The sequence below is a fragment of the Providencia sp. PROV141 genome (assembly GCF_028481645.1).
GTDB lineage: Bacteria > Pseudomonadota > Gammaproteobacteria > Enterobacterales > Enterobacteriaceae > Providencia > Providencia rettgeri.
Genome location: NZ_JAMPPR010000036.1, coordinates 1 through 57,671 on the forward strand (window position 1 = coordinate 1; position 57,671 = coordinate 57,671).

53 protein-coding genes, 1 tRNA gene and 1 pseudogene are annotated in these 57,671 nt (G+C 40.1%); 31 read left to right on the forward strand and 24 right to left on the reverse strand.

Annotation, left to right across the window (positions count from 1 at the left end; translation table 11 throughout):
- Positions 1–553: 553 nt before the first annotated feature.
- Complete coding sequence (locus PSF09_RS19475) at positions 554–1,111, reverse strand: tyrosine-type DNA invertase (protein ID WP_210836456.1); 558 nt, start codon at positions 1,109–1,111, stop codon at positions 554–556.
- A gap of 339 nt (positions 1,112–1,450) precedes the next feature.
- On the opposite strand from PSF09_RS19475, the gene PSF09_RS19480 reads away from it, so the two are divergent.
- A complete protein-coding gene (locus PSF09_RS19480; protein ID WP_272666523.1) occupies positions 1,451–1,813 on the forward strand; it encodes a YibL family ribosome-associated protein in 363 nt (120 codons plus the stop codon).
- Between the two features lie 397 nt (positions 1,814–2,210).
- Here the strand turns inward: PSF09_RS19480 and PSF09_RS19485 are convergent, their stop codons facing one another.
- The 7 genes and pseudogenes from PSF09_RS19485 to PSF09_RS19510 all read right to left on the reverse strand — a co-directional run bounded on the left by PSF09_RS19485 (position 2,211) and on the right by PSF09_RS19510 (position 6,975).
- A complete protein-coding gene (locus PSF09_RS19485) occupies positions 2,211–2,684 on the reverse strand; it encodes a hypothetical protein (RefSeq protein WP_272666522.1) in 474 nt (157 codons plus the stop codon).
- A 52-nt stretch (positions 2,685–2,736) separates the two neighbouring features.
- Positions 2,737–3,780 carry a virulence RhuM family protein gene (locus PSF09_RS19490; RefSeq protein WP_272666521.1) on the reverse strand — a complete coding sequence of 348 codons (1,044 nt, stop codon included), beginning with the start codon at positions 3,778–3,780 and terminating at the stop codon, positions 2,737–2,739.
- A 138-nt stretch (positions 3,781–3,918) separates the two neighbouring features.
- A pseudogene (locus tag PSF09_RS20465) lies at positions 3,919–4,087 on the reverse strand (DUF932 domain-containing protein); the annotation flags it as partial.
- A 279-nt stretch (positions 4,088–4,366) separates the two neighbouring features.
- Positions 4,367–4,924, reverse strand: coding sequence for a hypothetical protein (locus PSF09_RS19495; protein WP_262417009.1), 558 nt, complete (start codon positions 4,922–4,924; stop codon positions 4,367–4,369).
- Between the two features lie 174 nt (positions 4,925–5,098).
- The gene (locus PSF09_RS19500; protein ID WP_272684369.1) at positions 5,099–6,190 is read right to left on the reverse strand and encodes a nucleotidyl transferase AbiEii/AbiGii toxin family protein; all 1,092 of its coding nucleotides are present in this window, start codon (positions 6,188–6,190) and stop codon (positions 5,099–5,101) included.
- A complete protein-coding gene (locus PSF09_RS19505) occupies positions 6,159–6,578 on the reverse strand; it encodes a DUF6088 family protein (protein ID WP_166266154.1) in 420 nt (139 codons plus the stop codon). Before PSF09_RS19505 ends, PSF09_RS19500 begins: the two co-directional genes overlap by 32 nt.
- Positions 6,579–6,783: 205 nt before the next feature.
- Positions 6,784–6,975 (reverse strand): hypothetical protein, encoded by a 192-nt coding sequence (locus PSF09_RS19510; protein WP_222960151.1) that lies wholly within the window; start codon positions 6,973–6,975, stop codon positions 6,784–6,786.
- A gap of 520 nt (positions 6,976–7,495) precedes the next feature.
- Here PSF09_RS19510 and PSF09_RS19515 point away from each other — a divergent pair.
- Genes PSF09_RS19515 through PSF09_RS19525 form a run of 3 tightly spaced genes read left to right on the forward strand, consistent with a single transcriptional unit; the run spans position 7,496 to position 9,764 of the window.
- Entirely contained in the window at positions 7,496–8,410 is a 915-nt protein-coding gene (locus PSF09_RS19515) for an MvdC/MvdD family ATP grasp protein (RefSeq protein WP_272684370.1), read from the forward strand.
- Entirely contained in the window at positions 8,403–9,224 is an 822-nt protein-coding gene (locus PSF09_RS19520) for a hypothetical protein (protein ID WP_272684371.1), read from the forward strand. Before PSF09_RS19515 ends, PSF09_RS19520 begins: the two co-directional genes overlap by 8 nt.
- 18 nt (positions 9,225–9,242) lie before the next feature.
- On the forward strand, positions 9,243–9,764 hold the full coding sequence (locus PSF09_RS19525; RefSeq protein ID WP_272684372.1) for a hypothetical protein: 522 nt from the start codon (positions 9,243–9,245) through the stop codon (positions 9,762–9,764).
- 332 nt (positions 9,765–10,096) lie between these two features.
- On the opposite strand, the gene PSF09_RS19530 is transcribed toward PSF09_RS19525, so the two are convergent.
- Positions 10,097–12,379 (reverse strand): primase-like DNA-binding domain-containing protein, encoded by a 2,283-nt coding sequence (locus PSF09_RS19530; protein WP_272684373.1) that lies wholly within the window; start codon positions 12,377–12,379, stop codon positions 10,097–10,099.
- A gap of 256 nt (positions 12,380–12,635) precedes the next feature.
- Here PSF09_RS19530 and PSF09_RS19535 point away from each other — a divergent pair, with 256 nt between their 5' ends.
- Together PSF09_RS19535 and PSF09_RS19540 are read left to right on the forward strand one after the other, a co-directional pair.
- Positions 12,636–12,959 carry a type II toxin-antitoxin system RelE/ParE family toxin gene (locus tag PSF09_RS19535; RefSeq protein WP_272684374.1) on the forward strand — a complete coding sequence of 108 codons (324 nt, stop codon included), beginning with the start codon at positions 12,636–12,638 and terminating at the stop codon, positions 12,957–12,959.
- Entirely contained in the window at positions 12,952–13,080 is a 129-nt protein-coding gene (locus tag PSF09_RS19540) for a hypothetical protein (protein WP_272684375.1), read from the forward strand. The genes PSF09_RS19535 and PSF09_RS19540 overlap by 8 nt, the downstream gene beginning before the upstream one ends.
- 25 nt (positions 13,081–13,105) lie before the next feature.
- Here the strand turns inward: PSF09_RS19540 and PSF09_RS19545 are convergent, their stop codons facing one another.
- The 3 genes from PSF09_RS19545 to PSF09_RS19555 all read right to left on the reverse strand — a co-directional run bounded on the left by PSF09_RS19545 (position 13,106) and on the right by PSF09_RS19555 (position 14,832).
- Complete coding sequence (locus tag PSF09_RS19545; protein WP_272684376.1) at positions 13,106–13,306, reverse strand: helix-turn-helix transcriptional regulator; 201 nt, start codon at positions 13,304–13,306, stop codon at positions 13,106–13,108.
- A 52-nt stretch (positions 13,307–13,358) separates the two neighbouring features.
- Positions 13,359–14,573, reverse strand: a complete 1,215-nt coding sequence (locus PSF09_RS19550) for a tyrosine-type recombinase/integrase (RefSeq protein ID WP_272684377.1) — start codon at positions 14,571–14,573, stop codon at positions 13,359–13,361.
- Positions 14,574–14,737: 164 nt separating this feature from the next.
- Positions 14,738–14,832, reverse strand: a tRNA-Sec gene (locus PSF09_RS19555).
- Positions 14,833–15,141: 309 nt separating this feature from the next.
- On the opposite strand from PSF09_RS19555, the gene prlC reads away from it, so the two are divergent.
- Together prlC and rsmJ are read left to right on the forward strand one after the other, a co-directional pair.
- Positions 15,142–17,184, forward strand: coding sequence for an oligopeptidase A (gene prlC, locus PSF09_RS19560; protein ID WP_272666520.1), 2,043 nt, complete (start codon positions 15,142–15,144; stop codon positions 17,182–17,184).
- Complete coding sequence (rsmJ, locus tag PSF09_RS19565) at positions 17,177–17,947, forward strand: 16S rRNA (guanine(1516)-N(2))-methyltransferase RsmJ (RefSeq protein WP_210836449.1); 771 nt, start codon at positions 17,177–17,179, stop codon at positions 17,945–17,947. Before prlC ends, rsmJ begins: the two co-directional genes overlap by 8 nt.
- A gap of 83 nt (positions 17,948–18,030) precedes the next feature.
- On the opposite strand, the gene gdhA is transcribed toward rsmJ, so the two are convergent.
- Together gdhA and uspA are read right to left on the reverse strand one after the other, a co-directional pair.
- Entirely contained in the window at positions 18,031–19,365 is a 1,335-nt protein-coding gene (gene gdhA / locus PSF09_RS19570; RefSeq protein ID WP_004263145.1) for an NADP-specific glutamate dehydrogenase, read from the reverse strand.
- A 266-nt stretch (positions 19,366–19,631) separates the two neighbouring features.
- Positions 19,632–20,066 (reverse strand): universal stress protein UspA, encoded by a 435-nt coding sequence (uspA, locus tag PSF09_RS19575; protein ID WP_004263149.1) that lies wholly within the window; start codon positions 20,064–20,066, stop codon positions 19,632–19,634.
- A gap of 451 nt (positions 20,067–20,517) precedes the next feature.
- Between uspA and uspB the strand changes: the two genes are divergently transcribed.
- Positions 20,518–20,853 (forward strand): universal stress protein UspB, encoded by a 336-nt coding sequence (gene uspB / locus PSF09_RS19580; RefSeq protein WP_004906561.1) that lies wholly within the window; start codon positions 20,518–20,520, stop codon positions 20,851–20,853.
- 131 nt (positions 20,854–20,984) lie between these two features.
- On the opposite strand, the gene pitA is transcribed toward uspB, so the two are convergent.
- Positions 20,985–22,475 carry an inorganic phosphate transporter PitA gene (gene pitA, locus PSF09_RS19585; protein ID WP_004906562.1) on the reverse strand — a complete coding sequence of 497 codons (1,491 nt, stop codon included), beginning with the start codon at positions 22,473–22,475 and terminating at the stop codon, positions 20,985–20,987.
- A 375-nt stretch (positions 22,476–22,850) separates the two neighbouring features.
- Between pitA and PSF09_RS19590 the strand changes: the two genes are divergently transcribed.
- Together PSF09_RS19590 and PSF09_RS19595 are read left to right on the forward strand one after the other, a co-directional pair.
- On the forward strand, positions 22,851–24,053 hold the full coding sequence (locus tag PSF09_RS19590; RefSeq protein ID WP_272666519.1) for an NAD(P)/FAD-dependent oxidoreductase: 1,203 nt from the start codon (positions 22,851–22,853) through the stop codon (positions 24,051–24,053).
- Positions 24,054–24,549: 496 nt separating this feature from the next.
- Entirely contained in the window at positions 24,550–25,248 is a 699-nt protein-coding gene (locus tag PSF09_RS19595) for a pirin family protein (protein ID WP_272666518.1), read from the forward strand.
- Between the two features lie 66 nt (positions 25,249–25,314).
- Here the strand turns inward: PSF09_RS19595 and pckA are convergent, their stop codons facing one another.
- The 4 genes from pckA to PSF09_RS19615 form a co-directional block, all read right to left on the reverse strand.
- Positions 25,315–26,934, reverse strand: a complete 1,620-nt coding sequence (pckA, locus tag PSF09_RS19600; RefSeq protein WP_272684378.1) for a phosphoenolpyruvate carboxykinase (ATP) — start codon at positions 26,932–26,934, stop codon at positions 25,315–25,317.
- Between the two features lie 203 nt (positions 26,935–27,137).
- Entirely contained in the window at positions 27,138–28,010 is an 873-nt protein-coding gene (hslO, locus tag PSF09_RS19605; RefSeq protein ID WP_004263166.1) for an Hsp33 family molecular chaperone HslO, read from the reverse strand.
- Between the two features lie 39 nt (positions 28,011–28,049).
- The gene (gene hslR / locus PSF09_RS19610) at positions 28,050–28,460 is read right to left on the reverse strand and encodes a ribosome-associated heat shock protein Hsp15 (protein ID WP_272666516.1); all 411 of its coding nucleotides are present in this window, start codon (positions 28,458–28,460) and stop codon (positions 28,050–28,052) included.
- Between the two features lie 64 nt (positions 28,461–28,524).
- Positions 28,525–30,618, reverse strand: a complete 2,094-nt coding sequence (locus PSF09_RS19615) for an IgaA/UmoB family intracellular growth attenuator (protein ID WP_272666515.1) — start codon at positions 30,616–30,618, stop codon at positions 28,525–28,527.
- A 326-nt stretch (positions 30,619–30,944) separates the two neighbouring features.
- Between PSF09_RS19615 and nudE the strand changes: the two genes are divergently transcribed.
- Positions 30,945–31,496 carry an ADP compounds hydrolase NudE gene (nudE, locus tag PSF09_RS19620; protein WP_210836441.1) on the forward strand — a complete coding sequence of 184 codons (552 nt, stop codon included), beginning with the start codon at positions 30,945–30,947 and terminating at the stop codon, positions 31,494–31,496.
- A gap of 156 nt (positions 31,497–31,652) precedes the next feature.
- On the opposite strand, the gene mrcA is transcribed toward nudE, so the two are convergent.
- Positions 31,653–34,169, reverse strand: coding sequence for a peptidoglycan glycosyltransferase/peptidoglycan DD-transpeptidase MrcA (gene mrcA, locus PSF09_RS19625; RefSeq protein ID WP_272666514.1), 2,517 nt, complete (start codon positions 34,167–34,169; stop codon positions 31,653–31,655).
- A 116-nt stretch (positions 34,170–34,285) separates the two neighbouring features.
- Between mrcA and PSF09_RS19630 the strand changes: the two genes are divergently transcribed.
- The 13 genes from PSF09_RS19630 (at position 34,286) to PSF09_RS19690 (ending at position 45,108) form a co-directional block, all read left to right on the forward strand.
- Positions 34,286–35,125, forward strand: a complete 840-nt coding sequence (locus PSF09_RS19630) for a pilus assembly protein PilM (RefSeq protein ID WP_272666513.1) — start codon at positions 34,286–34,288, stop codon at positions 35,123–35,125.
- Positions 35,126–35,128: 3 nt separating this feature from the next.
- The gene (locus tag PSF09_RS19635; RefSeq protein WP_210836438.1) at positions 35,129–35,674 is read left to right on the forward strand and encodes a PilN domain-containing protein; all 546 of its coding nucleotides are present in this window, start codon (positions 35,129–35,131) and stop codon (positions 35,672–35,674) included.
- Complete coding sequence (locus tag PSF09_RS19640; protein WP_272666512.1) at positions 35,667–36,215, forward strand: hypothetical protein; 549 nt, start codon at positions 35,667–35,669, stop codon at positions 36,213–36,215. The genes PSF09_RS19635 and PSF09_RS19640 overlap by 8 nt, the downstream gene beginning before the upstream one ends.
- Positions 36,208–37,272, forward strand: a complete 1,065-nt coding sequence (locus PSF09_RS19645) for a transporter (RefSeq protein ID WP_210836435.1) — start codon at positions 36,208–36,210, stop codon at positions 37,270–37,272. Before PSF09_RS19640 ends, PSF09_RS19645 begins: the two co-directional genes overlap by 8 nt.
- Before the next feature lie 507 nt (positions 37,273–37,779).
- A complete protein-coding gene (aroK, locus tag PSF09_RS19650) occupies positions 37,780–38,301 on the forward strand; it encodes a shikimate kinase AroK (RefSeq protein WP_004906592.1) in 522 nt (173 codons plus the stop codon).
- Between the two features lie 45 nt (positions 38,302–38,346).
- Positions 38,347–39,435: a 3-dehydroquinate synthase gene (gene aroB / locus PSF09_RS19655; RefSeq protein WP_272684379.1), complete on the forward strand. Its 1,089-nt coding sequence runs from the start codon at positions 38,347–38,349 to the stop codon at positions 39,433–39,435.
- Between the two features lie 263 nt (positions 39,436–39,698).
- A complete protein-coding gene (locus tag PSF09_RS19660; protein WP_272666510.1) occupies positions 39,699–40,610 on the forward strand; it encodes an SPOR domain-containing protein in 912 nt (303 codons plus the stop codon).
- Between the two features lie 82 nt (positions 40,611–40,692).
- Positions 40,693–41,595: an adenine-specific DNA-methyltransferase gene (dam, locus tag PSF09_RS19665; protein ID WP_210836432.1), complete on the forward strand. Its 903-nt coding sequence runs from the start codon at positions 40,693–40,695 to the stop codon at positions 41,593–41,595.
- A gap of 15 nt (positions 41,596–41,610) precedes the next feature.
- Positions 41,611–42,285: a ribulose-phosphate 3-epimerase gene (rpe, locus tag PSF09_RS19670; protein ID WP_004263207.1), complete on the forward strand. Its 675-nt coding sequence runs from the start codon at positions 41,611–41,613 to the stop codon at positions 42,283–42,285.
- On the forward strand, positions 42,282–42,974 hold the full coding sequence (locus PSF09_RS19675; protein ID WP_272684380.1) for a phosphoglycolate phosphatase: 693 nt from the start codon (positions 42,282–42,284) through the stop codon (positions 42,972–42,974). The genes rpe and PSF09_RS19675 overlap by 4 nt, the downstream gene beginning before the upstream one ends.
- A 16-nt stretch (positions 42,975–42,990) precedes the next feature.
- Positions 42,991–44,034, forward strand: a complete 1,044-nt coding sequence (gene trpS / locus PSF09_RS19680; RefSeq protein WP_272666509.1) for a tryptophan--tRNA ligase — start codon at positions 42,991–42,993, stop codon at positions 44,032–44,034.
- 182 nt (positions 44,035–44,216) lie between these two features.
- Complete coding sequence (locus PSF09_RS19685; RefSeq protein ID WP_272666508.1) at positions 44,217–44,510, forward strand: hypothetical protein; 294 nt, start codon at positions 44,217–44,219, stop codon at positions 44,508–44,510.
- Positions 44,511–44,550: 40 nt separating this feature from the next.
- Positions 44,551–45,108 (forward strand): class I SAM-dependent methyltransferase, encoded by a 558-nt coding sequence (locus tag PSF09_RS19690; RefSeq protein WP_210836430.1) that lies wholly within the window; start codon positions 44,551–44,553, stop codon positions 45,106–45,108.
- A 146-nt stretch (positions 45,109–45,254) separates the two neighbouring features.
- Here the strand turns inward: PSF09_RS19690 and PSF09_RS19695 are convergent, their stop codons facing one another.
- The gene (locus PSF09_RS19695) at positions 45,255–45,932 is read right to left on the reverse strand and encodes a hydrolase (RefSeq protein ID WP_102140131.1); all 678 of its coding nucleotides are present in this window, start codon (positions 45,930–45,932) and stop codon (positions 45,255–45,257) included.
- A 266-nt stretch (positions 45,933–46,198) separates the two neighbouring features.
- On the opposite strand from PSF09_RS19695, the gene PSF09_RS19700 reads away from it, so the two are divergent.
- The gene (locus tag PSF09_RS19700) at positions 46,199–47,074 is read left to right on the forward strand and encodes a pirin family protein (RefSeq protein WP_272666506.1); all 876 of its coding nucleotides are present in this window, start codon (positions 46,199–46,201) and stop codon (positions 47,072–47,074) included.
- Between the two features lie 44 nt (positions 47,075–47,118).
- On the opposite strand, the gene PSF09_RS19705 is transcribed toward PSF09_RS19700, so the two are convergent.
- Complete coding sequence (locus PSF09_RS19705) at positions 47,119–48,024, reverse strand: LysR substrate-binding domain-containing protein (protein ID WP_272684381.1); 906 nt, start codon at positions 48,022–48,024, stop codon at positions 47,119–47,121.
- A gap of 186 nt (positions 48,025–48,210) precedes the next feature.
- Between PSF09_RS19705 and PSF09_RS19710 the strand changes: the two genes are divergently transcribed.
- Positions 48,211–49,896, forward strand: a complete 1,686-nt coding sequence (locus PSF09_RS19710) for an ABC transporter ATP-binding protein (protein WP_272684382.1) — start codon at positions 48,211–48,213, stop codon at positions 49,894–49,896.
- On the forward strand, positions 49,889–51,523 hold the full coding sequence (locus PSF09_RS19715; protein ID WP_272684383.1) for an ATP-binding cassette domain-containing protein: 1,635 nt from the start codon (positions 49,889–49,891) through the stop codon (positions 51,521–51,523). The genes PSF09_RS19710 and PSF09_RS19715 overlap by 8 nt, the downstream gene beginning before the upstream one ends.
- A gap of 91 nt (positions 51,524–51,614) precedes the next feature.
- Here the strand turns inward: PSF09_RS19715 and yiiM are convergent, their stop codons facing one another.
- Entirely contained in the window at positions 51,615–52,292 is a 678-nt protein-coding gene (yiiM, locus tag PSF09_RS19720) for a 6-hydroxyaminopurine reductase (protein WP_272666503.1), read from the reverse strand.
- A gap of 138 nt (positions 52,293–52,430) precedes the next feature.
- A complete protein-coding gene (gene sodA, locus PSF09_RS19725; RefSeq protein WP_004906628.1) occupies positions 52,431–53,057 on the reverse strand; it encodes a superoxide dismutase [Mn] in 627 nt (208 codons plus the stop codon).
- A 417-nt stretch (positions 53,058–53,474) separates the two neighbouring features.
- Between sodA and acs the strand changes: the two genes are divergently transcribed.
- The 3 genes from acs to actP all read left to right on the forward strand — a co-directional run bounded on the left by acs (position 53,475) and on the right by actP (position 57,583).
- The gene (gene acs, locus PSF09_RS19730; RefSeq protein WP_210836417.1) at positions 53,475–55,430 is read left to right on the forward strand and encodes an acetate--CoA ligase; all 1,956 of its coding nucleotides are present in this window, start codon (positions 53,475–53,477) and stop codon (positions 55,428–55,430) included.
- Positions 55,431–55,625: 195 nt separating this feature from the next.
- Entirely contained in the window at positions 55,626–55,937 is a 312-nt protein-coding gene (locus tag PSF09_RS19735) for a DUF485 domain-containing protein (protein WP_004906633.1), read from the forward strand.
- Positions 55,934–57,583, forward strand: coding sequence for a cation/acetate symporter ActP (gene actP / locus PSF09_RS19740; RefSeq protein WP_272666502.1), 1,650 nt, complete (start codon positions 55,934–55,936; stop codon positions 57,581–57,583). Before PSF09_RS19735 ends, actP begins: the two co-directional genes overlap by 4 nt.
- The last annotated feature ends 88 nt before the right edge of the window (positions 57,584–57,671 follow it).

Consider the following 57,671-nt stretch of genomic DNA (forward strand, 5'->3'; position numbering starts at 1 on the left):
TTATGTTGCATTACAGATTGATTTTTATAGACATTTTATTTAACCAATTGATTATCATTGATAATTGATTAATTTTTTTGTTATATATTATATTTCTGTATTTTAAAGCATCAATTAAAGGTTTTTAACTCACAAAAACCAAAAATATGAATTTATCATCTAAATGATTTCACTTACATCGTGTCATTTCACAGAGTGGCTTTACTTAGCAATCAAAAATGGACTATTATTGTGAAAAAAATGATTAAAATATGATAACAATTAGTTAACCACGAAAGTGGTTTACTGACACTCTTAATTGGAGTAATTAAATCATGATAATTCAAAAAAAATGAATAAATAAAATTATTAACTAATTTTATTTTTAAAGGCTGGAAAATAAATTAGTTGAGTATGTTGTTTGTGGCTTTAAAAATAATTATTGCCCTTAATATGCATAAGAATACCTCAGTTTTATCAAATCAATTGCCTAAATAACTGAGGTATTCTTGGTGTTTAGTTCATATTATTATGTTTAGTGCTAGCCTTATGTTGATACAAGTCATTAAATTGCTTATTGATTCAACCAAATACCACTAAACCTTTTTTCATTACTCGCAGTATAAATTACAGTATGGGCGATATTTCGATGCCCTAAATAGTCTTGGATTAATCGTGTATCCCGACCTAAATCAGCTAATGCATAGCCGCATGCATGCCTTAGCATATGAGGATGAAGCTTTACAGGAAGCCCAGCTATTTTTCCATACTGCTCAAATAAACGATAAATTTGATAACGAGAAATTTGGCTTCCCTTTTGTGAAATAAATAGACAATCTGATCCCGCTGTTTTCCAAGAATCTCTTTCAACTAGCCATTTTTCAATCGCATTAAACTCTTCGGGAATTATAGGCTGTACGGTAGACAGCCCTCCTTTTAGTCTCCTAATAAATATCACTTTCTGCACTAAATCAATATCAGCCATTGTGATATGAGTGAGCTCACTAACTCTTAACCCATGCAAAAAGCTCATTAATAACAAGCAATAATCGCGATTAGGATAGCGACCTTGCTTTGTAGCATCCAATAAAGAATTCACCTCTGTACGTGTAATAAATTTACGTTTAGTCATTATGATCTCATCTATACCTCGTTATATTTTGCTATATACCAACGATAAATTAACTAAAAATAATAATTTTTCAGAAAATTAAATATAATATGTCAGAAATGTCAGTGATGATACCGAAATGCAAGCACTTAATCATAATATCACTAAGGCATAAAAGAACAGAATTGTGAGTGGTTGAGTGATAAGTTGATTTATAAGGTAATTATGTTGTTTTCATTGCATGAATGATGAGCGATAAAGGCGTCCTCACATGGGGTGTCAGTCTATATCCCTTTTCACCCTCTAATACGAAATAGTGTATACTTGCCGACAAGAAATTTATTCACGGTTAATTAAATAATGAAAGAAATTGAAAAAACACAAATTAAGCTTCTTAGCGACCGCTTAGACCTTATTCGTCACCAGATGGCAAGTATGCAACTGACGAGCGATGCAGAAAAATACGCAGAACTCGAAAAAGAAAAAGTGACGTTGGAAACTGAAATTACTCGCCTGAAAGCGGTGCGTAACATAAAGCTCAGCAAAGAAGCACAGAAGTTAGTCGATATGCCATTCAAACGACCCATCACTAAGAAAGAACAAGCCGATCTTGGCAAATTGAAGAAGTCCGTGCGAGGTTTGATAATTGTCCATCCAATGACGGCATTAGGCCGCGAAATGGAACTGGATGTTATGACTGGTTTTTCTAAAACGGATTTCTAGTTAGGGAATCAACCTAACTAAAACCTGTAATGACTCACTAATACTAAAAGGTTCTTAGTACACTTTTCGTGGTTATGAACCGTTAGTGAGTATGAGTTCCCCCTTGTTTACTACGACCACCTCAGGTACTAAGCTAATTTTAGCAATTTAACTAAAAATAGTGATTCTACTATTTTTCTACTTTCCTATTTTCAACAAACCTTTCAGTGCCACAATATTCACCCTGAGCCCTTCAGTTTCTATTTAACTTTAACTATTGACGTTTTTGAGCGCTCACAGGAGTCGTACTTGATGGGTAATGGTATTGATATTAAATGAGTTTACTGAGTTGGATAAATAGCAGTGCCCCCATTAATGCCCCCAGATTGGTTTTTGAGTGGTAGGCTTTAAGAAAAAATCATTTCCTTCCTCTATTCTTTTGCGCATCACTATTCTTTTTTTTAGTTAAGAAATCGATCCTTTTAGGGAGTCCTGAGTTGAGGCAATCAATAACAAATTTGGCATATTCTACAAAATACTCAACCTCATGCTTTTTGATAAACTTACCTGTATGCGCTATTTCATTCCTTATTTTCCTGAGTGATTTTGGGCCGACAAATATTGCATTATATGCATCAACATTTATTCCTTTAATATGCTTCAAAGGCCTCCAATTAGCGTGGATAAATGATAAATTATCAGGCCAAGGATCTTGAATTTTATCATAATATTTATTTAATCGGAGAAGTACCTCAATGTTGCACCATAACAAAAACACTGCCAAACTTGGTTCACAATTGAAAATATGAGTTGCCCTTGTTTCATATTTTTGTTCTTCCAACAGCTTGAAAGATTCATAAGCTTGTGTGTGTAATCTATTAATTTTAGCCATTTAGTTATCCGGATAGAAGATTAGGAAGCAAAGCATCACGCAAACTAGAAAACTACTTCTTTTGCTTACTTGTTTCCAGTAAATCTTTCAGCGCCGCAATATTCGCCCTCGCCCCTTCGGCCTCTTTCAGTTGACGACGTTTTTGAGCAAAAATATCAAACATTTCTTTAGCTTTTTCGTCAGCAGATTTCTTACTAATCCCACCAGCACCTTGCAAAACATCACGGTCATTGAAACTTAAAAACTGATCCAGCTTTATATCCCAATCCTGTAAAAAAACCTGCTTACGGCGCAGTGCTTGGTCTTCGGCAAAGTCGAGCCACATATTGACAATACGGTTTAATTCTTTCAGTTCATTTTCACGTAGATAATTCTTCGCAACCGTTACATCCGTTTTACGAACTTCATCAAATTTATAGCTGGTTAACCCCATATCCGGCTGACTGGCATCTGCACGGCTAGCAATAAGCTCAGCGGCAGTCATGCCCGTACAAGCAAAATGCAATTTGTTTTGGATAGTTTGAAAAAAACGAGTGGTTTCTTTATTTGAAGGCTCATAATCCGCTGCCATGGTGAATATCTCCTTCACCCGTAAATACACCCGTCGCTCACTGGCGCGTATATCACGGATGCGTTCGAGCATCTCATCAAAGTAATCTGGCACGACTGACTGACCGATAGGCGGATTTTTCAACCGCTCATCATCCATCACAAACCCTTTGACCAGATACTGTTCCAGCGTTTGTGTTGCCCACTGACGAAACTGTGTACCGCGAACTGAACGGACACGGTAACCGACCGCTAGGATCATAGAAAGGTTGTAATGCAGCGTATTGCGATTAACCTGTCGATTACCTTCTTGTCGAACTTGTAAGAAAGACTTACAAGTTGAATTTTGTACAAGCTCACCCTCTTCGTAAACCGCTTTAACATGTTGAGTTATTGCCTGAGGTGTTACCTGATAAAGATTGGCAATTTCAGCCTGAGATAACCACAGCGTATCAGATTCAAAGCGGCATTCGACGCGAGTCTGACCATCTTCACTGCGGAATAAAACAAATTCGCCCTGTGGTGCCTCAAGAAGATTATCACTCATCAAATTGCCCTCGGTCTATGTACCATGAGTAAACTATGAACAACAATATAGCATATTTAACAAAAAAATAAGGCCACCAGCAAATAGATAGCAAGCACATTATTTTATGTAAAAACAATGTACTACTATTACCTATATTCATTCTCTGCAAGAAAAATGTTCGTGCATCTTTTCAGTCATCGCCCACAATGCTTTATTTAATATCCCCATCAATACCATTTACTGAACAAGTACAAGCTCACTTACCTTTTGCATTTCGTCCCGATAATCCACCTTTAATTAAGCTCTCCTGCAAACGTTGATATAACCTCGAGATATAACCCCCCTCCATCGGTCATTTTATAGGGGGTTACCATTGGCCTTGAGGCCGCTACCTGACTGGCTTTGAGCTTTATTGTGGGGGCATCCAAAAAATAGGGAAAAATTATGCCCCCAATTTTGCCCCCAAATTTTTTTGGTTAGTTTTACTATGCAAAATAGAGGGTCAAGTATTGATATAAAGTTAGACAGACAATAATCACATATTCAATTATTAGCTAACACACTGAAAAATTAAGTAATTTCCACCCTACTTAATTAGTGTCTTTTACTTAGAAATTTTTGACAATGACTTATTTATGTTTCTCAACTCATTTACGATTTTTGTTTTCGCACTATTATCCGCTGACGAAACAGCCTTAAAAGAGTAAATTTCAAGAAAGCTTTCATTCGTAATTAGCTTATTAAGAATTGAACGATTGTTTGCCTTATAAAAAGCTGTTTCTACTCTAATTCCTTTATCTTGAAACCATTTATCTAGCCCATGATAGTCACCTATCATGGAGACTCTTGAAGCACCTGGGGCTAAAAATGGAATTCCTGTGAATAAAGCACCATCAATCATCTCTTCAGCATTTGAATTACTATGAGCAAATTGGGGTAATTTCCTATCTAACTTGAACGTTACGTTTTTTGCAGGGCTTTTACCGATATTTTTTATAACTAAGTTCAATAGCGTTTTTGCATCTTTATCTAGTTCTAGGTAAACGATAACATCAGGGCTTGAGTTATCTTTATATATTAAGTAACTGATGAATGATGACATTATGGCTATCAACATCATTAAAACATTAATTATCAACCCACTTATCTGTATGCTATCCACACCCTACCTCACTCAATATGCCTAAAGTTTACCTATATAATAACCATACCAAAGCAGATAACATTTTTATACATTGCAAAAGATCCTAGTTCTTGACTACTCCAAAAGGAAACTGAAGGCAAACGCTAGTAGAAAAATAGCAATAAAATAATTAACCTTATAACTATCAAAAGTTTATTTACTAGCTAATTGCTGTAATAAATGTTCTGCAACCTCAATAAAACTTTTAGATGCCTCTTCATATGAATGTGGCTCTTGAGAATAGACCAGTGGACTTAATTTTGTTTTATATAATTGGCTTAGCAACTGCCCTTTATCATCCTCACTGTCTTTGATCATTTTTAAGCATTTGCTTAATACTCTGTGAGGGCTATCTACAAACGCTTTAAATTGCCAAGCGTATTCTTCTAAATCAGTATTAACTGTATATTCAAACATGCCTGCTGCTGTATGGATAGCGTTTGGATGGATAGTATGAATTCGCCAAACATCATAAATATGCCTTACTAACGCCTCATCGAATTCAGATTGTTTGACACCCTCACAATACATTGCAAATCGTCTTAAAAGTGATAACACTTTTTCAGCAAGCGTTTCTGCAATATTAATACACTCGATATCAAAATCAGGATAATTATTGCCTTTTATTAATTGCTGATAGAGATAATTAATTTTTAATTTTTTAGTCTCTAAATTAATGGGGCGATTTATCAGTTCAACCTTAATGCAGCTACGCAAAGGGTTAGCTCCCCCGCTACTGAAGTGCCCTTTATAGCTTAAATCAACATTATAATGGCGATGTTTATCATTAATTTCTGGATTTCCACCAGCTTTATCTGTGAGGTAGAAGCCAAGAACCTCAAGGTTTTTAGTAAGTTGATGATGAATATCTTTTAGCCGTGCTTTATCTGAAGGGAATTCTCTTTTTAATTTATAATTAGAAGGGACTTCTTGAAGAATAACTTTTATATCAATATCTTCTGACATTCGGTTAATTAAATTATAAGCCTTCGATAAGCAAGTACCACCAGCGAAAACAAACCTGACTGGTAAATCAATATTGATCGGTTCATTTGGTACTTTCTTACTTCTAGGATCAAATCCTTTCAACTGAGCTTCATGCACAATATGCAAGCTTGCCAAAACACGCAGAGCATCTGTTACATGGACATCTTTTTCTGCAACAAATGCAGGTAGCCCATTCAATAACCCTGCAGCCTCTGCATCTTGAATATCAGCAATTTGGTCTTCCGTAATTTTTTTCATATTGAACATTTCTACCTGAAACAGTGATGTTTCGAGATATTTTCCTTCCTGGAGTTCGAATTTGTAGCTGCATTGGGATTTGAGTCGTTTTACCTGCGTTATAATCCTTTAAAGCCTGTCCTTGAGTTACTTGAACATTAAGCTTTTGAAAGGTTTCCTCCACAACTGACTCAAATGGTGCTGCTACCGTCCTTTTACCTGCAAATCGATTAAAACGAGTTTTCGCATAAACACCTAAACTCACTCGAATGATAATACCCTCTTCAACAAGTGCCGCTAGCACTTTTCCAATTTGTGATTTACTGCCTAGATGCTCTAATTCTGAACGTAAAATCACAGTACCTTTTCTGTTGGCAATGGAGCGCAACAGCTTCTGTTTTAAAAACATAGTCGACTCCTTTTAAAAAATAGGTAATAACAACTTTATATTAGCAAATTCACCATTAAAAACAATATATTATTTTCATATAATAAGTTAAGAAATGAGTCTTAATATCCATATATTTATCAGTTAGCTAGTCAGGGTCTTATCTGATTTTATTCAGCAAAAATACAACTGCTTAAGGCACCTTTCGATGCCTTAAAATATGTTTTCAGTTAGCAATATCTGTGGTTAGTATGCAGTTTTCTTGTGAATAGGTTTGATGTAATAGGTCCAGCTGCTGCCATAACACAAAATTGAGAAGTTCTTTCGCTTCTTGTGATTCAAGAGTAACAATGGCATAAATCAACGCTCGGCACTGGTCGATGATTTCTTCTAGAGTAAGAGGGGAATTATCGTACATTTCGCACCTCCTGATTAGATAGAAGTGCAGTGGTAGAACCTTTGAATGGGCTAAAAATTGTTATTGGTAAGGAGCAATTAGTCGTCGAGTCCATGATGACAACCTCTCTGTTGATGATTTAAGGGTCACCACCAAGAGACGCTAACCTCAAAGGGTGGTGAACTGAACGAGGTTAGCGTAACCGGTCAACAGAGAATCCGGTGCATCTTTCGATGCCCTCGTCCAGCCCACCATTGCTTTTCACAGGGTATAGCTGTACTCGCACATAATAACCGTTTTACGGTTGTGCCTCTATTGAATTTCGGGACGCTAATCCACGACAACGGATTTTGCCGCTGCAGAATCACTATATATGCAGGGCTACTACTGTTCAACTGAACAGTAGTACATTCGGACAAACTTTGGTTTTTAGAAAAAATTATTTATAGTGCTATCTAATTAACAAATCTAATATAAGCATCTTCAGGATTTTTTATTAGTCATGTACAATTAAGTCATATTATTTAAATAGAGAATTATAGTGAAAAATAAAATTTTAATAATTACTAGCAGTTATGACCACACATGTGACTATATAATTAACCGTTATAGCAGTATAAATTTTTTCCGTCTAAATACAGATTATTTTTCAACGTACAAAATTAGTTTTGATTTGTCAGGATTCAAAATTGAAAATAACCTTGGAGAAGAAATAAACTCAGCTAACTGTAAATCAATTTACTACAGAAAGCCTGCGTCAGAGAACCTGATAAATATTATCGATTCTAAATATCATGCATTTAGTCTTAAAGAAAGCCTCTCACTTATAGATGGAATAGTCGAAAGTTTTTCTGGTCGGTGCTTATCCAAACCATCAATTATGCGTAGAGCTGACAATAAGATTCTTCAGGCTCATCTTGCACAGCAGACAGGCTTAATCATCCCTGAATTAACTATTACTAACAATAAATTAGAGGTAGATAAATTAGGAAAAGATAAAACTATTGTAAAACCAATATCCGTTGGATATGTCTCTTATAATGATAAAAAAGAGTATGTACAAACCAACGTATATGATCCCAAAGTTAACAATGATGGATTAAAATATTCCCCTACTTACTTCCAAAAATACATAAAAAAAGATTATGAAGTGAGAGCAACATTTGTTTTAAATCAATCCTTTACTGTAAAAATAATATCGAAAGATGAAATTGACTGGCGTAGAAAAAACAATACGTTAGAATACAAGCTAATTGATATTCCAAATGATATCTATGAAAAATGTTTAATTTTCATGTCCAAAAACAATATCGACTTTGGTTGTTTCGACTTTATAGTTAGCGATGGTGAGTGGTATTTCCTTGAAATGAATGCAAATGGACAATGGGCTTGGTTAGAGTTTGAAGTTGGCTGTAATATTTCTAGCGCAATTGTAGGTTATTTAGACCATGATTAGTATTATTCATTTTCTCTTTACAATACTCAACTCAATACCTATCATCCATGTATCAAATGATGATAATTATGGAACCTATCATAATATTGAGACTATACGTATATCTTTACTTTCAATTCCATTAGGAAAAAAAATATTCTATTTTTTATCCAAAAAAAGAAACTGTAAAAAGATAGAGCTATTTAAAGTTATTTATTTTGACATCGAGCAGTGTCGAGTATCCCCAGAAGAAGTAGATGAAAAAGTTAGTAATTACGAGTTATATCTTAAAACCACCTCTCCTTTACAACGAGAAAAACAAGAAGAATTCCTAAAAATTAGGATCGCAGAAAGCATCGGCTCTCTTAGCTCATTACATAATAAAGTTTCATTCTATTCTACTATAGGGCTAGCTTTATTCGGTTTTCTTGGATATCTACTCACTGAAATTGTGAATCTTAAAACATTTATATATATAAAATGGTGGTTATTTTCTTTCTGGTCACTATCTGCACTTTACGCCTTAAATTTGGTTTTTTTTATTAAAGCGGCAATTGCTGTGACCTCATTTAATAAATCAAAATTTTCAACTTTAAGAAATAATGTAAAGGAAACAGCCTTATTAACAGCATTTTATAGAGACTGGTATGATATAACAGATGCGGTTAGATACCATGCTAGTTTAGTAAAAAATATAGAAAAATACCTTAGTTATCTCATTATTTCATGTGTTTTAACTTGGGGAATTCTTTTCATATCTACGAATATATTAACTTATTCATATGAGTTCTGTATTGTTAATTTTAAAAAGTATCCTCTAAATTTTATAGTGTAATAATTGGAGTTATATTAGATGAAACCATATATTATGAATTATAGTGAAACACTAACTATAAAAAAGTCAGATGCAGTGAAAAATGTCAATATTATTGATTCTACTAGAAAAACTTTCACTATAGAATCAGATGACCATGATGAAATTCAAGGATTATCTACAAGACTTACGGAAACTATCGAGAATAGTGATCGTGATGAGATTTTAGACTTAAGTACAATACTAACAGAGAATAATGAGAATTCAGATCGTGACAAAATCCGTGCTTGCTCAACCTTTCAAACCCATACTGTCGAAAACAGTGATCGTGACGAAATTTTAGGGTTAGATACAATAATAACTGAACGAATCGAAAACTCAGACCGTGACGAAATCTATTATATAGACGCAATTGAACTTAAAAATTTAGATGAGTGTAATTTATTATCCACCATTGAGACCCGAGTCTTAGAGACATCTGATAAAGACGAAATCTTTTACATGTTATCTGATACAACAGTCATTACCAAAGTAATCGAACAATCCGATAAAGATGAGTGATTTACTACTGTTATTCTTAAATGCTAACGCCCTCCCTATAGTTATTTAGGTAGGGCCTTCATGTGTTCCCCCACACTATTCATCCTCTCCACCACCTCAGAAAAACACCCTCACAACCCCCACCAGCACTGACATTCTCAGCTCTGAATATTTGCCCCACAACTCTTCATCAACTATTCAAGTGTTCATTCTTAGCCACCAGCCCTAGTCAATGAACCACCATGAATACTTACTGAACAGTTAAAGGAAAACTATTCAGTAGGTATTTTCATTAAATTTCAAATGATTAAGTTAATCCTGAACACAATGAACAGAACGAATCTAGATAACCATTACTTAGGTAATGTAGGATGAGATAATACCAATGCAGGCAACCAATCATTGGCCGTTTCTGATAAATCCATGTTGTAGCGAAATCCTTTATCTGTCTTAGCCTTTTTATATTCCGCGCCAAATTCCTTCATCACTTTAGGAAAATCTTTACCAAACTTAGTGAGAGAAAGTGAATATTGATGACCGTAAGCTTCCATATACGCTAAATAAGCATGATAAAGATAAACGCGAGGGGCTCGAGGCGAAATAGCCAAAGTCCCCATATACATACCTACAGCTTCACCCAACTCAACAATATGAGCACAAAAACCATAGAGTGGATCAGCTTCCCGCTTCACGCCCATTGCTTCGACCGAATCACGCTGTTCAATCAATAACTGTTTTGCTTGTTCCTGGTCATGAAACTCCGCTAATAAGGCGCGAATAACTACAGGTAACTCGTTAGCAATTTTCTCTCCAATAAGTGGATCTTTCTCAGACTCTTTTACTGGATGGTTAAATGCAAAAATTACACGTCGTCGTGCTATACCACCTTGGCGTTCACTAAAATTCATCGGCTCATTATTTGTTGCCAGTACAACAGCCGTCAGCACCGTGCTAAATTGCTTCTCATATTTACCATCAATTTCGACAAGGTCACCACCTGTAATTGCTTTGATGCCAGCGCCTTCCCCCACATATTTAACCTGATCGGGCAGTGTAATTAAGCTCTTACCGACAAACTGTGCTCGTCCTCTAGCTTGATCCAGCGTAGCCATATTTCCTGATGCTGTATTTTGCTGGCCAGCTAATAAAGTTGCTATATGCGTAAAAATTGATTTTCCGCTACCACCTTCCCCAGTGACTTCGATAAATAGCTGCCAATCAAAACGATTAGACAAGATCATAAATAATGCTGCTTTGATACGAAATGCTTTTAACTCATCATGGTTTGCTACATGGTTTAACCAGCGAGTAAAATGAGGTGCATGCTGTGTAAGGTTTTCATTGGGGTTTGGATTAGTAAAATAAATACCATTATGGTTTTGAAGCCAATCAGCTGCTTGATGAGCTCTAAATACTTTTAAACTTAAATCATAAACTCCATTCTTAAAACCAATCAAGTATCTAGGCTGCTCAGACATCATTGGTATTTGCAATTTCATCGCTTCAATCGCATTTCTGATCCCTGATGGCGAGTATGGCGTTTCATTTTGATTGAAAATCATCACCAACTCTCGTCTTAACATATTATCTGGTAGTTTTTGCCAACACTCACCATCATAGTGATACACCATCTCACTCTCTGGCTGAATTGCTATTTCTCCATAATGTTCCGCAAGTAATTGTCCCCTCTGGCTGGCAGCCATTTGGGATAATGCAGGGTGCAATGCTTTAGATTTGGAGACGTTAGCTTGTTCTTGTGGTTGATAAAGGCCTTGATAAAAACTGTTTTGTACCTGGTCAATACTCACTTGCTGGCGGTAATCATCCCAATCGGCTTTATAGACAGTAGGTGGTAACGTAACCCACCCATTTACCGCTCTCGCCGCTTTTTCTGCAGCAAGTAACCCAGTATTAGGTTTACCCGTTGAGCTTACATCATTATCTGCAGCAATAATGATTTTTGCTGAAGGCCACTGCGCACGAAATCCACTAGCAACCGATAATAAATTACCTGCATCAATCGCTGCGACAACAACAATATCACCTAAAAATAATGATAAACTTTTTGCTGTCGCATACCCTTCAGTTAACACAACGGTATCAACTTTAGCCGGTAGAAGCGCTAAAGAAATAAAAGACCCTTTTTTCTTGGTACCTGACAATAATTTTTTTGTACCATCCGGTTGGATGATCTGAGCTCCAGTGATCATACCAATTGTATTTCGCAGTGTTAGCAATACAGACCCATCCGGCAGAACCGGCAGTTTATGACCGAGTAACCCTTTATCAATAAGGTAACGTGATTCCGCTTGGATTGTCTTTGTAATCAATCGAGAGAGATTTGTTTCTACCGGTGTGCTTGATATACCTAAAATCTTAGCAACTAGTTCCGCTGATTCCCTTAACGAGCAATGCCGAACATTTTTAACAAGGTCTAACCCATCGCCAGATTGAGGCTCGCATTGATTACAGAACCATGTTCCAGCACCTTTAAGGTCATCAAAGCGAAATCTATCTTTTCCACCACAAGCAGGGCATGGTGAATGCCGTTTACTGTGATGGATGCCTAATGTATCTAATATAAAACCCCATTTCCCACAAGCTTGAGCTGCAACATCCCCAATAAAATGACTCATAAACATTCCTTTTGCGCTCAAAATTGGCCAATAAATTCCATTTTCTCTTTTAACTGCATACCAAATAATTAAATGCAGATAATCTGAATTTGCCAGTTGACTATTGATACAAGTAAAAATACTTATACACTCAGAATATCCACCTGTTCTCTTACTCCTCGGTGGCCAAACGTCCCCGATACATAAAACCCATCGGGGCGTTCTTATAAAGCTTCTATTACTGGAGGAAAATAACGCTCCTGTTATTTTTTAGCCTATGACATATAACATTGAATATTACGATAATGATGTAATTTCCTTTCTTCTCGCTCAGCCAGCTCACTTGCAAGCTAACTTTATCCATATAACGAATCGTATGATGCGTTACGGAATCACGATGGCAGACACGTCCCATAGGCATTATGACGAAGTTTTCGAACTGCATTTCTTTGAACCTAAAGGCTTGAATAGAGTCATCTTTATGGCTCAAATAGATAAAAAAATCATAATGTTGCATATCGTAGTACAAAAAACGCTTTTTATGCCTTGGAAAGAAAAAGGAAAAGCAGCCCAGCGAATGAAGGAGCTTAAATTTGGATAATGAACATAAACTGACAGACCTTACACATGAGCAACTTATTGAGCTCATGCTACAAAGCCCTTCAGTACAAGAAGAATATGAACGGTTAGAATCAGTACTCAATTCAGGAGATGAGGAATAAAGCAACAAACTGTTATTTGATGCTTTCATTTACTATTTCTCCGTGAATTAGCGATCTGTTGCTCAATCCACTCATTGATTTCACTTTCAACAAAAGCGATAGACCGGCCACCTATCTTTATTGGCTGAGGAAATCGCCTTTGTTTTAATAATTTATAAACCCAAGGACGGCTAAAACCCGTACGTTTTAGTACTTCTGGCAGCCTAATTAATGTTTCGTAAGTCATTCCGTGACTCCTTTATTGATGATAAAAACCTGATTAACCCTTATTTATCGATTTATCGCTTCTGGCCAAAATGGCCATGCAAGATATTCCCGCCATGTTCAAGGTTATCCATATAATCCGCATACCACTGAAGCATTTCTCGTCGTCCATCAAGGTATAATGCGTGGTTATAAGTACCTCGAATAGAATTCCTATCTACGTGAGCAAGGTGAGTTTCAATCCAAGCTGAGTTATAACCCTGCTCATGCAAAATAGTGCTCATCGTGTGCCGGAAACCATGCCCTGTAAGACGCCCTTTGTAACCTATCAATTCAATGACCTGATTGATACTTTCCTTACTGATAGGCTTACGATGAGTATTACGCCCAATAAAAACTAAAGGGTATCGGTGGGATAACGGTCGAAGTTGCTTAAATGCCTCAATGACTTGAAGTGATAAAGGAACAACATGCGGACGCTTCATCTTCATATGCTCTGGTGGGATATGCCATAGACCTTTATCTAAATCGATATCCTCCCACCGCGCAAAACGTAATTCTTGGGTACGAACCCCTGTTAGCATGATAATTTTAGTGGCCGTTTTAGTGATAATGCTTCCTGTATAGCCGGATAAATCACGTAGAAAATAGGGCAGCTCTTGAGCGGTTAAAAATGGGAAATGTTTTCTCTTATGGACCTTCAGCGCACCCACTAAATCAGGTGCAGGGTTATATTCGACTCTCCCTGTTATAATCGCGTAACGAAAGACCTCACCGCAGCGCTGGCGAACTTTACGAAGCTTTTCTAATGCTCCCCTCTTTTCGATGCGCTTTAAGGTTCCCAACAGCTCCATAGGCTTAATTTCAGCAATTGGCCGCCGACCAATAAATGGAAAAATATCTTTCTCAAAGGTATCGATGATTTCTTCTCGATAACGCAGTGACCAGCGATCTGCTTTGCTTTTGTGCCATTCACGCGCAATAGACTCAAAACTGTTTTCCATTCCCATTTTCTGAGCCATTTTTTCTATTTTTTTAGTTTCCGCTGGATCAATTCCATCCACTAAGAGCTTTTTGGCCTCATCCCGTTTTTTTCGCGCATCAGCGAGTGAAACTAGTGGGTACATTCCAAAAGAAAGTCGTTTCTCTTTTCCTCCAAAACGATATTTCATTCTCCAAGCCTTCGATCCGTTGGTGTTAACCTCGAGATATAACCCCCCTCCATCGGTCATTTTATAGGGGGTTACCATTGGCCTTGAGGCCGCTACCTGACTGGCTTTGAGCTTCATTGTGGGGGCATCCAAAAAATAGGGAAAAATTATGCCCCCAATTTTGCCCCCAAACAGGGGTAGAAACCAGTAAACAAGGGGAGAACCAGACAGACTTTGAGATGATTAATCTTATTGATTTAAAAGGAAAATATAGCTTTTAGAAGAAATTCAGAAACTGCGTTTGGCGGAAGATCACAGGAGTCGAACCTGCCCGGGACTGCTGGCAGCCCCAACTGGATTTGAAATCCAGCCGCCTCACCGGAGACGACGATCTTCCTCTATAGATTGGAAAATGATTATAGACTGAATTCATTATTTTCCAAAGCATTGAAACTACAACTATTGCCTTTATTGATAAAAGCCAACAAAAAACCCATTTATTGATAAGTGTTAATAAGAAAAAACGCTAGATTGATGTTGAGGTTTGTACATCTGCCCCCATATACTTTCTTATATTCGCTATGGCGTACTGGTTATATGATCCATAACATTAGCCCTATTTGGGTATAAGTTCGCCATTTAACTTTTATTGTCAACACAGTAAGCCTTGGCCTACGAGCACAAGCCTGCAATCACAGGATGTTTTATGACAAATTCATTATTAGCCGATTCCGCACTACCCCGCTTTTCTACTATAGAGCCTGCGGATGTTTTCCCCGCAGTCCAACATGTACTCAATGAATATCGCCAAACAGTAGAAAACCTGCTGAGTGCAACGGATCAATACACTTGGGACAACCTGTGCCAACCTTTAGAAGAAGCCAGTGATAAGCTTTCTCGTGTTTGGTCACCAGTTAGTCATTTACACTCGGTGAAAAACAGCCCAGAACTGCGCGAAGAGTATGAAAAATGCTTGCCGTTACTGTCTGAATTCAGTACTTGGATGGGGCAACATGAGCCTTTATATCAAGCTTATAAGTCATTAAAAGAAGGGGCTGAATTTAATTCCCTTAGCCAAGCTCAACGTAAATCAATCGAAAATACCTTACGTGACTTTGAATTATCAGGCATTGGTTTACCCGTTGAAAAACAGCAACGTTACGGTGAAATCGTCGCACGTTTGTCGGAGATAGCGTCTAAATTTAGCAATAACGTCCTTGATGCTACCATGGGTTGGAGTAAGCTCATTAAAGACGAAAATGAATTAGCGGGTATGCCAGAAAGTGCAATTGCAGCAGCAAAAGCCATGGCTGAATCAAAAGGTGAAGAAGGCTACTTACTCACCCTGGATATGCCAAGCTATTTACCTGTTATGACCTATGCTGACAATGCAGAATTACGTCGTGAGATGAGTCATGCATATAGCACCCGTGCGTCTGACCAAGGTCCAAATGCAGGTAAATGGGATAACAGCGAATTAATTGATGAACTGATGGCCTTACGCCACGAACTAGCGCAATTATTAGGTTTTAAAAACTACGCAGAAAAATCCCTAGCGACCAAAATGGCCGAATCGCCAGAGCAAGTGCTGAATTTCCTCAATGATTTAGCCGACCGAGCTCATCAGCAAGGGGAAAATGAACTGGCTGAACTGACCGCTTTTGCTAAAGAGCATTATGGTGTCGATACGCTTGAATCATGGGATCTAGCCTATTACAGCGAAAAACAAAAACAACATAAATTCTCATTAAATGATGAGCAGTTACGCCCTTATTTCCCTGAACAGCGCGTCCTGAATGGGTTGTTCGAGGTTGTACATCGTATCTATGGTTTAACTGCCAAAGAACGCAATGACGTCGAAACATGGCATAAAGATGTGCGTTTCTTCGAACTCTATGACGAAACCAATGCCCTGCGTGGTAGTTTCTACCTTGACCTCTATGCCCGTGAAAACAAACGTGGTGGGGCTTGGATGGACGATTGTGTAGGTCGTATGGTGCATAAAGATGGCTCACTACAAAACCCTGTCGCTTACTTAACTTGTAACTTCAACAAGCCACTCGGTGATAAACCTGCACTGTTTACCCATAATGAGGTCACTACCTTATTCCACGAATTTGGTCACGGCTTACATCATATGTTAACGCAAATTGATGTTGCAGATGTTGCAGGGATTAACGGTGTGCCATGGGATGCTGTCGAACTACCAAGTCAATTTATGGAAAATTGGTGCTGGGAGCCCGAAGCCCTCGAATTTATTTCTGGCCATTATGAAACTGGCGAACCATTACCAACAGAAATGCTCAATAGCATGTTAGCGGCGAAGAATTACCAGTCAGCCATGTTTGTTCTGCGTCAGTTGGAATTTGGTCTATTTGACTTCACCTTACACGCTGAATATGACCCAGCAAAAGGTGCGCAAGTCATGCCAACGTTATATGCAATTAAAGATAAAGTCGCAGTGGTTCCTTCACCTACATGGTCGCGCTTCCCACATGCTTTTAGCCATATTTTCGCAGGTGGCTATGCAGCAGGCTATTACAGCTACTTGTGGGCAGATGTGCTCGCGGCAGATGCATACTCACGCTTCAGTGAAGAAGGTATCTTTAATCGTCAAACGGGTCAGTCCTTCCTCGACAATATCTTAAGCCGTGGGGGTTCTGAAGAGCCAATGGCACTGTTTGAACGCTTCCGTGGCCGCAAGCCAGAACTTGATGCGATGTTAAAGAGCTATGGTATCCATGGCTAATGACATTGCGATCCAGTTGATCTGTGAAGAGGGTGCCGATCCCGGCACTCTCTCTCAACTTTCTGAAAAATGGCAGCTTTCTCATACCCCTGATGCCGTTATGGCTGTCGTACTTACGCCTGAAAATTTACAACTGCGTAAGCTAGATGAACCTAAATTAGGAGGAATTTTTGTCGACTTCGTCTCTGGGGCTATGGCCCATCGCCGTAAATTTGGAGGGGGTCGTGGTGAAGCTGTTGCCAAAGCTGTGGGAATCAAAAAAGATTATATTCCCGATGTGATTGATGCCACTGCTGGCCTAGGGCGTGATGCCTTTGTTCTCGCCGCTCTCGGTTGCCATGTCCGCATGTTGGAGCGCCATCCTGTGGTTGCTGCACTATTGGACGATGGCTTACAACGAGGCTATCAAGATGCAGAAATTGGCCCATGGTTACAAGAACGAATGTCATTGATTCATGCATCCAGTATTACAGCACTAAGCGAAATAACCCACGCGCCTGATGTTATCTATCTTGACCCGATGTACCCTCATCGACAAAAAAGTGCTTTAGTGAAGAAAGAAATGCGAGTATTTCAGTCATTGGTGGGAGCAGATGATGATGCAGATTCATTATTAGCCCCTGCGATTGCTTTGGCTAAACGTAGAGTAGTTGTTAAGCGCCCTGACTATGCAGAGCCCCTTGCGGGACAAAAAGCGCCATCAGCGATTACCACTAAAAACCATCGGTTTGATATCTATCCATGCATTAAAGATAACGAATAAACGTAACGGCGAAGGGCGTATGTACAGGTGAATTTATCAGTATGATACAGCCGCCCTTTCGCGTACGTTTTGAGGTCAGAGAATTACAACACACCCTGCCCAAGCATTGCATCAGCGACTTTTACGAAGCCCGCGATATTAGCACCTTGAACATAGTTTGTTTGTTTCTCTTCACCACCGAATTCCACACAATGCTGGTGAATATCCAACATGATATGGTGTAGACGAGCGTCAACTTTTTCAGCTTTCCAACCTAGACGAGCCGCATTTTGAGCCATCTCAAGACCTGACGTTGCCACACCACCTGCATTAGCCGCTTTACCTGGAGCAAACAGCACTCCCGCTTCAAGGAACAGTTCGGTTGCAGGGATCGTCGTTGGCATATTAGCCCCTTCAGCGACCGCTTTAACACCATTTTTGATTAACACTTTTGCTGCATCAACATCCAGCTCATTTTGTGTTGCACATGGCAGAGCAATATCGACAGGCACATTCCATGGTTGCTGGCCCGCTAAGTAAGTTAAGCCAAACTCTTTTGCATATTCTTCAATACGACCATAGTTGTTTTTGATTTCTTCCAAACGTGCAAGTTTTTCTGTTGTAAAACCGTCTTCATCAACCACAGTACCGCTTGAATCAGAAGCTGTAACCACTTTAGCGCCAAGCTCCATACATTTTTCAATGGTGTACTGTGCAACGTTACCTGAACCGGAAACTGCTACACGCATCCCTTCAAAGCCTAGGCCATGGCGTTTTAGCATTGCATTTGTGAAATAAACCAAACCGTAACCGGTTGCTTCAGGGCGAATTAAACTACCACCAAAAGACAATCCTTTACCGGTGAATACACAAGAAGTGTCATTAGACAGTTTTTTCATCATACCTGTCATAAAGCCCACTTCACGACCACCCACACCAATATCCCCCGCAGGGACGTCAGTATTAGAACCAATATGGCGATAAAGTTCTGTCATCAATGCTTGGCAGAAACGCATCACTTCACCATGGCTTTTACCTTTAGGATCAAAGTCAGAGCCACCTTTACCACCACCCATTGGCAATGTGGTCAGGGCATTTTTCAGTGTTTGTTCAAAGCCTAAAAATTTCAGAATGGATAAATTCACAGATGGATGAAAACGCATACCACCTTTGAATGGGCCGATTGCAGAGCTAAATTGTACACGCCATGCACGGTTGACTTGAACTTTACCTTGGTCGTCTACCCAACACACTCGAAATTGAATTACACGTTCAGGTTCAACAAAACGCTCAAGTAATGCTTGGTCACGATACTTCGCATTTTGCTCTAAGAACGGCCAAAGGGAAGTGAATACTTCACGTACCGCTTGTAGAAATTCAGGTTGAGAAGGGTCTCTTTTTTGGACAGACTCCAAGAACGAAGATAGTGATTGTGTCATCTATGTCTTCCTTTTTAACATGTAGTTGTTGTGATGTGCCTCACTCTTTCTTATCATTATTTTTAGGAAATGTGAGGTTGATTTGCGTTTGCCTATTGAATATATCATTAGTTTGTATTCTAAATTCAAGGTTTTTTTTCACTCTATAGCAAAATAAATTGCTTGACCTGCCAATAACTCCCTCAAAATACATATTTTGAAACAAAAAAAACGCCTGCATAAGCAAGCGTTTTTAGTGAATAATATTTCAAATAGCGTGATATGGATTATTCTTCATCATCATTTAGTGGCACAATCAACATATCCACATGGACTGTATTGATTAGCTGGCGAGCAGACGACATCAGCTTGCTCCAGAAATCTTGGTGGTGCCCACAGACCACTAAATCCATATTGTATTTTTTAATGGCATCGACCAGTACTTGGCCTAGATCACCGCTACCGCTGAGCGTTTCTTGAATTTCATAACCCGCGCCTGCAGATAAATCCTTCAGAGCATTACGCGTTTCATCAGTAATACGTTGCTGCATGTCACCAAGATTGACATCAATAAGACCGGTATAGAGGTCTGAATAGTTAACATCAACATGGATCATAGATACTTTGGCCCCGTAAGGTTTTGCCATAGAGACAGCCTTATCCAGTAATACTTTACTTTCAGGTGATAAATCTACCGCAACGAGAATATGTTTGTAAGCCATAAGTAAACTCCTTCCGAATGCTGATTATCTGGTGGTTATGCCTTCACCACATCTTTATGAATACTATACCTGCTAATTGTGATTATTAAGTGTTGCTTTGATCACATCTAAGCAGATTAACCTTAAAATCATCACTTCATATAACATTTTATAAAACAATAACATCATTCATTCAATATTAATATATTGCCCTAAAAAATTCGAGTTATGGAGACTCTTTTAGCTTAGGAAAACAACAAAGTTGCACTACAAACTGTGATATTAAAATTCAACTATTCAGGTTTATTTTCTTCAATATAAACAAAAGGTCATCACAAATTTGCACTAACTGCACTTTTTTTAAACAATAATTTATCCTACAATAAAACAACTGAGTATAAGTATAATTTTTCTGCTGTATTTCCTTTGCGACAATTGCTGTGAGCTTGAGCTAAGTTCTAAGGAGAGGATTATGTTCAGTATGATTGCATTGTTTTGGGCATTATGCATTTTGTGCATCTTAAATATGATGCGGTACTTTTCTTCCGTTCGTGTTCTATTGTCTATTTTAAGGGATTCAGACCCTCTGCTTTATCAATCCGTTGATGGTAATGGTTTTTTTACTACACACGGCCAGCTAAACAAGCAACTCCGGTTAGTTCGATACATAAATAACAAGCAATACCTTGAACATTATGACCCTGAAGTTATTTTGCGTTGTGAGCGAATCCGTAAGCAATTCATGATGATAAGCAGGCTCAGCATTCTTGTTATCGTGAGTTTAGCGTATTTATTGATAACAGGTTGACGGTGATCTTAACTTTCTAATGAAAAAATAGTGATGGCCTTTCGATCATCACTATTTTGTATATGTAGATTACTGTGTTCATGTAACTGTTAAAGGCTCCATACTCATGTATGAAGCCAAAATTAGCGCGACTAGATAAACAGCAGCGATAGCCAGTATAAACCGCCGGATAATACAATAGACACCGGTAAAGTTAATAACCATGCTAGCGCAATACTTTTAATGGTTTTTGTTTGTACACCACCACCATCGACAACCATCGTACCCGCCACTGCAGAAGATAAAACCTGCGTTGTTGAAACTGGCATACCAGTATAACTTGCCACACCGATAGAGACTGCTGCAGTTACCTGAGCAGATACACCTTGCGCATAAGTCATACCTTTCTTACCAATTTTCTCACCAATGGTCACAGCAACACGCTGCCAACCGAACATGGTGCCTAATGATAATGCTAAAGCAACCGCAATAATGATCCACAGTGGTGCATATTCAACGGTATACAGCAAATCATTACTGAGTTTTTTCAGTAAGCTAGCATCTTTGGAACTTGTTTCTGGTAATTTCGCAACCGCATTCGCAGTATCAGAGATACACATCAGCAAACGGCGTGCGTGGTTACGTTGGTCTGGCGTCAGCTCTTCATAACTTTGAATGCCATCAAGCATCGTTTGAGCTTGATTTAAAATAGCGCCAGTACGTGTGCTATCACAATGGAATTCACCACCGGGTTCATCACTACTTTCTGCAACGGTCGGGGCATTTTCTATTGCATGGTTTAACGCTGGTTTATGTGTTTCATAGTATTGTTGCAGGTGGACAACCGCATCATGTGTTTTTGCGATGTCATAACCGTTAGAATTCATATTCATAACGAAACCTGCTGGAGCAACACCAATTAGCACCAGCATGATAAGACCGATGCCTTTCTGGCCATCGTTCGCACCATGGGAGAAACTCACCCCAACTGCTGACAAAATCAATGCAGTACGAGTCCAGAATGGTGGCTTACGCTTACCATCTTTTTTCTCACGTTCCGCAGGTGTTAAGTGAATACGACGACGTTTCTTTGTGCCACTCCAATAACGGCGCAAAAAGAAAATCATCAAGCCGGCAATCACAAAACCGATAGCGGGAGACAAAATTAATGACATGAAAATACTGATCATTTTCGGTATATTCAAGGCATCAACGACAGACGAATCAGTCACAATCGCGTTGGTTAAACCCACCCCGATTATTGCCCCGATAAGCGTGTGTGAACTGGAAGCAGGAATACCTAAGTACCAAGTTCCAAGGTTCCAAATAATTGCGGCCAAGAGCAATGAAAAAACCATTGCAAGGCCGTGAGCTGAGCTCACATTAAGCAAGAGGTCTGTTGGTAAGAGGTGGACAATGGCATATGCAACGCTCAACCCTCCCAGCAAGACACCAAAAAAGTTAAAAACCCCTGCCATGACAACTGCGAACTGAGCCCGCATTGCTCTGGTATAAATAACCGTTGCTACCGCGTTAGCGGTGTCATGGAAGCCATTTATAGCCTCATAGATCAGCACAAACAACAGTGCCAGAACTAATAATAGACCTGTATGAAATTCTAAACCTGTAAAAAGATGTAGCATAGACGTTAAGCCATTATATGTTGGACATGAACGCGGCGCATTATCAGTGACAAACGCTGGCGGTGGAAGCAAAATCTAACCTTTTTTTGATTTAACTACCCATCAAAAAAGTAGCTCATAGCAATTACTCCATATATTTCAACGAATTATAGCAATCAAACTTATTCTGAATTTTTGAAACTTTTTAACGATATTTCCAGAAAATAATCGTTGTTTGCTTTTTTTAGACGAATTTCTCTAATTATAATACGTCCTGTATAGTTTTCATCAGTTCTTCCTCAAAGCTTTACATTACAATCTCGATGAGATGACGTAAAATATCCCAGTTATCAATGTAATTATGCTTAAAATCAAACATATATAGAGACACTTATTGTGAAAAATTTCGACGTTATTATTTTAGGTGCTGGCGCAGCAGGTTTGTTTTGTGCCTCACACTCTGGCAAACGCGGTTTGAAGACGCTAGTGGTTGATAACGGGAAAAAATTAGGCAGGAAAATATTGATGTCCGGTGGCGGGCGCTGCAATTTCACTAATATGTATACAGAGCACAGCAATTACATTTCTACGAACCCGCACTTTTGTAAGTCAGCACTTGCTCGCTATACACAGTGGGATTTTATTGCCTTAGTCGCTAAATATAATATCCCTTATCATGAAAAAACCTTAGGGCAGCTTTTTTGTGATAATAGCGCACAAGACATCGTCGATATGCTGCAAAGTGAGTGTAACCTACCTAATATCACTATTAAGTTACGCAGTGAGGTCACTGCCGTTGACAAAATAGATGAAGGGTTTTTAGTCACAATTAACGGCTCTCAAGTAAGCACCCACTCACTTGTCGTTGCAACTGGTGGATTATCGATGCCTGGTTTAGGTGCAACCCCCTTTGGCTATCGTCTTGCGGAACAGTTTGGGCATACTATTATTCCAACACGAGCAGCACTGGTGCCCTTCACTTTACATAAACCCCTTTTAGAAACATTACAGGTACTTTCAGGCATCTCTGTCCCGGCAACGGTAACAGCGGCAAGCGGCACCGTATTTAAAGAAAATATTTTATTCACCCATCGGGGGCTTTCTGGTCCAGCCATTTTGCAAATATCCAGCTACTGGAACTCTGGTGAGTACGTAAGTATTAACTTACTTCCCGATATTGCCATAAATGATTTTATCGCTTCAGAGAAACACCAGCACCCAAATCAATCGTTGAAAAATACCTTAGCTAAAATACTACCTAAACGGCTAATTGAGATATTACAAGCTCAAGGGCAAATCCCTGAATGTGCGCTAAAACAGCTTAACCATCCTCAAATTGAAGCGTTACACACCACATTACACCAATGGCAGGTACAGCCTAATGGAACGGAAGGTTACCGCACCGCTGAAGTAACATTGGGTGGTGTTGATACTCACGAAATATCGTCTAAAACTATGCAATCGCTTAAAGTGTCTGGTCTGTACTTTATTGGTGAAGTGATGGATGTGACTGGCTGGCTGGGGGGTTACAATTTTCAATGGGCATGGAGTTCCGCGGCTGCATGTGCGGAAAGCTTGCCTCTCCCTTTTGCAGAATAATAGAAAAAAGACTGGAAACATACTCAGTCTTAATCTGACGCTTAACGGAATTATTCCGTTAGGAGTATCCTCCTGTATTGATGTCCAAAAAAACTTAATCCATTGAAAAATAATGGTTAATATTTAATTTCATATAAATCATATAATTGCAGTTTTAATTATAAGATATATTATTTTGGTTAAAAATAATGCTTTACAAACGATAGTGATAACTATTATCATTATCATCACTTCCTCGATAGGGTTACTTAGTCACCCTTTTGCAGGGGGTACGACATTGCTCACATTGCTTCCAGTGTTTACTTTAGCCAGCCTTGCGCTGGCTATTTTTTTATCCACACCACAATTCTCTGCAATCACCGCGTATCTTATTCAAATTTTTTGGATCCTATGGTTAATGGGAGCTACTTTTCTCTGCATATAAATTGGTTAAACTGTCATCAACACATTTAGAGCGAGTTCAACCAAGGTTGAAATCCGTACAGGAGAGAACACGATGATTTATTTACGCAAAGCAAACGAACGTGGTCATGCAAACCATGGATGGCTCGACAGTTGGCATACTTTTTCATTCTCTAGCTACTATGATGAGCAATTTATGGGCTTTTCTGCACTGAGAGTGATTAATGAAGACTTTATTGCTGCGGGCCAAGGGTTTGGAACTCACCCCCATAAAGATATGGAAATATTGACCTATGTGCTCAATGGGACTGTCGAACATAAAGACAGCATGGGCAATATGGAGCAAATCCCTGCGGGTGAATTCCAAATTATGAGTGCGGGTACAGGTATTCGTCATTCTGAATATAACCCAAGCAATGAAGAAGAGCTACACTTGTACCAAATTTGGATCATTCCTGAGAGAACAGGTATTGAGCCACGTTATGAGCAAAAACGGTTCGATTCCAAAGATGGCAAGCAATTGGTGCTATCACCGAATGCACGTGATGGCTCATTAAAAGTTTATCAAGATATGGAACTGTGGCGCTGGGCATTACCTGCAAATGAAACCCACACTCATGCGGTCGCTGATAAGCGAGTTGTATGGATTCAAGTCGTTAAAGGGAATGTGGAAATCAATGGCCAAAAAGCAACCACCAGCGATGGTTTAGCTATTTGGCAAGAAACAGCACTCACCATCAAAGCAAGTGAAGATAGTGAAATCCTGTTGTTTGACTTACCATCCGCAGAATAATCATTTTCACAACAAAAAGGCTCTACTGATGTAGAGCCTTTAATATTTGCTGATTCACAAAACTAGTTACAGTTTTGGCCCGGCTTTCACCAGTGCAGCACCTGCTGGCGTGTCCGTGTACTTATCAAAGTTATTCACGAAGCGTTCCGCTAAGTCTTTCGCTTTTTCATCCCACTGTGCTTTGTCTGCATAAGTATTACGTGGGTCAAGGATATTGGTATCCACACCCGGTAATGCTGTTGGGACTTCTAAATCGAACACTGGCAGTTTAATCATGTCCGCTTTTTCGATATCACCACTTAAAATAGCGTCGATGATGGCACGTGTATCTTTGATGGAGATACGTTTGCCTGTACCGTTCCAACCTGTATTCACTAAGTAAGCTTTCGCGCCAGCCGCTTCCATACGTTTAACTAATACTTCAGCGTATTGTGTTGGGTGCAATGATAAGAATGCAGCGCCAAAACATGCAGAGAATGTCGGAGTCGGTTCCGTCACACCACGCTCTGTCCCTGCTAATTTCGCGGTAAAGCCTGACAGGAAGTGGTACTGCGTTTGCTCAGGCGTTAAACGAGAAACAGGTGGCAACACACCAAATGCATCTGCGGTTAAGAAGATAACTTTTGTTGCATGACCCGCTTTAGAAACAGGTTTTACAATGTTGTCAATGTGGTAGATTGGATAAGAAACACGGGTGTTTTCCGTTTTTGAACCATCATTGAAATCAACAGTACCATCTGCCAACACCATCACGTTTTCCAATAACGCATCACGTTTGATAGCGCCATAGATGTCTGGCTCAGCTTCTTTAGATAAGTTGATCGTTTTTGCGTAGCAACCGCCTTCAAAGTTGAATACGCCGTCATCATCCCAACCGTGTTCATCGTCACCAATTAACTTACGTTTTGGATCGGTAGAAAGTGTGGTTTTACCTGTTCCAGATAAACCAAAGAAAATGGCGACATCGCCTTTTTCGCCGACGTTAGCAGAACAGTGCATAGATGCAATGCCTTTTAATGGCAGTAGGTAGTTCATCATAGAGAACATACCTTTCTTCATTTCGCCGCCGTACCAAGAGCCACCGATCAGTTGCATGCGCTCTGTTAAGTTGAACGCAACAAAGTTTTCTGAATTCAAACCTTGTGCTTCCCAGTTCGGGTTAGTACATTTCGCGCCGTTCATGACGATGAAATCAGGTTCGAAGCCCACTAGCTCTCCATCTGATGGGCGAATGAACATGTTTTTAACGAAATGTGCCTGCCATGCAACTTCAGTAATGAAACGTACTTTTAGACGAGTGTCGGCGTTCGCACCACAGAATGCATCAATGATAAACAAACGTTTACCAGACAGTTGTTCAGTCACTAAATGTTTGAGATCCGCCCAAACTTCTTGTGACATCGGTTTGTTGTCGTTTTTACCTTTACCTTGGTCTGCCCACCAAACTGTATCGCGAGTCACGTCATCACGTACAATATATTTATCTTTTGGTGAACGACCTGTAAAGATACCTGTATCAACCGCAACAGCACCTAAAGTAGTTACTGTTCCACGCTCATAACCTTCAAGTCCTGGCTTAGTTTCTTCCGTGAATAATAGCTCGTAACTTGGGTTATAAACCACTTCAGCTACATCATGAATACCGTACTTTTCAAGTTCCTTCAGGGTAATGCTTTTAGCGCTCATTATATTGCTCCTGGTAAACATAATTAATCTGCGGATGATCATAATTCTTTACGACTAATTAACAGCGATTGCTATCAAAGAATTGAAAATGTATAATTTTTTTTAATTCATAATGAGACTTAGAGCACGTAATAATGCTTTAAAATTATAAAAAAAGGGTGCAGAATTGCACCCTTGTCACATAATTAGGTTGCTAAATCGTATCAGTGAAGTTGCTGATTTAGCTCATTATTTAACCCTTGAAGATCGGATTCAATAAATACGTAATGTGAGCCACAAAATTCACACTCCATATCAATTTTTCCATCTTTGTGTAAAATATCGATAACATCTTCCTTCGGTAACGTTGCTAATGTACTTTCGCAGCGCTCCCTTGAACAAGTACAACGAAACTCAACAGATTGTGGGTCATATAACGTGACATCTTCTTCATGATAAAGACGGTGTAAAACCTCTTTCACATCCAATGTACTCAGCTCTTGGCCTTTAATCGTGGCAGTCAGTTGCACTAAGTGGTCAAAGAAATCATGGCTTGTTTCATTTGCTGCAGGTAAAACTTGCAACAACATGCCGCCTGCACTGGGTTTCCCATCCACTTCACCCACACGGATGAATAAACGGGTTGGCAATTGCTCTGACTGGCGGAAATAGGCATCAATGCTTTCTTCAATTGAATCCCCTTCGATCGCCACAATTCCTTGATAACGTTCACCTTGGTTCGGTGTGATGGTAATCACCATAAAACCATTACCAATCATCTGCTTCAGAGTGCTACCAGCCACAACAGGGCCATCTACACGTGCAACACCGCGCATCTGTTGTAAATTATTACCATTGATAACCGCCAGATTAACCGGCCCATCACCTTGAATTTGAACAGTAATATCACCATCGAACTTCAACGTTGCCGTCAATAAACTGGTAGCAACAAGTAACTCACCTAACAAACCTTTCACCGCTGTTGGGTAGTCATGGTTTTCTAAAATATGTTCAAAGGTTTCATCAACACTGATCATTTCTCCACGAACGGAATGTTGCTCAAATAAAAAACGGTGGAGTAAGTCTTGGTTTGCCATAATATCTCTCTATTGCTCGGGCTGTTGCTCAGGCCGTCATCAAGACGACTCATGAGAATTTGTTTGTTTAAACTTTAATAGAGTACGCCGTTCTTTCTTATCTGGACGTCGCTCTGGATGTGGCATCGTAAGTGCATTCATCTTACGCGCTTGTGCCATTTTCTCTCGTTGCTCAATGCTTTCTACGGTTTCACAGTACAGCAACTGTGCTTCCGGTGCGCCTTTACGCTGGCTGCTAATTTGCATGATTTCAACCGTCCGTTCATCATTACCTTGCCGAAGCTTAACGATTCCGTGCAGCTCAACAATTTTCCCGGGCTTAGTTCTTTGCCCATTATAATGAACTTTACCGCCTTCAATCATTTCACGGGCAATTGCACGCGTTTTATAAAATCGCGCAGCCCACAGCCATTTATCAAGGCGAACAGGTTCCATAGTGGATTGATTCATGGTGCCTCCTCAACATAAGTCTGAATCAAACTAAGAAGAGGCTCCCTCTATTTTCGGGATGATACTATCGACGATAGGAAGGGGGATTAGCCTCAAAGCATTTATCATAATATTCTGTGATATTACGCAAACGCTTTTTATTATTCAAAACACGTAGCACAATCAACGAACCATTTAACAACGCACATACCAACAGAAATAGGATAAAAAGTGAACTACATATATACTGAGACACCACTTTTGCATTGGGCTCTTCATGCAACACAATTTGCAATGTGCCATTGGCATCTACTGATAAACTCGTAATAACCCCTTCAATATTGAACGGTGTATTGATTAGAAGATTTGATAACCTTTGCAATTCTTGCCAACGCTGTAATGGCGATAGCTCATTAAAAGAGGCTCCTGGTATCGAATCGACTAAAGGCTTATTTTCATCACTAATTAATAAAACACCGCCAGGAGGCGGACTATTAAGTTTGCGCACTTCTCTATCTATTTCTATTCTGATGAAATCATATATGGTGTCTTCCACAATGTTTTCCAAGGCCTCAGCGCTCCCCGCACGTAATAAAACATGAGCCCCTTTTAATTTTCCTGTGGACGCCTTCTTTACTAATGTAGGCCAATCCTCTGTACTTCCGAGGTTAGTCAGCGCATTTTTTAATTTTAAGCAGTTATCCGAATTATGGCACAGTTGTTCTGTTCCCATAATAATAGCCGAAAAATCAAAGATGATATTCATCCCTGATTTCATAATATCGCGCTGTAACCTTGGATTAACCCCTACTGAGTTTTTGTCTGGATGTAATTGGCTTTTGACAGTATCAAGCAATGATATTGAGCGTTCGACAACCTCAGATTGAGGTTCAGTCAGTAAACTAACATCATTCCAATAAATACCAGAGCAATCAAACGGTACAAATTGAGCTTGGTTTTCTTTATTCAAATTCGGTGGGCGGTAACACATCCCTTTACCTTGGGCAACTAATGTATCCCCCACTTTAAGCTGACGAGCAACGAGATCATTCGGGTTTTCAACCGTGATTTTCTCTGTACCACCTAACCAAGCAAAACCCAGTTTTATCGGCAGCCCCATCGGTTGATATGCAAATATCAGAGACATCGTTAATAATGCCCCAACTAACATCAATACATTCTTCTTGAACCGTTTGTATGGGTAATAACGTTCTTCTTCATGCAACGAAAGGTATTTACCGAGTTTAACCACCTCACCCGTCGCATAAAAATCAATATTAACGGCTTGGTTTTCTTCGTATTTTAAATAATTTCCCCAATGACTGGGGTAATGCAAATCAATCCCCGCAATAGAGGTATTTGTTGAATATTTTTTATCAAGCTCGCCATAAAGTTCCCAACGCTTTGGCTGACCATGAATACATTGAATATCTTGGTATTTTCGAGGAAACATCCTCGAGCGAAAAAGAACAAGTAACCCAATGACAAACGTAATCATTGAAATCACTAACCCCGATTCCTGTAATAACGGGATTGAAACGAGGGTTAAATAACCAAATAAAAAACTCAGGCAAACGATCGCAGCGCCAAGCCAGCCCGTAGAATGGTGTAATCTATGCTCTTCTATCGTCTCTTTACGAACTTTTAATCGTTCAATGCTATGTTGACCACGTTCTTGAATGGCAGCATCAGGCAATATTGAATCGAGTGGCACGCCAGTTTGCCATTCACTACTAAAATCTTTCAATGAGTGACTATTCATTGAAATAATCAATGGTAAATGATCTGTTTCAACTATCTCCATGACATTTTGGCGCTGCAAAAACGGTTCAAGCTGTGAAGGGAGCTGAACTTCAATGGTATCAATAAAATAACGCCAGCTATTTCCCTGCTCTTGGCGTAAGTTAAAACGCGTTAATGAGTGACAAACTGTTGCAATTGTTGAATTTTTTTTGATTTGCCATGGATGTTGAGAAGAATTTATTGATACAGTAGAGCAATAATTTAAATACTGAGAGATGGTTTGGTAATCTGAATCAATCATTTTTCTAAATGATGGTGACGCTACAGAGGGTATTTGATAGACACCAGAATGCCGCCCCCGCCTAAAGTATAGGAAGGAAGCCATTATAGTCAGGCTAATAACAATTATAGCCGTTATAATGACATGGTTTAGCATTGTTTCCCCAATGAAAAATGAATAAGAAAAGCATATCAACCCTCAGGCTTTCTAAAAATAAGCCAATTCCTATTCTATTTAGGATTTTTATTTTAAATTACAACATCTTGTAAAAAAATATTTTATTTATTTATCCGTGCTATTTTTGAACGACGATTATACTAACAGCATTTTATCGACTCGATAATATCTATCATTTTATTTTGATATAGGTCATAGTTGTACGATGATTTCAAAATACGGGCAGTGCTAAGTAAAACGCGTCTCGTAAATCAATGAAATATGCTTTTAGCAATAGATTTCACTCATCCTGTTCGGAAATCGTTATGACAGAGTTAAAAAAACCTAAAATCTTGAATATTCAAGATGTTGCTCAATCAAAATTATTCAGCATTCAATCAGTTGACCTCGAATTTAGTAATGGCGAAAAACGAGTCTATGAAAGAATGCGGCCCGCAAAACGTGAAGCGGTTCTTATTGTTCCTATCATGGGTGATAACCTCATCCTCATTCGCGAATACGCTGTCGGGATTGAAAGCTATGAATTAGGCTTTCCCAAAGGTGCTATCGACCCCGGTGAAATCGCCATTGAAGCAGCCCAACGTGAACTCAAAGAAGAAATAGGTTATGGCGCTAATCACATTGTTCAGCTTGCCAAGCTTACGATGTCACCATCATACTTCTCGAGCAAAATGAATATTCTTATCGCCCAAGACTTATACAGTGAAAAACTCGAAGGAGATGAGCCTGAACCTCTACAACAAGAGCTATGGCCAATATCTCGAATGATGGAATTACTGGAACACCCTGATTTCAACGAAGCTCGGAATATTAGCGCACTTTTCTATCTAGAACGTTACCTAAAAAGTGGTAAGTAAAAACACCTATTATTGTATCAGCTGCATGTGATTTCCATAACCAATTATTAATATCGGCACATAACCTTCTGATATATTAAATGTCTCTATAGAAAACACCCCATGTTTTTAATCAACAATGGGGTGCTAATTGAGAGAGTTTAGCCAACAATAATTTTAAAATAGCTCTTGGCTAGCCCCACCTTCCGTAGAAATTGTCGTGCCTACCTCTTGTACTGCATGTTCTTTCGGTTCTGTTCCTTCAATAAAATACTCACGACGGGAAGAACCTAACTTGCCTGTCCGGCTATCAATGGATACGGAAATAACCCCTTTAGGTGGCTTCATTGTTTTCACAGGCACTCCATCCAAAATAGACTTCATAAAGTCGTCCCACATTGGCTGTGCGCTTTTAGCCCCCGCTTCACCACGACCTAGAGTACGCCTATTGTCATCGAAACCTATCCATGCTGAAGCAACAACATCTGGACCATAGCCAGAGAACCAAGCATCCTTCGAGCTATTCGTTGTTCCTGTTTTCCCACCAATATCACGCCGACCACCTAAGTCTCTCGCTGCACGCCAACCCGTACCAGACCAACCAGGCTCGCCATAGATATTGGTCATCATCGCATCCCTAATTAAGAATGCGAGTGGGGTATTAATCACATGAGGCGCATATTGGTCACCAGAGTTCCCGTCTAAGTTAGATGCCGTTGTTAATTCCATTGTCGGCTCTTGTATGACAGTATTATCACCCGATTGCGTCACTTCTTCGGTAGATTCATCATCCATACCTTTACTCGCAATAGTACGTTCAGTATCCCCATAAATCACTGGAATATTCGTGCAATCAGGGCATGCTATTTTAGGATTGGCTTCAAAAATAACCTCATCATTATGATTTTCGATCTTCGAAATATAATATGGGTCAATCAAATATCCACCATTGACCATGACGGCATATCCACGAACCATTTGCATTGGTGTAAATGATGGCGCACCTAGCGCTAACGCCTCTGTACGGTTAATATTTTCCGCAGGGAAACCAAAGCGAGTTAAATAATCAGCGGCATAGTCCACACCCATGGCTCTCATTGCGCGAACCATCACAACATTTTTTGATTGACCTAAACCTTGACGCAAACGAATAGGCCCATCATATCGAGGAGGTGAATTCTTAGGACGCCAATCAGAACCTGCGCCCGCATCCCAACGACTAATCGGCACATCATTAAGTAATGATGATAATGTCAGGCCTTTATCCATCGCAGCGGTATACAAGAAAGGTTTAATATTCGAACCAACTTGGCGTAATGATTGGGTAACCCGGTTAAACTCACTCATATTGAAGTCAAAACCACCAACAAGCGCAATAATTGCACCGTCATTCGGATTCAAAGCAACAAATGCAGCATTTACATCAGGCACTTGCCCTAACCACCAGTTATCTTTAACTTTTCGAACCCAAATTTGCTCACCCACTTGCATCACTGCATTTACAGCTCTTGGCGCGGCGCCTTGCTGAGTATCTGAAATAAATTTACGTGCCCAACGCACTCCGGTCATCGTAATTGGGATTTGCGAGCCATCAGCTAACATCACTTGTGCTTCTGAAGCCGTTGCAGATGTCACGACGGCTGGCATTAATGGCCCATAAACAGGCATTTTCTTCAATTTTTCAACAATCTGCTCTGCTGTCCAAGCCGCTTCATTTTGTTTCCATAAAACTTCGGCAGGACCGCGATAGCCATGGCGAGTATCGTAGTCGATCAAATTATTACGAACTGCGGTTGTTGCTGCTTCCTGATCTTTGCGGATCACCGTAGTGTAAACCTTATACCCATCGGTATAGGCATCTTCACCATATTTATCAAACAAGGTTTGACGTGCCATCTCGGCTAAATACGGCGCAGAAAAATCGATTTTCGGCGCATGATACGAAGCAACTATTTTTTCATTTTTTGCTTGTTCATACTGGTCTTGAGTAATGTATTTCTCCTCAAACATACGAGAAAGAACCACATTACGACGACTTACCGCACGGTCATAAGAATACAGCGGGTTAAATGTAGAAGGCGCTTTTGGCAAACCCGCAATCATCGCGATTTCACTAAGCGTCAACTCATCCACTGTCTTACCAAAATAAACATACGCAGCCGCCCCAACGCCATAAGCACGGTTACCTAAATAAATTTTATTCAGGTACAGCTCCATAATTTCATCTTTAGTAAAAAGCTGCTCAATGCGAATAGCCAAAAAAGCCTCTTTCACTTTACGCATCAAAGTTTTTTCAGGACTTAAATAAAAGTTTCTCGCGAGCTGCTGAGTAATCGTACTGGCTCCCTGAGAAGCATGACCAGATGAAGCCATGACAGTAACAGCTCGGAAAATACCAATAGGGTCAATCCCATGGTGATCATAAAAACGGCTATCTTCAGTTGCAATAAACGCTTTTATCATTAAAGGAGGAATTTCTGCCAGCGGTAAAGGAATACGACGCTTTTCCCCGTATTGGGCAATCAATTCGTTATCCGCACTGTATACCTGCATTGGAATTTGCAGACGAATGTCTTTCATTGTCGCGACATCGGGTAACTCACCTTCGACATATTTATACATGCCATAAATCGAGGCGGTTCCCAAAAAAATGCAACAGAAAACAAGAATAAAAAAATATTTTACGAACTTCACCGGAAAATTCCCATGCTCGGCTAACAAGAGGGTTTAGATATCACTAACACACAGTATAAAGCTTATACAGCACAATAGAAAACGTAATTTATTTGTTAATGATAAGGAAATTAACTATGTATACATCAAAATGGAACATTGGGATCGACCTATATCGAGATAGAATCCAGCTAGTCGCTGCAAAGCGGCGCAGACAATACTGGCATTTATGTGAATGTTGGCAGCAGCAATTACCATTCGAATTAACGGATAATTCTAGCCATCAGCAGTATGCAATTTTACTGGATATTTTATTACAATGGCGTCAGAAATTACCTAAAAAGTGTTCAGTATCCTTCGCATTACCTGCCGTTCGTACAATAAAACAACAAATTTCATTACCCAGTGAAATCAAATTGCCACAACCGGAATTAGGGTGGTATTTACAATCTCAAGCTGAAAAACGTTTTTCTATGCACGCCCAAGAGCTGGTCATCGACTATCGCGTCATCAAACAACAAGTTCATTTTAACGCAGCTCGCCAGTCAGATATTACCTTTTGGCAAAATCTATTTGCAGAAAGCGGGTTTAACTTACTTGCTATTGATGTCGCCCCCATAGCTTTACGTTATGTCGCAAGAAATGCGAGTTTACCCGATGAATGTTGGGTTATTCATTATCGACAAGGTGAATGGCTTTGGTCAGGGCCAACTAGCCAACCAGCGAATTACAACCATCTACAAGATACCGACATACCGACACTTTCCCACTTGCTGCCCTTTCTTGATCAAGACGATACTCCCCCTACTTCGCCTATCTACCTGATTACAGATCATCAACATATTCATCACACCGCTAAGGTTGCTCATCACTGGGAATTACGTCAGGCTTTTCAACAGCATAATATTAAATTACCGCAATTATTGGGGGATTTTGTGATTGCTGCCGGCCTTGCTTTACGTCATGGAGATATTTAACTGATGGAACTATACCAAGTTAATTTTCTCCCTTGGCGCCAACGGCAAATAAAAAAGAAGATACGAGAGTTTTTACTCTTTTGCTTTGTAGTTTGCTGTTCAGTAATTATAGCTTGTATTTTTTTACTTTTATTTCAAAAAATTGAAATAGATGACCTAAAAAATAGAAAGCATAATAGCCAACTGCAATATGAACAGATACAGCAATTAACATTGCAGATCACGGCTCAACAAACACAGCTCAACCGTTTGATGAACAAAAAAAGACAAGTAGATAGCATCATAGAAAATAACCAATTTTTACTTAGGCTATTACAAAATCTTCCAACTATAACCCCACCCAAAAGTTGGCTAACAAATCTACAGTTAATGGATAACAAACTAGAGATCAAAGCTAACAGTTATGATTTTCAAGATATCAATTCACTCGGCGTACAGCTTAAAAGACACCCCGGTTTAAGTGATATTCAATTGAAAAAAATCAGCCGAGTGAATCAATTAAACCGTTTACACCTAACTGCCAAATACCAAGGGGAGCTCGATGAGTGAATCTACACATTCTTTTTGGTACCGCCCTTTTTGGCAACAAACGCTACCGGTTTGGTTCTTCATGGCTCTTTGTATCATTACTGGGTATTTTTTATACTGGAAAGAAAATCAAAATCAGATTATGGAATTAGCTACTGAGAACCTGAGCTTAATTGAAGCAATTGCAAAAGAAACAAAAACTCTTCACCACTCACCTTCGTTGCAACTACTAGAAAAGCAGGCTCAATTGTTAAAGCAATCAATTGATATTAAAGAAGCACCTCTTGAATTACTTACACAGTTAAATACTTTACTTTCTCGTTCTTCAGTCACACTTAATCAATTGCAACCCACAGATATCAATACCTATTTTATGGAGTTCCAAGGCAATTTTGCTGCTATTTATCACGTTATAGAGCAGCTTCTTACTCTTCCTCAAACTCAGAGATGGCATTTCCAAGATATAAAAATACATTTAAAACAAGGAATTATCATTACCGCCATCTCATTTTCATTTTTCAACGACACTCTCGCCATCAAGGATGATAACCATAATGAATAACTCACTAACTAACATTCTCATGATAATTATTGGGGGACTCTTCTTTTTGTCTTCATTTTTAGTCTCTGCCGAAGAAATTAGAGATCCTTTTGCACCACTTACCCCACCTTTGGTAATAGAAAATCAGCCCACCTCAGAGATTACAATAGCGCCAATAGCACCAAGTAAAACACTACTAACCGAAAAAATATTTAAATTAGTCTCAGTCAATGCCCAAGAGGTTCGCCTCCTATTAGAACACCCTGATACTTCATTATTATCAACAAATGCATCTATCCATCACGATATCGCAACAAACAGTCTTATTATTAAAGATGTTCCAGATCGGTTAGCACTGATTGATGAATGGATAAAACATAAAGATATACCGAATAAACAAGTGCAAATCACTGCACATATCATTAGTAGCAGCCGAACTGCATTACAAGAATTGGGTTTAGAATGGGGCATGATGGCAGGGGGAAATCTGAGCACTAATCATTTACATCGTTACAACCGTTACTCTTCAATATCCGGGCAATTTTCCTTCAATGTTCTTAGCCTTGGAGAGGGTTTACTTGAAATGAAACTTAAAGCATTAGAAAAAGAAAATTTGCTTTCTATTATTGCGAGTCCTCGTTTAGTTGCTTCACACCAACAACCCGCAAGTATTCAGCAAGGTACAGAGATCCCCTATGTCACCAGTAATGAAAAGAAAACGCACGTACAATTTAAAGACGCTGTACTCGGAATGGATGTCACTCCCGCTATTGTGCGTGATGAAAAAGTTGAGTTAAATCTAAAAATTAGTCATAACTCGCCTGATACTGCACTCACTAGCAGTCAACATCATCACTTGGCCATCAATAAGCAAGAAATCGCAACGACCGTTACTATCAAAAATAATGAAACCCTTATCCTTGGGGGAATTTTTCAACAAAAACAAGAAAAAACAGAGACGGGGTTACCTTTTTTATCTCACATTCCTTTTCTAGGTACATTATTCACAAATACGGCAGAGCATATAGATAAACGTGTCCTTATCGTTTTTATAACACCAAAACTTATCAATATTTAATATAGAAAAAATAACGCATATACTTCAAATAGTTGAATAAGCAATAAGTCAAAGATGACAAAAAAAAATATTTTTTATGCCATAAACCTACCGGATAAATTTGACGCTGACGTCGTTTTAGCATACAAGGTTATCCATTGAGTGTTCTAACTATCCGTAGATTAAAGAACAAGCTGTCAGTCGCTTATAAAACAGCCACAATTAATGTTGCTCTACACTTAACAGAAATAACTTGCTGATACCAATAGCTAGAAACTGTTAAAAACCATGATAAACAAGGCATTAGACAACATAGACGGCTCAAATATAGAAACCTGCAATTTTAAATATGGCACTTTGCTTGCTTAGTGCCATATTTATATAGTTGCAATTCAGGTTGATGTATTGAGATAATTTTCTTATCTGATCTCACATCATCACTTATGAGGTTTCAGTTTAGGTCCCGCCGCTAATCTGATTGGCGGGGCGGGTAATCATTAACGAATAATCGTAGTAATACCAAAAAACATGGCAGAGAAACGCAATATCTTTCTGGTTGGACCAATGGGTGCTGGCAAAAGTACTATTGGCCGTCAGTTGGCTCAACAGCTTAATATGGAGTTTTTCGACTCTGATCACGAGATAGAAAAACGCACTGGCGCAGATGTAGGCTGGGTATTCGACCTTGAAGGTGAAGAAGGCTTTCGCGATCGCGAAGAAAAAATCATCAATGAGCTTACAGAGAAACAAGGCATTGTTTTAGCAACAGGCGGTGGCTCTGTTAAGTCCAAAGAGACCCGTAATCGCCTATCCGCTCGCGGTGTCGTTGTTTATCTTGAGACCACCATTGAGAAACAATTATCTCGTACACAACGTGACAAAAAACGTCCACTATTACAAGTTGACGAACCTGCGCGTGAAGTTCTTGAGAAACTGGCTGACGAACGCAATCCGATGTATGAAGAAATTGCTGATATTACTATTCATACTGATGAGCAAAGCGCTAAAGTTGTTGCCAGCCAAATCATTGAACTATTAGAAAAAAACTAATTATTCATGGTGTTATTTTCAAAAATGAACTTAAGGTAAAGCAAGATGGAAAAAGTCACCGTCACTCTAGACGAACGTAGTTATCCAATCAATATTGCACCCGGCTTATATCAACAAACGGATGCATTTTGGCCATTAACTGCAGGTCAACGAGCAATGGTTGTGACAAATGAAACTCTTGCCCCTATTTATCTCGATAAGATAAAGCATGTTCTTGAATCTTCAGGTGTAAAAGTTGATACCATCATTCTACCAGACGGTGAACAATACAAATCATTATTCATTATGAATGATGTATTTACCGCATTACTTGAAAAACACCATAACCGTGACACCACCCTCATCGCTCTTGGTGGGGGCGTCATTGGCGATTTAACCGGTTTCGCAGCAGCAAGTTATCAGCGTGGAGTGCGTTTTATTCAAGTTCCTACGACCTTATTATCTCAAGTGGACTCTTCTGTCGGTGGTAAAACCGCTGTCAATCATCCATTAGGGAAAAATATGATCGGTGCATTTTATCAACCCGCTTCTGTTGTGGTTGATCTCAACTGTTTAAAAACACTTCCACCAAGAGAACTCGCTTCTGGCTTAGCTGAGGTCATTAAATATGGCATTATCCTCGATAGTGACTTTTTTAGCTGGCTAGAAGATAATATTGATGCTCTCGTTGCTCTTGATGACCACGCGATGGCCTACTGTATTCGCCGTTGTTGTGAATTAAAAGCACAAGTCGTTGCGGCAGACGAAAAAGAAACTAGTGGGTTACGTGCACTATTGAACTTAGGCCATACTTTTGGCCATGCTATCGAGGCGCATATGGGCTATGGCGTCTGGTTACATGGTGAAGCTGTCGCTGCTGGCATGGTTATGGCTGCAAAAACAGCTGAGTTACTTGGTCAATTTACTCCTGAACAAACACAGCGAGTGGTCACACTTTTAGAGCGTGCATCACTTCCCGTCACAGGCCCGTCACAAATGAAGCCCGATGATTATCTCCCACATATGATGCGAGATAAAAAAGTGATGGGTGGAAAACTACATTTAATTTTACCTACCACTATCGGCCATTCGGAAATGCGTTCAGATGTTGATACGCAGACTGTCATTGCGGCAATATCATCCTGTATGTCATAAAACGAAGAAAAACTCGAATTTTTACTGGCGTTTTAAAATGTTACTGGTAGATGTTCGCTAAAGTCGTTAAATTATACGGTATGCCTACGCCTATATACGAAACTCTGAAAAAGCGTATTATCAATACCACTTTGGCTAGCGTGGTATTACGAAAGGATATATGCTTTAAAATAAGCAGTGATGCCCTGCTTGGTCGTTAAGAGGTTGTACTGATAAGAGACATTTTATCTCTACTATAGGCAAATTTTATTCGGGAGAGGAAAATGGACGAATTTAAACCAGATAACCAGCCTCAAGGTCAAAATGATCTTAGGCCAGATACATCGGATAGACCGACTGGGCGCTCACGCCAATCATCATCTGCTGCAAAACCTAAAATTGCACTCTCACGCCAACATATTATGATTGGTGTAGGTGTTCTGGTTCTATTGCTGCTCATTATTGCTATCAGCTCAGCTTTAAAGGCCCCTACAGAGCATGAAAAGCAACAAACAACGGGTGCAAATAATTCACAGAATATCGACTTATCGGGCTCCTCATCGTTGACAAATTCACAAGGTCAAACGTTATCAGGGCAACCGCAAGAAATTACCGGTACACAAATTACCCCGACACCAACCCAAGGAGAGCCTCAAACTCAACCAAATGGTCTGGGTGAGCGTATCGAAATACCTGGTGATGTCGTTGATGCCTTAAATCAAGGCCAAGTTTCTGTACCAAATACTAACCAACCACAAAATGCGACACAGTTAACACCACCAACTGTTAAACCTGTCGAACAGCAACCTGTGGTTAAACCAGTCACACCAGAAAAAACACCTGCAAAACCCGTTGAGCAAAAACATCCTGTGCAGACTAAACAGCCAGCGAAACCCGCATCAACAGCAAGTAGCCAAGGTAGTAATATCATGTCTGCGCCAGCAGGTAGCTATACATTACAACTCAGCAGCGCAAGCCGCTCTGATACATTGGAAGCTTTTGCAAAAGAAAACAAACTGGCCAATTACAAAGTCTATAAAACTATACGTAATGGGCAAACCTGGTATGTTCTTATTCATGGAAATTATAGTTCAGTGACCGACGCAAAAAATGCAATAGGAACCTTACCTGCTGCAGTGCAAGCGAAAAAACCGTGGGTTAGAAATATGAAACAAGTCAAACAGGATCAAAAATAACAACGTTTTTCCCCGGGCGCATTATGTTGTCCTGACAGAGTATAGATTTATTACTCTAAACGATTGTAATAATAAAGACGGCATGAAAAAAAAACGCGCTTTTTTAAAATGGGCTGGGGGCAAATACCCCCTTGTGGAAGAAATCAAAAAACACCTTCCACAAGGTGATTGCTTAATTGAGCCTTTTGTTGGTGCTGGGTCAGTGTTTTTAAACACCAGTTATGATTCCTACATACTGGCAGATATCAACAGTGACCTCATCAACCTCTACAATACGGTTAAAGACCGTGCTGATTCTTTTATCGAAGAAGCCCAGCAAATCTTCACACCTGAATATAATACTTCCGAACAATATTATTTAATGCGTGAAGCCTTTAACCAATCAACCGATACTGAGAAACGCAGTATCCTTTTTTTATACTTAAACCGCCACTGCTATAATGGGTTATGCCGTTATAATTCTCGTGGTGAATTTAATGTTCCTTTCGGCCGCTATAAAAAACCCTATTTTCCTAAAGAAGAATTACTGTGGTTTGCTGAAAAATCACAAAATGCGACGTTTATAACTCAGCATTATGGTGAAACCTTGCTCAACGCAAAAGAGGGGGCTGTTGTCTACTGTGACCCACCCTATGCACCTTTATCAGATACCGCTAATTTCACCGCGTATCATACGAATTCATTTAATTCGCTTGAACAACAAAACTTAGCGATTTTGGCACAAAAGTTATCAACAGAAAGCAAAATCCCTGTCTTGATCTCAAATCATGATACGCCGATGACGAGAGAGTGGTATCATCAAGCCCAATTACATATTGTAAAAGTACGTCGCACTATCAGTAGAAATATATTGAACCGGACAAAAGTCAATGAGTTACTGGCATTATATCCGGGTATACCAAATAGCCTTTCTCCTAGAAAGATAGATAAGAAAAAAACGCAGCGCCTTGTACCTAGCGATGAATGGCTCTCAGATAACGATTAATAATCGGAGACAATAATGAAAAACTTTCTCATTGCCCCATCTATTTTATCTGCTGACTTTGCCCGTTTAGGCGAAGATACTGCCAATGTTCTTGCAGCTGGTGCCGATATCGTGCATTTTGATGTTATGGATAACCATTATGTGCCAAACTTAACGTTTGGAGCGCCTATATGTAAAGCACTGCGTGACTACGGAATTACTGCACCTATCGATGTCCATTTAATGGTGAAACCCGTTGACCGCATTATCCCTGACTTTGCTAAGGCCGGTGCAACCCATATTAGTTTCCATCCTGAAGCCAGTGAACACGTTGATCGCTCACTGCAATTAATTCGTGAGCATGGCTGTACTGCAGGGTTAGTATTTAACCCAGCAACCCCACTTAGCTACCTTGATTATGTGATGGATAAAGTCGATATGATCCTACTCATGTCAGTCAATCCAGGTTTTGGTGGCCAATCCTTTATCCCACAAACACTCAATAAATTGCGCCAAGTCCGTAAATTAATTGATGAGAGTGGCTATGATATTCGTTTGGAAGTCGATGGCGGTGTCAAAGTGAACAATATCGCAGAAATCGCAGCAGCAGGTGCGGATACCTTCGTTGCAGGTTCTGCTATTTTTGATCAACCTGACTATAAAACGGTCATCGACGCGATGCGTAACGAATTACAAAAGGTATCTCAATGACTCAAGTTGTATTAGAGAATATCAAAGCGATAGCTTTCGATTTAGACGGCACTCTCGTAGACAGCGCCAGCGGCTTAGCTGACGCTATCGACAACATGCTCAACGAATTGAATTTCCCTCCCGCAGGTAAAGAACGTGTTTCTATTTGGGTCGGCAATGGGGTTGATGTGTTAGTTGAGCGAGCGCTTTCTTGGGCAGGAGCAGAAATCACGCCCGAGCTACAAAAAAGAGCACGAGCCAGTTTTGATAAATTCTATGCAACATCTGTCACCACAGGCAGCCAACTGTTCCCTGAAGTAAAAGACACTTTAGAGCAATTAGCGAAACATGGCCTGCCTATGGGGATTGTAACTAATAAAGCGACCCCATTTATTGCTCCATTATTGAAGAAGTTAGACATTGAACACTACTTTTCTCTGGTATTGGGTAGCGATGATGTCAAAGCTTTAAAACCGCATCCAGCTCCTCTCTACTTAACGATGGGAACATTCGGTTTACGTAAAGAAGAATTGCTTTTTGTCGGCGATTCTCGTAATGATATTATTGCAGCGAAAAGCGCTGAATGCCGGTGTGTCGGTCTGACCTACGGTTATAACTATGGTGAATCTATTGCACTGAGTGAACCGAACTGTGTATTAACGCATTTTTCTGATTTATTACCTGCAATTGGGTTATCTGAAATAAAATAAGCAAGGACATAACTAAATGAGCACTCCCACTGAAAATTTAAAGCAACCCCAAAAACCAATCGTATTCAGCGGCGCACAGCCTTCCGGTGAATTAACCATCGGTAACTATATGGGTGCATTACGTCAGTGGGTACAAATGCAAGATGACTACGATTGCATTTACTGTATCGTTGACCAGCACGCTATCACTGTTCGCCAAGACCCTATCGAGCTGCGTAAAAGAACCCTTGATACACTCGCGCTTTATTTAGCTTGTGGCATTGACCCGAAAAAAAGCACTATTTTTGTTCAGTCCCATGTCCCACAACATGCTCAATTGAGCTGGGCGCTTAACTGTTACACCTATTTCGGTGAGTTGAGCCGTATGACTCAGTTTAAAGATAAATCGGCCCGTCATGCAGAAAATATCAATGCAGGCCTATTTGATTACCCGGTACTAATGGCCGCAGATATTTTGATTTATCAAACGAATCAAGTGCCTGTTGGTATTGACCAGAAACAACACCTTGAATTGAGTCGTGATATTGCTCAACGCTTCAATGCTATTTACGGTGATATTTTCACTGTACCCGATCCATTCATTCCGACAGGTGGTGGTGCCCGTGTTATGGCGCTGCAAGATCCAACCAAGAAAATGTCTAAGTCTGATGATAACCGTAACAACGTTATCGCATTATTAGAAGACCCGAAATCTGTCGTGAAAAAAATCAAACGCGCAATGACTGACTCCGAAGAGCCACCGCGTATTCGTTATGATTTAGAAAACAAACCGGGTGTTTCTAACTTATTAGATATCATGTCAGGCGTGACTGGTAAGAAAATCGCAGAACTCGAAGCAGAATTTGAAGGCCAAATGTACGGTCATCTAAAAGGTGCTGTGGCAGAAGCCGTTTCTGGCATGTTAACTACACTTCAAACTCGCTACCATGAATTCCGTAATGATGAAGTGCTGCTCAACCAAATTATGGATGAAGGTGCAACCAAAGCGGCTGCTCGCGCGCAAGAAACGTTAGATAAAGTTTATGAAGCAATTGGCTTCGTTAAACGCCCGCAGTTGTAATATTCACCACTTAAATTAAGTGTAATGGGGGAAATTCATCCCCCATTAGGCTACTGACAACGTCTATTTCCTCCTGTAATACCCAGCCCATCAATTCAAAATGCCAAATTAATTACCCACAGTAATTAAATGTAATATCGTGTAATTAATCTCTTTTTGCCTTGTGTCTGGAGTTAACTCTAATGTTTATATTAATCGTGAACACACTCAATAACGGAGAATTACCTATGTCATTTTTCAGCAAATTATTTGGGTTAAATCGAGGTTCACGCTATTCCAAACATGGTGGGGCATCCAAGCATGGGGGGTATTCAAATCAAGGACACTCATCCAAACACAGTGACCATAATAATGGGTACTACAACGATAAACAGCAGATCGAGCAGCAATACCGTAACGTGATGCAGTGCCAACAATGTCGCTCAATGATCCGATATGGCGATAAATTCTGTAGTGAGTGCGGTTTACCCGTGTGAAGTAAATAAACAATTCTTATACCCCTAATTGGAGGTGCAAATGTTTATTATTAATGCGCTATGGCTTAATTCATACAAAGAATATATAAAGCAATTTATTACTTCGCCAAGGGAGATGGGGTCGATTATTCCATCATCTAGCTCACTCTGTAATACCATGCTGAGTTATATCGATTGGGGCAAACAAAGTAAATTTGCAGAAATAGGTGCTGGTAATGGCGTAATGACAAAACAAATACTGCAAAAGTCTTCATTAAATACATCATTAGATATTTATGAAGTTAATAATACGTTTATTACACAACTTCAACAGATTAAAGATAACCGAGTTATCGTTTACCCCATTTCGGCTGAATATCTTCAAGATGAGTATGATGTGATTATCTCTGGCATCCCTTTTCTCTCACTAAATAAAAAGATAGGCATGAGAATTCTGAAGAAAGCGAATCAATGCTTAGTTGCCAAGCAAGGGGTTTTTATTTTATTTCAATACACCCAATCCTGCGAAAAGATGTTTTCTCGCTATTTTAATTTTACAAAACAACGTGTCTATCTCAATTTTCCACCCGCTTGGGTTTATGTTTGCTACCCCAAATAAATTTTTCATAAAAAACGGGATAAATTTCCCGTTTTTACCATGCTCAATAACAATCAATTAGATTAATATCACATATGGGTTGGAGCAAATATGCCATCCACCACCTGATTTAATTTCGTAAGTTAAATGTGGGAGGTTATCGCGAATTAACGTTCAGAATCTAATTGCTCATTATTTTTCAGAACTTCTTGCGCTTTACTGTAGCTTTCAATTAATAGTTGATAAGCAGGGAAAATTTGTGTGTAAGCCATAGCCCACTCCGCTGCATCTTCACGGTTCCAAGTCCCTTGTAATTCTGAAGCAACAGCCGCAGTATCCATTGGAACGACACCTGCTTGCACCACTCGCGCTAAGGTAATTTCTTGTGCCATTTTGCTGTAGGTGCCTGATGCATCAATGACCACAAATACTTGATAACCATCCATCACCGCACTAATCGCAGGGAAAGCCATACAAACACTGGTAATGGTTCCTGCAATAATTAATTGTTTTTTACCTGTTGCTTTTACTGCTGCCACAAACTCAGGGTTATCCCATGCATTAATTTCGCCACGGCGTGCAATATATTGTGCATGTGGTGCGTTTTGATGAATTTCTGGGATCAGCGGACCATTTGGTCCTTGAGGTACAGAAGCCGTTGTTATTACTGGGATTTTAGCTAGGGAAGCCATTTTAGCCAGAACAGCGGCACGAGCGCGCAATTCCGTCATTGGCATGTCACCTACGGTTTGGAATAAGCCACTCTGGTGATCGATTAATAACATCACCGCATCTTCTGGGTTAATAGCAGGACGTTGACCATTAAAATTAGCTGGGCTACTCATGATGAAACCTCTCAATCGATAAAATATGAAATCTGTTTTTGATTTAAAAATAGAACGATAGCCGCTCCGTTTTCGTGTTATTTAGATTAATTCATCGATTTAAGGCTGAGTAGTCCAGTTTTTGATAAACACTGTTCTATAAATAGAATAATTAGACTTTATTCTATTGTTCTATCACTGCAACAATGAAACCTATTTTTGCCACTACTGCCAAATGATTTGCTCCTTTATTATTCAGTCATCAAAACAATTTTAGGAGCAAAACCATGAAAAAAATTATTGGTATCTATCAATCTCCTCGCAGCCATTGGGTCGGAGACGGCTTTCCTGTCCGTTCAATGTTTAGCTATAACGATCATGGGAAATACCTCAACCCATTCCTTTTGCTCGACAGAGCGGGGCCTTTTGATTTCCCAAGCTCAAATTCAGCAAACAGGGGTGTTGGCGAGCATCCACACCGTGGGTTTGAAACCGTTACGATAGTGTATGATGGCGAAGTGGCTCACCATGATTCTACGGGTGAAGGCGGTGTGATAGGCCCTGGCGATGTTCAATGGATGACGGCGGCATCGGGTATTTTGCATCAAGAGTATCAGTCTGACGCCTTCATGAAACAAGGTGGCACTCTTGATATGGTACAACTGTGGGTTAATTTGCCAGCAAAAGATAAATCAGCGGCCCCCGGCTACCAGCTGTTAGAAAGCCATAGTATGCCAAAAGTCGCATTACCCAATGATGCAGGTACACTGCGAGTGATCGCGGGTGACTATTTAGGTAATAAAGGGGCAGCAAAAACCTTTAGTCCATTAGATGTATGGGATTTGCAACTGAACAAAGGTAAAACGGTAGGTATCCCAACCAAAGCGGGACGCTATGTCGGTTTGGTCATGTTACGTGGTTCAATATTTGTTGATGGTCGCTCCGCTTTAAACGAAGGGGAGCTGATGATCCTCGACGATACAGACAGCAATATTCTGTTAGAAGCCACAGAAGATGCCTTAGTACTGTTGCTCAGTGGTGATCCTATTAACGAGCCGGTTGTTGGTTACGGCCCCTTTGTGATGAATACTATGCAAGAAATCAATGAGGCCGTGAATGATTTCAACAGTGGGAAATTTGGCCGCATTCCTGAAACACAGTAAATAAGAAATATTTCCCTGATAGCCTAATGTGCTATCGGGGAAATTTATTTCACTGACGGCGAAATATTATCAGCTAAATGATTTAATAATAATTGGATTGATGGCAACAGCCCTTTGCGTGATGGATACACCGCATGAATGATATCTTCAGGAAACTGCCATTTCGGTAATACCTCTATCAATTTCCCTGATTCAATATCTTTTTCTACCACACCATAAGGCAACCTCGCGATCCCAACCCCTTTGCGTGCCGCATGGTATAGCGTTAAGACATCTGTTGTCGCTAACTTAGGGGTAAAATGCTGCGTAAAGCTAAGATCGTGACTATTTTTGAGGGTCAACGTGTAATTTTGTGAATGCTCTGTATTCGCTAACATCGGGTAATCCACCAGCTTTTCGGGTTCTGTGAGTTCACCGTGCTCTGCGAATAACTGCGGGCTAGCCACTAAGATACGCCGTGAATATCCAAGTACTTTCATCATTAAGCCAGAATCATCTAATGGCAATGAGCGCACGCGAATAGCTAAATCCAACCCTTCACTAATCACATCTACAGGGCGGTTAACTGCTAAAATTTGAACATCTATATCAGGGTGCTTTATCATAAAATCTACAAGTAATTCATTGAGATAGACTTGTAATAGTGCGACTGGACACGATAGCTTGATCGTTCCTTTAGGGTGTGACTGAACGGAACAAATCAATTCATGAGCAACTTCAGCTTCATCAACCACATTTTTACACTGCTGATAAAAGACTTGCCCCACTTCCGTGACATGAAACTGGCGAGTAGAACGGTAAATCAATGAAACATTAAGGTTTTTCTCTAAGTCTGCAATACGTCGACTCAATTTAGATTTAGGGATCCCTAGAGCTAAACCCGCTTGTGAAAAACCACCATATTCCACAACTTTCACAAAATAGTAGAGATCATTTAAATCATATTGCATCTCACCCCCCTCAATATTCCTAATCGCAATATCGCCATCTTACTAAAAACCCCAAAAAAGCGCTTTAAAAATGAATACCGCCAATAAGGCCTGCAAACAAAACAAATAGTCTGGCAAGCAAAACAACTAATTCACGATAACAAAGCGAAATAAATTAAAGTGACCGATTCGCTATGGAGGTTTCGCATGTACCGCGCACTTTGGGAATTACTTCGTCCCTATCGCTTCACACTATTATTTGCACTTATTTTACAAGCCATAGCAGGCCTCTGTTCACTCATTCCATTGATAGCAATTAGCCAAGTTGCCAACGCTTCCGTTCATCAATATTATGAATGGGTTGTTATTGCATCCATCGGTGGTGTGAGCTGGCTAATTTGCCAAACTTTTGCTCTGTATTTAACGCATCAAACTGATAACCATCTCTGCCATCAACTCAGGCTACAACTTCTGGATAAAGTAGAAAAACTCCCTCTAAACCACTTTGCCCAACATGGTCGAGATGGCTTTTTGCAAATAACTGATCGTGATGTCCGTTGGCTACATCAATTAACCGCTCATGCCCCCGCAGATATCACAAAATTAATTATCGTCCCAATAACAGCAACTCTCATTCTATTATGGCAAAATGCACTACTCACCATTTTTTGCTTGATGCCATTAATCACCTCAGTTTTTTTATTTAAACAAATGCGTTCTATACGTTATCAGGCGCTATATACCTCACGTAACCAGACAATGAGCGCCTTGTATGAACAATATGCTGAACTTGCAGATAACCCGCTACAGGCAAGGCAATATCCCAATCAATCCATTCAAAAAAAAGCATCACAAGCGTTATACCAATTTGAAATCGCCTTTAAGCGATGGATAAGTAAAATAGGCGCCTTGAGCTCACTGACCCAAGTCGGTATCAGCAGCACATTGCTGTCATTATGGGTTATTTTTGGGGCTTCATTACTATCTGAGCCCGTACCTCTCGCTCAAGTCATTTTATTCATTCTATTAATTAGCAGTATTGCTGCCCCCGTTGCTGCAATGGGGCATGGTGCAGACGCCTTGAACCTTGCTGTTAGCGCATCAGAACGTATTCGCCAACTTATAGCCGAACCGGATATGCATTACGGAGAAAAGGAAATTACGCCATCCCAAGGTGAGCTCAAACTTGCCCAAGTTGACGTTAGAATAGGTGATAACCCAATATTATCGAGTATTAATATCACCATAGCACCCAACGAATTTATTGCTATTGTCGGAACGTCTGGAGCGGGAAAAAGCACCTTAATACAACTTATGGCGCGCTTTTTAGACCCAACAGAGGGAAATGTCCTCTTTAACTCAGTTCCATTACCACTGCTATCATTAACTAGTTTGAACCGTACGGTTTCCATCGTCATGCAAAGCACCCCGCCTCTGCCTTGTTCTGTGCGTGAAAATCTACAACTATTTGCCCCAAACGCCACTGAAGATGATATGTACCGTTACCTTGGTGAACTCAACTTATTATCACTGGTAAAACAACAACCTAAAGGGCTAGATGCCGTGATAGAGCAAGATATGGTGTTGTCCGGTGGAGAAGCTCAACGCCTCGCGATTGCACGAGCGTTGCTATCACCAGCGCCTTTATTGCTGCTTGATGAACCAACATCCGCACTTGACCCACAAAATGCACAGCGGGTGCTTAATTTATTGCACAGCGAGCCGCGAACTTGTGTATTCGTCACCCATGACTTAAACGGCTTGAATCTAGCAGACCGCATCTTATTGTTAGGTAACGGAAAATTAATCGCACAAGGCTCGCATCAACAACTTTCAATACATTCAGAACCCTATCAGCAACTTTTACGTGCATTGGAGGAGAACTGTGCTTAAACGCTTATTGTACACCGTACGTAATGCTATATTTTGGATGACGCTAAGCGCTATTTTAGAAGGAATTAGCGGGTTATTTTTATTTGTCGTTATTTTAGATTGGCACCTTGATACCTCTATGCCATTAATACTATTCACTCTTTCTAGCTTAACGACACTCGCCGTAACATTTATAGCCACCCAGAAAGGCTATTTTGCAGGGGGATTGGTGATGCGCTATCTTGCTACGGCACTTATTCGCCATCTGCCCCTTTCATTGCAACCCATTTCAAACAGCAACCAATTAATTTCAGGACCTGTATCACAGGTTATGTCTGTCCCCGCACATTTGCTCCATCCTATTATCAGTGGGTTAGTCACGCCCTGTACTATCGTGATTGGCGTGTTAGTCTATCAAGGTGCATTTGGCGCTATTTTACTGTTTATACTCCTTTTGTTATTAATCTCTTTACGCTTATCCGCCAGAAAAATTGCCTTTTTTGAACGAGCAACTCATGAATCAGAACAACAAGCAATGAGTGCACTCAACCAATATGCGCTCCACCAGCCATTGATTCGTCGCTCAAATACCCATTATGAGCAGCTGCATCCCAAATTTGCCTTAGCATCCCAGTATCAAACTCAGAGACAGCTACAACGAAGAAGTTTGCCATTTCACTTATTATTTTCATTGATGGTACAAACCGCGTTTATTACGCTCTTTGGGTTCGGTATTTATTTAGTTGATCATGCAAAGATACCATTAAATATGTGGCTAGCAGGGTTAGTTTTATTAGCGCGCTTAATTGAACCTATGTGGTTACTTTCTCATTTAGACCAATCAATTAGGCAAATGAAAAAAGCAATTCAACGAATCGAAAAAGCCTTGCAGGCTCCGGTGTTAACATTTCCTTATCGTTCATCAACACCCACTATCGATAGCGTTAGCTGTGAACAGTTATCATTTTACAGTGATAATAAAAAATGCATTTTACAAAATATAGGTCTTAGCTTTAAGGAACATACGCTTACCGCCATTGTAGGGCCATCCGGAGCAGGAAAAAGTACATTATTAAGCTTACTCGCTCGCTTACAAGACCCAACACATGGCAGTGTGAACTACGGTAATAAAAATATTAAAAACCTATCACAAGAAATATTGTGTGCTCGCCGGGGAGTCTTACTTCAAGATAGCCGTTTATTTTGCGGTAGCGTACGCCAAAATTTGGCACTTGATAATGATAATATTGATGACCGGGCAATCAGTGCATTGCTGACTCAACTTAATTTCACTGTCAATCATACGTTCTTAGAAAAAGAGATAGGTGCCGGTGGTATGTTACTTTCTGGAGGACAAAGACAACGGCTGTGTATTGCAAGGCTGATTCTACAGCATCCTAATATCATTTTAATGGATGAACCAACAGCAAGCCTTGATAATATCAATACTGCCTCCGTGATTGACCTTATTACTCAAGCCAAACAACAAACACGTATCATCGTCACCCACCAGCCTAATCTAGCCCGACAAGCGGATGAAATTGTGTATATGGAGAAAGGAAAAATTATCGCTCAGGGAACACATCTCGAATTAATGGCGAATATCCCGTGGTACCAACAGTTTATACAACAAACGCCTAAGACATAGGCATTTTCAGTATCGCACGTTATATTGCTAGCAAGCGCTTATGGCTGAAGACTCTCTCTGCTATAAGCGCACAATGGCTTTTCACCTGTGATTAACGCTTACCAAACAACCGGTGCTTAAACTCTTCGATGCGGTGGTTATCTAAACGGTTCTGCATGGTTAAGCTCCAACTTGCGGATAACCCTGCGGCACTTAACAGGCGCTGGTATAGTTCCTCATCATAAGGGGCATGAAATGCAATCATAATGGCTTCTTGTACTGAAATATCACTATTGCGGCTCAATAGCGCTAATGGCGCATTTTCACTAACATTGCCTGTTTTAATGACACGGTACAACCAACCACAACGCCCATTGTCTTGCATTATTTGTGCAAAATTTTCAATTCCCGTTAACCCATTGAGCTTATAACAAGGGGAACGGGGTTGAGTGACCTGAATACGCGCATCACCCCATGCAAAAATATCCCCAATAAATACGTTTTCTTCAGTCATACCCAACGTTGATATATTTTCCCCAAATGCAGAGGCAACAAATAAATCGGCTAAATCAGGATATGCATTGACCCAGAAATCATAATGGTCACGAGGATAATGACAAAGTGCTCTATCAGGCCCACCATGGTGGCGTTTTTCAGCTTGTTCATCACCATCAAGCCCCAATTGCCCTAATACCAGTAACCCGTCGGCAGCTTGCTTATGGATAGCGCTGTGCCCACAAGACTGGGTTGCTTGGACTTTACCGATAAAGACTTGGGGATAATATGACATGAACAGTGCTCTCCACTTAGCAAAGTAATAGAACTTCCATCATAAAGAATGCCAGTAGAGATAACAATCAGATGGGCTACAAAATAAAAAAGCGCAGCATTAACGCTGCGCTTATGGCAAATAAATTATCTTATAAAATTATTTAGCTTTTGCTGCAAAACGTGCCGCTGCTTCATCCCAGTTCACAACTGACCAGAATGCTTTAATATAATCAGGGCGGCGGTTTTGGAATTTCAGGTAATAAGCGTGTTCCCACACGTCTAAACCGATAATTGGGTAACCAGATACGCCTGAAATAGCCTCACCCATTAATGGGCTGTCTTGGTTAGCAGTTGAAACGACAGCTAATTTACCGTCATCTTTCAGAACCAGCCATGCCCAGCCAGAACCGAAACGTGTTGCAGCTGCTTTTTCAAACAGTTCTTTAAATGCATCAACGCTACCGAAATCACGCTCAATCGCAGCTTTCAGTTCGCCTTTTAATTCAGTACCTAATTTCAAACCTTTCCAGAACAGACTATGGTTTGAGTGGCCACCTGCGTTGTTACGAACAAACGTACGTTGATCAGCTGGGATTTGGTCCAATTTTTGAATCAAAACATCGATATCTAAACCCGCTAATTCAGGCAGTTTTTCTAACGCTGTATTGGTGTTAGTCACATAGGTTTGATGGTGCTTAGTATGGTGGATTTCCATGGTTTGCTTGTCAAAGTGTGGTTCCAGCGCATCATAAGCATAAGGTAAAGCAGGTAACGTATAACTCATATTATTGTCTCCAGTGACGTAAATACCGCTATGTTTCTCATTTTTACCACAAGGCTCATAGGGTAAACACTTGCGTAACTTCGCACCTTGTGAATTACTATCTATTATAGTTATTTTACTGTTAATGAAAATCATTATCAAACCCATAGTAAATGTATGGATATTTATATTCGCTATGAGAACTCCTTTATTCAGTAACTAATACCAATAACCCCATCGTTTATTTTTCTTTAAATCTACCTTTTATTATATTTTTAGCTTTATATTTCAATTTGATATTTAGCATCAAATGATAATACTGCAAATCTCATTACAATTAATACGTGATCTTCCGCGCAAAAGAAAAACAAATTTAAAAATCGTGCTTTAGTTAACCATTTTTTGACATAGTATTAACATCTGCAAGGAGATAATAATATGACTCAAATAACTAAACATCCCGTTCCTGCTGAAATTGCAAAAAATGCCCTGATAAACGAACAACAGTATAACGATGAGTACCAACGCTCGATTCAAGACCCTGAAGGATTTTGGGGCGAAAAAGGAAAAATCGTTGATTGGATTAAACCTTATACACGTGTCAAGAACACCTCTTTTGACCCCGGCCATATTGATATCCGCTGGTTTGAAGATGGTACATTAAATTTAAGTGCGAACTGTTTGGACCGCCATCTGGCTGAAAAAGGCGACCAAACTGCGATTATTTGGGAAGGCGATGACCCCTCATCGTCAAAAAATGTCACTTACCGCGAACTGCACCATGATGTTTGTCAGTTTGCTAATGTTTTGAAACAACAAGGTATTCGTAAAGGCGATGTTGTTGCCATTTACATGCCGATGGTTGTCGAAGCTGCTGTCGCGATGCTGGCTTGTGCTCGTATTGGCGCGATACATACAGTCATTTTTGCTGGTTTCTCCCCTGAGGCGGTCTCTGGTCGCGTTATTGACTGCAAAGCGAAGCTAATCATCACTGCAGATGAAGGCTTACGAGCGGGTCGTGCAATTCCATTAAAGAAAAATGTGGATGACGCACTCGCTAACCCGCAAGTCACTACGGTTTCTAATGTGATTGTTTACCAACGCACAGGCAACGCACCGAGCTGGGTAGAAGGCCGTGATCTCTGGTGGCATGACGTCATCAAAGGGGTCAGTGCAGATTGCCCTCCAGAAGAAATTAACGCAGAAGACCCGCTATTCATCTTATATACCTCTGGTTCGACAGGTAAGCCGAAAGGCGTTCTGCATACCACTGGCGGTTATTTAGTCTATGCCACACTGACATTTAAATACACCTTCGACTACCATCCAGGTGAAGTTTATTGGTGTACTGCAGATGTAGGCTGGGTTACAGGCCATAGCTATTTGTTATATGGGCCATTATCCAATGGTGCTAAAACATTAATGTTCGAAGGGGTACCTAATTATCCAGCAGTTAACCGAATGAGCCAAGTGGTTGATAAACACCAAGTCAATATCCTTTATACTGCTCCAACTGCTATCCGTGCATTAATGGCCGAAGGAGATAAAGCCATTGAAGGTACAGATCGCAGCTCATTACGAATTCTCGGTTCAGTGGGGGAACCCATTAACCCTGAAGCTTGGGAGTGGTTCTACAAAAAAATTGGTAATAGCCGCTGCCCAGTAGTTGATACATGGTGGCAAACCGAAACAGGTGGTTTTATGATCACACCACTTCCAGGGGCAACCATGTTAAAGCCAGGGTCTGCAACATTGCCATTCTTTGGTGTTCGCCCTGCATTAGTCGATAACCTTGGTGAACCTATCGAAGGCGCCACAGAAGGTAACTTAGTGATTGTTGATTCATGGCCGGGCCAAGCCCGAACCTTATTTGGCGATCACGAACGCTTCGAGCAAACCTATTTCTCAACCTTTAAAGGCATGTACTTTAGTGGTGATGGTGCTCGTCGTGATGAAGATGGTTATTACTGGATCACAGGCCGTGTTGACGATGTACTGAATATTTCGGGCCACCGTTTAGGTACCGCAGAAATAGAATCAGCACTCGTTGCACATCCGAAAGTGGCTGAAGCTGCCGTGGTCGGTATTCCTCATAATATTAAAGGCCAAGCAATCTATGCTTATGTCACATTAATATCTGGGGTTGAGCCATCACCAGAGCTATACACCGAAGTTCGCAACTGGGTTCGTAAGGAAATTGGCCCTATTGCCACCCCGGATGTACTTCACTGGACGGATTCACTACCCAAAACCCGTTCCGGTAAAATCATGCGTCGCATCCTACGAAAAATTGCATCAGGAGACACCAGTAATTTCGGAGATACCTCCACTCTGGCCGACCCTGGTGTTGTCGAAAAACTACTCGAAGAAAAACAGTCTATGAGTATGTCATAACGCCAAAAGGCCAACTCATAGAGGCGGCCTTACATACATCCCAACAAGATGGTTTACTCTAAGTAATTCGAGGTGCAGCTAGGCGACAAGCGAACGAATCACGAGGGGCATACATAAGTATGTAACTCGTGTGAGTGAGTGTAGTCAACAAAGCTGCAATTTGAAGTATAACGAGTATAACAGAGGAGAACTCTGATGAATGCTACTGCTTACGAAAAGGTAGAGGATAACCCTCGCTTTAAAGAACTGGTTAGAAAACGTAGTCGCTTTTCATGGTTGTTATCAATAATAACGCTCGTGCTGTATGTTGGTTTTATTTTTCTTATCGCTTTTGACCCAAGCTGGCTTGGAACACCAATATCCGAAGGTTCATATATCACAAGAGGAATCCCTGTTGGTGTAGGGCTGATCGTCATTTCATTTGTACTAACGGGGCTTTACGTTATCCGAGCTAACGGTGAATACGACCGTTTAACGGCAGAAATTTTAAAAGAGGTAGAAAAATGAAAATATTGCTCTCACTCATTCTCTTTTTTACCTCCTCAATGGCGTTTTCCGATGCATTGACAGGGGATGTTGAACGCCAGCCTGTGAATATTCAGGCGATTGTGATGTTCTTACTGTTTGTCGGCTTTACCTTATATATAACTTACTGGGCGTCAAAAAGAACGCGTTCTCGCTCTGATTACTATACTGCAGGCGGGAAAATTACCGGTTTCCAAAACGGGATGGCTATCGCTGGCGACTTTATGTCTGCAGCCTCCTTTTTAGGGATCTCCGCCCTAGTTTATACTTCTGGCTACGATGGCCTGATTTACTCGATTGGCTTCTTAATTGGCTGGCCGATCATTCTATTCTTAATTGCCGAGCGCTTACGTAATTTAGGTCGTTATACCTTCGCTGATGTCGCTTCTTATCGATTAAAACAAAGACCAATTCGTATTCTATCTGCGGTTGGCTCTCTGGTTGTTGTTGCACTGTATCTTATTGCTCAAATGGTTGGTGCGGGTAAATTAATTGAATTGTTATTTGGTCTCAATTACCACGTCGCGGTTGTTATTGTGGGTATATTGATGGTGCTATATGTCCTATTTGGTGGAATGTTAGCCACTACTTGGGTTCAAATTATTAAAGCCATCTTGTTATTAGCTGGTGCAACATTCATGGCTGTTATGGTTATGAAGCATGTTGGCTTTAACTTTAATACCTTATTTAAAGAAGCCGTAGAAGTTCATAAAAATGGTATTGCTATCATGAGTCCTGGAGGGCTGGTTTCCGACCCGATATCCGCCTTATCCCTTGGCTTAGCATTAATGTTTGGTACAGCAGGCCTTCCTCACATTATTATGCGATTCTTCACCGTTAGTGACGCTAAGGAAGCACGTAAAAGTGTGTTCTATGCCACTGGATTTATCGGTTACTTTTACATCTTAACCTTTATTATTGGTTTTGGTGCTATCGTTCTTGTAAGTTCCAATCCTGCATTTAAAGATGCTGCTGGGGCATTAATTGGTGGCACCAATATGGCCGCAGTACATCTTGCTGATGCAGTTGGTGGTAATTTCTTCTTAGGCTTTATTTCTGCAGTTGCATTCGCCACCATCCTTGCTGTTGTTGCTGGTTTAACCTTAGCAGGTGCCTCCGCGGTTTCTCATGACCTATATGCGATGGCAATGAAAAATGGTAAAGCTGATGAAAAAGATGAATTACGCGTATCTAAAATTACCGTTGTTATCTTAGGTTTTGTTGCCATCGGGTTGGGCATTCTGTTTGAAAAACAAAACATTGCCTTCATGGTCGGTTTAGCTTTCTCAATTGCAGCAAGTTGTAATTTCCCAATCATTCTACTCTCAATGTACTGGCGCAAACTGACCACTCGTGGAGCATTGGCAGGGGGTTGGTTCGGTTTAATTACCGCCGTTGTCTTAATGATTTTAGGGCCAACTATCTGGGTTAGTATTCTTCATCATGAAAAACCAATCTATCCTTATGAATATCCAGCAATCTTTTCCATGGCCGTGGCATTTATTGCTTCATGGTTATTCTCTATAACAGATAATTCAGAACAAGGGAAAATGGAAAGGGAGCGCTTTAAAGAACAATTTATTCGTTCACAGATTGGGCTTGGTATTGAACAAGGAAAATCGCATTAACGTCGATCGCTCATAATTGTATAGAATAAAAAACGGCTATTTATGCCGTTTTTTTTATTCTATATAACGTAAATAATTAAATAACAAT

Excerpts from the sequence above, each read along its gene's own strand:
- PSF09_RS19475 (WP_210836456.1), bottom strand. The coding sequence starts at position 1,111 with ATGACTAAACGTAAATTTATTACACGTACAGAGGTGAATTCTTTATTG.
- PSF09_RS19480 (WP_272666523.1), top strand. The coding sequence starts at position 1,451 with ATGAAAGAAATTGAAAAAACACAAATTAAGCTTCTTAGCGACCGCTTA.
- PSF09_RS19485 (WP_272666522.1), bottom strand. The coding sequence starts at position 2,684 with ATGGCTAAAATTAATAGATTACACACACAAGCTTATGAATCTTTCAAG.
- PSF09_RS19490 (WP_272666521.1), bottom strand. The coding sequence starts at position 3,780 with ATGAGTGATAATCTTCTTGAGGCACCACAGGGCGAATTTGTTTTATTC.
- PSF09_RS19500 (WP_272684369.1), bottom strand. The coding sequence starts at position 6,190 with ATGAAAAAAATTACGGAAGACCAAATTGCTGATATTCAAGATGCAGAG.
- PSF09_RS19505 (WP_166266154.1), bottom strand. The coding sequence starts at position 6,578 with ATGTTTTTAAAACAGAAGCTGTTGCGCTCCATTGCCAACAGAAAAGGT.
- PSF09_RS19510 (WP_222960151.1), bottom strand. The coding sequence starts at position 6,975 with ATGTACGATAATTCCCCTCTTACTCTAGAAGAAATCATCGACCAGTGC.
- PSF09_RS19520 (WP_272684371.1), top strand. The coding sequence starts at position 8,403 with ATGATTAGTATTATTCATTTTCTCTTTACAATACTCAACTCAATACCT.
- PSF09_RS19525 (WP_272684372.1), top strand. The coding sequence starts at position 9,243 with ATGAAACCATATATTATGAATTATAGTGAAACACTAACTATAAAAAAG.
- PSF09_RS19530 (WP_272684373.1), bottom strand. The coding sequence starts at position 12,379 with ATGAGTCATTTTATTGGGGATGTTGCAGCTCAAGCTTGTGGGAAATGG.
- PSF09_RS19535 (WP_272684374.1), top strand. The coding sequence starts at position 12,636 with ATGACATATAACATTGAATATTACGATAATGATGTAATTTCCTTTCTT.
- PSF09_RS19545 (WP_272684376.1), bottom strand. The coding sequence starts at position 13,306 with ATGACTTACGAAACATTAATTAGGCTGCCAGAAGTACTAAAACGTACG.
- PSF09_RS19550 (WP_272684377.1), bottom strand. The coding sequence starts at position 14,573 with ATGAAGCTCAAAGCCAGTCAGGTAGCGGCCTCAAGGCCAATGGTAACC.
- prlC (WP_272666520.1), top strand. The coding sequence starts at position 15,142 with ATGACAAATTCATTATTAGCCGATTCCGCACTACCCCGCTTTTCTACT.
- rsmJ (WP_210836449.1), top strand. The coding sequence starts at position 17,177 with ATGGCTAATGACATTGCGATCCAGTTGATCTGTGAAGAGGGTGCCGAT.
- gdhA (WP_004263145.1), bottom strand. The coding sequence starts at position 19,365 with ATGACACAATCACTATCTTCGTTCTTGGAGTCTGTCCAAAAAAGAGAC.
- uspA (WP_004263149.1), bottom strand. The coding sequence starts at position 20,066 with ATGGCTTACAAACATATTCTCGTTGCGGTAGATTTATCACCTGAAAGT.
- uspB (WP_004906561.1), top strand. The coding sequence starts at position 20,518 with ATGTTCAGTATGATTGCATTGTTTTGGGCATTATGCATTTTGTGCATC.
- pitA (WP_004906562.1), bottom strand. The coding sequence starts at position 22,475 with ATGCTACATCTTTTTACAGGTTTAGAATTTCATACAGGTCTATTATTA.
- PSF09_RS19595 (WP_272666518.1), top strand. The coding sequence starts at position 24,550 with ATGATTTATTTACGCAAAGCAAACGAACGTGGTCATGCAAACCATGGA.
- pckA (WP_272684378.1), bottom strand. The coding sequence starts at position 26,934 with ATGAGCGCTAAAAGCATTACCCTGAAGGAACTTGAAAAGTACGGTATT.
- hslO (WP_004263166.1), bottom strand. The coding sequence starts at position 28,010 with ATGGCAAACCAAGACTTACTCCACCGTTTTTTATTTGAGCAACATTCC.
- hslR (WP_272666516.1), bottom strand. The coding sequence starts at position 28,460 with ATGAATCAATCCACTATGGAACCTGTTCGCCTTGATAAATGGCTGTGG.
- PSF09_RS19615 (WP_272666515.1), bottom strand. The coding sequence starts at position 30,618 with ATGCTAAACCATGTCATTATAACGGCTATAATTGTTATTAGCCTGACT.
- nudE (WP_210836441.1), top strand. The coding sequence starts at position 30,945 with ATGACAGAGTTAAAAAAACCTAAAATCTTGAATATTCAAGATGTTGCT.
- PSF09_RS19630 (WP_272666513.1), top strand. The coding sequence starts at position 34,286 with ATGTATACATCAAAATGGAACATTGGGATCGACCTATATCGAGATAGA.
- PSF09_RS19635 (WP_210836438.1), top strand. The coding sequence starts at position 35,129 with ATGGAACTATACCAAGTTAATTTTCTCCCTTGGCGCCAACGGCAAATA.
- PSF09_RS19640 (WP_272666512.1), top strand. The coding sequence starts at position 35,667 with ATGAGTGAATCTACACATTCTTTTTGGTACCGCCCTTTTTGGCAACAA.
- PSF09_RS19645 (WP_210836435.1), top strand. The coding sequence starts at position 36,208 with ATGAATAACTCACTAACTAACATTCTCATGATAATTATTGGGGGACTC.
- aroK (WP_004906592.1), top strand. The coding sequence starts at position 37,780 with ATGGCAGAGAAACGCAATATCTTTCTGGTTGGACCAATGGGTGCTGGC.
- aroB (WP_272684379.1), top strand. The coding sequence starts at position 38,347 with ATGGAAAAAGTCACCGTCACTCTAGACGAACGTAGTTATCCAATCAAT.
- PSF09_RS19660 (WP_272666510.1), top strand. The coding sequence starts at position 39,699 with ATGGACGAATTTAAACCAGATAACCAGCCTCAAGGTCAAAATGATCTT.
- dam (WP_210836432.1), top strand. The coding sequence starts at position 40,693 with ATGAAAAAAAAACGCGCTTTTTTAAAATGGGCTGGGGGCAAATACCCC.
- rpe (WP_004263207.1), top strand. The coding sequence starts at position 41,611 with ATGAAAAACTTTCTCATTGCCCCATCTATTTTATCTGCTGACTTTGCC.
- PSF09_RS19675 (WP_272684380.1), top strand. The coding sequence starts at position 42,282 with ATGACTCAAGTTGTATTAGAGAATATCAAAGCGATAGCTTTCGATTTA.
- trpS (WP_272666509.1), top strand. The coding sequence starts at position 42,991 with ATGAGCACTCCCACTGAAAATTTAAAGCAACCCCAAAAACCAATCGTA.
- PSF09_RS19685 (WP_272666508.1), top strand. The coding sequence starts at position 44,217 with ATGTTTATATTAATCGTGAACACACTCAATAACGGAGAATTACCTATG.
- PSF09_RS19690 (WP_210836430.1), top strand. The coding sequence starts at position 44,551 with ATGTTTATTATTAATGCGCTATGGCTTAATTCATACAAAGAATATATA.
- PSF09_RS19695 (WP_102140131.1), bottom strand. The coding sequence starts at position 45,932 with ATGAGTAGCCCAGCTAATTTTAATGGTCAACGTCCTGCTATTAACCCA.
- PSF09_RS19700 (WP_272666506.1), top strand. The coding sequence starts at position 46,199 with ATGAAAAAAATTATTGGTATCTATCAATCTCCTCGCAGCCATTGGGTC.
- PSF09_RS19705 (WP_272684381.1), bottom strand. The coding sequence starts at position 48,024 with ATGCAATATGATTTAAATGATCTCTACTATTTTGTGAAAGTTGTGGAA.
- PSF09_RS19710 (WP_272684382.1), top strand. The coding sequence starts at position 48,211 with ATGTACCGCGCACTTTGGGAATTACTTCGTCCCTATCGCTTCACACTA.
- yiiM (WP_272666503.1), bottom strand. The coding sequence starts at position 52,292 with ATGTCATATTATCCCCAAGTCTTTATCGGTAAAGTCCAAGCAACCCAG.
- sodA (WP_004906628.1), bottom strand. The coding sequence starts at position 53,057 with ATGAGTTATACGTTACCTGCTTTACCTTATGCTTATGATGCGCTGGAA.
- acs (WP_210836417.1), top strand. The coding sequence starts at position 53,475 with ATGACTCAAATAACTAAACATCCCGTTCCTGCTGAAATTGCAAAAAAT.
- PSF09_RS19735 (WP_004906633.1), top strand. The coding sequence starts at position 55,626 with ATGAATGCTACTGCTTACGAAAAGGTAGAGGATAACCCTCGCTTTAAA.
- actP (WP_272666502.1), top strand. The coding sequence starts at position 55,934 with ATGAAAATATTGCTCTCACTCATTCTCTTTTTTACCTCCTCAATGGCG.